This is a genomic window from Sphingomonas sp. AC522, from assembly GCF_979258125.1.
The window spans coordinates 1,448,076-1,505,746 of record NZ_OZ409836.1; the positions used below are offsets into that span (position 1 = coordinate 1,448,076).

Below are 57,671 nucleotides of genomic sequence, written 5' to 3' on the forward strand. Positions count from 1 at the left end.
ATCGCGGGCGATGCGCTCGATCTCGGCACGCTCGCCACGGCGCTGCACCGCGACAACCCCAAGCGCCGCAACGCCGCGATCGCCACCGCCATGGTCGCCGGCATCACCTTGCTCGATATCGTCGCCTATACGGGCACCAAGGCCGCGCATCGTCGCGAGCCTGGCAGCGACCGCGATTATTCCGATCGCAGCGGTTTCCCGCGCGGCGCCGAAGCATCGCGCGGCCTTGCCCGCAGGGACTTCGAAACCCCGCCCGACTACCGCGCCGAGGGGACGGTAGCGGACGCGCTTCCCGAGCTGGTTGCATATTGAAGCGCAAGAGAGGCATCGATCATGACTCTCGAACAGATCGGCGGGGCGGGCGTGATGGCGCTCTTCCTCGCCGACATCTTCCTGACGGTGCTCTATGCACGCGCTGGCACCGGGCTGCTCGCTCCGCACTGGAACCGGGCGGTCTGGGCGGCGCTTAGCGGGGTGGCGCGATTGTTCGGCCGCCGCCGCGGCGCGGTCCTGTCGTTCGGCGGGCCGCTGATTGTCATTTCGCTGATCGCCTTCTGGGCGCTCGGGCTGACGGTCGGCGCCGCGCTCCTCATCCGGCCCGAACTGGGCACCGCGATACGGCCGAGCAGTGGCGACTCGCCGACGGACTTCGTCACCGCGCTGCTCGTCGCCGGCAACAGCCTGTCGATCGTCGGCGGCGGCGATTATTCGCCGCACACCGCCGCTACCCGCATCCTTTACCTGCTTAACTCGCTGATCGGCGCCTCGGTGCTTTCGCTGGTGTTGAGCTATCTCGTCCAAGTCTATTCCGGGCTGCGCGAACGCAACGCCCTGGCGCTCAGCATTCACGTGATGACCGCCGGCACCGGCGATGCGGCCGAGATGCTGGCGAGACTCGGCCCGGACGGCGATTTCAGCGATGGCGCCAGCGAGCTCGGCAATCTCGTCCGGCCGCTCACCGCGACCAAGGAGGCGCACCATTTCTATCCGCTGCTGTTCTACTTCCGCTTCAGGGAGCCGATATATTCGGTGTCGCGGTTCAGTTTCATCCTGCTCGACCTCACCACGCTGATCGATACCACGCTCGATCGGGAGAAGCACAAGAAGCTGATCCGTTCGGCACCCGTCGAGGCTCTGCGCCAATGTGCCCGATTTCTGCTGGAGACATTGGACCGCAATTTCCCCACGACGGACGAAAAGCATGCCGGGCCGGCGGATGCTCCGCATCACGGCGAAAGCTATGCCGCGGCCATGGAGACGCTGCTGCGTGCCGGCATCGAGGCGCGGCCGGATCGGCTTAGCTATGCGGCGCAGCGCAATGACTGGGAACCGCTCGTTCGCCGGGTCGCGCCAGCTCTGGGCTATACGATGGACGAGATCGACTGCCGCCGGCCTGAGGGATCGGCGCGCGCGCCGGAATAGGTTCGCGCCCCGTCCCAAGGCCAAGGGAAAGCGACCGTCACACGGTCTAAACTGCCTCGAGATTCTCCGAGGCTTGAGGCGCGGACTGCCGCAGGGCTCGCGCGACGGCCTCGCCGACTCCGCGAGCACTGGCCGGGTTTTGCCCCGTGATCAACAGGCCGTCTTCCACGACGTGCTTTCCGAACGGCATCAGTGCCTTGGTATAACGCGCGCCACGCGCCTTCAGCTCTTCCTCGAGGTTGAACGGCACCACATCGTCGCGATTGTCGGCCTTTTCCTCCGCCCAGGAGAAGGCAGTCAGATCCTTGTCCTGAACGAGCCAGCGGCCGTCGCCCAGCTTCGCATCCAGGAAACCGACAAGGCCGTGGCAGACGGCCGAGACGACCTTGCCGCTTTCGTAGAATTCGGTGAGGAGCCGCCCGAGGTCGGGCGAGCGGAAATCCCACATCGTTCCGTGACCGCCGGCCAGATAGATGGCGTCGTAACCCGCCGCGCTGACCTCGGCGAGCGGCAAGGTGTGGTTGAGCCGATCCATGAACTGCTTGTCGCGGTAATGATTAGTGACGTCGCCGCCGAGCCGACTGTTGTGTCCCATCTCGGGCATCATCAATCCCTGCGGATCGAGCGGCACCCAGCCTCCGGACGGGCTCGCGATATCGCTTCGGAATCCCTGTTCTTCGACCGCGTCCCAGAAATGCGTGAGTTCGCCCAGCCACAGGCCGGTTCTGAAACCCACACGATCATATTGGTCGACGTTGGTCACGACGATGAGGATGTTGCCGGTGCGGTCCATGATGTCCTCTCAGTGTTCTGAGTGATGCGAGCCTCTTCCAGGGCGCGGGAGCGATATCGGCATGCTCGCACGCTGGGGGCATTCGGGTGATCCCTAAGGAACCTTCCGGGGCCGGCGGGCATTGCCGGTTCTCCGGCAACCTTGGCCGCATCCGCGACGGTTCTGACCGTCATCTCATCCGAAGAGAAACATCAGAAGCCGTGTCGTGGAGAGGGATGGTGAAGCAGAAGTCCGCGCCTCCGCGGCCATTCTGCTCGGCCCATATCTCGCCGCCGTGATTTTCGACGATGGTTCTGCAGATCGAAAGCCCGAGTCCCATGCCTTGCGGCTTGGTCGTAAAGCTGGCTCTGAAGATATCGTTCTTCAGCGCTTCCGGCACGCCGCCGCCTCCGTCGCTCACCCGGACGAGCGCCATCTGCCCTTCCGCAGGCAGCGCCGAGACCAGAATCCGCTTGGTCGAGCCCGATGCTTCGCTCGCCTCGCAGGCATTTCGAAGCAGGTTCAGCAAAACCTGCTCGATCTGGACCCGGTCGATCAGAACGGGGTCAGCTGCCGCGTCGATCTCGAGGCCGATTCCACGTCTTCCATTGACCTTGTGCCCGCACAAGTGGATCGCTTCGCCAATCGTTTCGCGCAGGCTGTCGGGTTTGCGTTCCGGCGCGGCATCGCTCGCCTGCTCGCGCAGCTTGCGGACGATGTCGGCCGCAAATTGCGCACCGCGCTCCGCACCCTCGATCGCCTGCAGGGCGGCGGCGCGCTCGCCCGGTTTGCCGCCTTCGACATAACGCCGGATGCCGCCGACGAAGCCCGAGATCGCGGTCAGTGGCTGGTTGAGCTCGTGGGCGAGCGTCGTAGCGAGCGCACCCATCGCGCTGAAACGCGAAAGATGCATGACCTCGGACTGCATGCGCTGGAGGGCAAGCTCGGCCTCCATGCCGCTCGTGATATCGAGGTTGAGCCCGACGAAGCGAGCCGCCCGGCCGCGGGATTCCGGCACCAGGCTCCCCAGTCCGAGCACCCACCGGCAATGTCCGTCCGCCGCCATCGTGCGGTAGCGGATGCACAGGCCCGTCCGGGCCCGCACCGCCTCGTTCAGCGCGTCCCGTGTGCTCGCCAGATCGTCGGCGTGCAGGCATGCGCTCCACTCGCCATTGCTCAGCTCGGCTGGGCCGTCTGGCACCAGCCCATGCATTTCTCGGCTGCGCGGACAGAGGCGGAGACCATAGGTATCGAGATCGAGATCCCATGTGCCGGCGCCGGCATTGCTCTGCGCGAGCGCGAGCCGCTCCAGCGCTTCCCTGGCGCGAGCGTCCTCGGCCTTGCGCTCGCTCACGTCGCAGGCGGTTCCAACCATTCTGAGCGGCGCGCCAGTCTGCGAATCGCGGGCGACGACACGTCCCCGATCGAAGTTCCAGCACCAGCTGCCGTCGCGGCGCCTGAGGCGATATTCGCAGGAAAAGGTGTCGCTGCGGCCGTCGAGATGGTCCTTCAGGCGCTCATCGAGAACGGGCCAATCGTCCGCGTGGACCAGTTCGCGGACCGCATCCAGGTCACCGCGCAATTCGCCCGGCGAATAGCCGAGGTGCTGGACGAAGCGGCCTGACATCGCGATCGTGCCGGTCTCGAAATTCCAGTCCCATGCGCCGTCCCCCGCCGCATCGAGCGCCATGCGGAGGGTTTCCTCGCTCATCTGCAGCGCCACGTTCGTCTGGCGCTCGGCGGTGATGTCGCGAAACGCGACCTGAAGGCCATGCGTCACTGGGCAGACGTTCACGTCGAACCAGCAATCGACATCAGGTTCGAAGAACTGAAAGCGGCTGGGCGTCTCCTGGTGGGCCGCGCGATGAAGCTCCGCCCAGCCCAGCGTGTGCACCGCCAAGGGGAAGCTGTCCCAGATGACTGCCCCGCGCAGATCCCTGCCGCGGCCGATCTTCTCCACGGCGTTCCGGTTCAGATAGGTGAAGCGCCACTCGCGATCGAGCAGGAAAATGCAGTCGATCGCACCCTCCAGCAGTTCGTCGGCCGGAGGCAGTGGCTCCGGCGCGCCCGAACTCGCGGGGGTTTCGGCTTCCGGCGCTAGCGTGGCGATTGGCGGGCTCGCGGGTTCGACACTCGCTCCGTTGAGCGGCGAGAGCCCGGCGTCGATCGCAATGCGAACCGCCTCCGGCAAGCTGCCGCAACCCAGATCCTCCATCATGCGCGCCCGGTGCATCTCTACGGTTCGATGGCTGAGCTCCAGATGACGCGCGATCGCCTTGTTGCTCAGGCCGCCAAGCAGTCCCTGCAGAATTTGGAGCTCACGCGGAGAGAGCTTCTCGATCCGGGCGAGCGCGTCCGAACGGCCCTGGGTGCGGCGGCGCTCCTGGGCACGCAGATCGAGCGCCCGGGCGACGGCGGCGAGAAGCTCCTGCTCCTTATAGGGCTTCTCGATGAAATCGACGGCACCAAGCTTCATTGCCTGGACCGCAGTGCCGAGATCGCCATGGCCGGTCATCATGATCGTCGGAATCGCGGTGCCTCGTTCCGTCAGCCGCGCCATCGTGCCGAGGCCGTCCAGGCCGGGCATGCGCAGATCGAGCAGCACGCACCCGCGCGCCAGGTTGGCGTGCTGCAGAAACTCCTCCGCGCTCGCATAGACTTCGGTTGGATAGCCGTGACTAGCGAGAAGATAACTGGTCGCGGCGCGAACGTGCGCGTCGTCGTCGACGATGTGGATCAGAGGCAACGCAAACACCTGACAGAGATGAACAGCCATTAGCCCATCTCGTTGCTAAAGCACGACTAATTCACATACCGTAGTTTTGCGGTACCGGATCGTGGAAGGCGGAGACTGGGCGCGACAGCCGGGTCCGGTTGGCCTCATTCATGCCGGTAGCGTAAACAGCTTCTTACGAACGCCATCGTAGCCGGTACGAATTGTTCATTCGACTGCCACCCTGCACCTTGGCCACTGGAGCAAAGGGGTATGTATGGCAACGAAGAAGGAAATTGGGCTGGGGCGGGCCGATGTCCCGAGCGCCATGGTCTGCGACATCAGACTGGCTACCGTCAACCGGGTCGCACGTCTGTTTGCGGGCGATGAAGCGGGGCTGGCGCGGATTCACTCGATCTCGAATGGCGGCGTCGAGCTCTCGTCGATGATGGATCTATCGATCGGCCAGAAAACCCGGCTCGATCTCTCGGAGACGGTTTCGATGGCTGCGACCATAATCGCGCGGGAGGGCAAGCGCCATTGCCTCGCCTTCCAGCACAACATCAACTGTGCCCATTTGTTGCGGCAATTGGTGGCGGAAGCACGCTCCAGCCGAGCCCGGCCCTTGCGCCTCCGGACGCCGCCGATGCGGGCGAGGTTTCAGAGCATCAAGGGTATCCACCAGCTCGAGATTCAAGACATCTCACAGCGAGGAATGCGCGTGCGTCACAATGAGCTCTTTGAGCCTGAGCTGCCGCTAGTGATTCAGCTGCCAAATGGGCGGGAATGCCGAGGCGTGGTGCGGTGGACGAAAAATGGCTCCGCAGGCGTGCAGCTTGTGGACATCCTCTCCGCCGATGACTTGGGGGCGACTAGCCGCTTGGATGCCGAATGGCAGATCCTGCATGTGGAACGCAAACTGTCGAAGTCCGCTTTCAGGGAGCCGGCGAGGGAGACTTAATGACTGAAACTAGGGCGCAAAGTGGTCATCGCGCTCATCCTCCGAACACCCCCGCTTGGCTATTCCAGCATTCAGAAAATTGGGTCCGCATTAAAGTTCGCGCGTAGAATTTAGCTGGTTGGTCGCCGGCGACGATGCGCTCGACGATGCGCGGCGACAGAAACGCGATGCGCATGGCGTTGGAGAGATAGGCTCGGGTCAGACCCTCCTCGCGAGCAAGGGCAGCGACATTGGTCTCGCCGTCTTTCAGTCGCGCCCACCACCGATGCGCTTTCGACAGGAGGCCAATCAGTGGCTCGTCAACGCGAGCCCCGCCAGCTCGCTTCCCATTGGTCTGCACTAAACGCATCGCTCTCCCGGATCGTGATAGTCGGGCGTCAACGCGGACACTGACCATCGCGTCTTCATCTGCCCGGCTAACGTTCAACGCCGCCGCCAGAATGTGAGACGAGATCTGTAGGCGTGCGCCGTCCGCATCCATGCGGACGCTCGATACAAGCTGCCGGATCAGTTCGCGGTCGCGCTGCCGAACCCGGGTTGCGAGGCCAGCGGCTGTGGCCCGGATGCCGGATAGGTCGATCCCATCGAGCCGAAGGGCTGCGTCAGCGATGAGCGTGATCGGTTCGTCGAAGGCGGCAGCGAGCCGCTCGACGAGGGCGCCCTCAATTTCCAGCGCGGGAATACGAATGATCGCGTGCTGTGGCTGCTCGTTTTCAGGGTCCAAGTTCTTGCTAATATAGTAGCGATACCGCCGCGTTCCCTTGTTGGCGTGGGTCGCGATCATCGGTTCATTACGAGGATCGAAGATCAATCCAGCCAGCAGGCTGGGGTGCGCCGCGCGCGGTTTGACGGGATTGCTGGCGTAATCGCCGAGCCGCTGCTGGACGGCATCCCATAGCGCGCGATCGAGCAGGGCAGGGTGCTGACCGGGATAGATCTGGCCCTTGTGCTCGATCTCGCCGACGTAAACGCGGTTCCTGAGCATCAGATATATTTGCCCGCGACCAAACAGTCCGCCCCCAAGCTGCCGGCCGGATACTGTCTGACGGAAGGGGGTGAGGATGCGCTCGGTTGCCAAACGGCGCTGGAGCTGCGGCACGGACCCGACTTCCAAATACATTGCGAACAGGCGCCGCACGACTACGGCATGATCCTCAACGATAGCCAGCGTGCGGCCCGCTGGCTTGTAGCCCATCGGCGCGACACCACCCATCCACATGCCTTTTGCCTTCGACGCCGCAATCTTGTCGCGAATGCGTTCGGCGGTGACCTCGCGTTCGAACTGGGCGAACGACAGCAGCATATTGAGCGTCAACCGGCCCATGCTGGTCGTTGTATTGAAGCTCTGCGTTACGCTGACGAAAGACGTGCCCGCGGCGTCGAATGTCTGAACCAGCTTCGAGAAATCCATCAGCGACCGGGTCAGGCGATCTACCTTATAGACAACCACGGTGTCGATATTGCCCGCGGAAATATCGACAAGCAGGCGCTGGAGGGCGGGCCGGTTGAGGGTGCCGCCTGAGATCCCGCCGTCATCATATTCATCCGGCAGCAGCGTCCAGCCTTCGCTGGCCTGGCTCATGACATAGGCGGCACATGCCTCCCGCTGGGCGTGGAGGGAGTTGAACCCCTGCTCCAGTCCATCGTCGGTAGATTTGCGTGTGTAGATGGCGCAGCGAATTTTGATCATCGCATCTGCCCTTCCTTGAGTCCGAAGAAGCGGGGGCCGGACCAGCGCGTGCCGGTGATCGCGCGAGCCACCTCGCTGAGGCTCCGCCAGCTGCGCTCATTCCACAGGATGCTGCGATCCTCGGCGATCGTGACGATGTGCACTTTCCCGTTCCATTCTCGGGCGAGACGCGTTCCAGGTGGGATGGCAATTGTCCGCTTCCTTCCTGCGCCATGATCCTCGAGGACGCGGCGCGCATCCCGCGACAAGCCGCCCAGCGCTTTCGCCTGCAGCTCGTAGGCGAGTGCCATGCGCAGCATGCCGTGACTGACCTTAGGGACGGGCGATCGGATGAGAGTTGCCCATCTGGAGCGCAGCTGCGCCGGCGACATCGTCGCCAGCGCAGCCAGTTCATTTTGCAGCCGGTCCGAGCTCACGCCTGTGCCACCACACGGTAGCAGGTTGCATCGTCGCGCTTGCTCTTCTCGAGGTCATGGCCCTTCTTACGCAGGCCGGTCAGTGCTGCGCGCGTCGTGTGCCGAAGCCATCCCGTTGCGGTGACCAGTTCGTCGAGCGTCGCGCCGTCAGGTCGCTTGAGCATGTCGAGTAATAGGCTAGCCTTGGTAACTTTCGGCGCTGTTTCAGGCTTCGGTGGGTTGGCGGTCGAGAGCGATTGCTTCGGGTCAACCTCGTCGGTGCCGATGGCGGCCCGGCCCGCATCGGTGATGCGCACGCCAATGAGCTTGCCGTCCTCCTCGCGCCAGCAGAATTGTGCCTCGGTAACCGGTCCCTCTTCCGCGAGCACCTTCTTGATCAGCGCCGCGATTGCCTTGGTGGCGCGGTCGGCTGCGCCGCCGAGCGTGTCGGGGAGGGGCATCAGGCTGCCATTGTCGCGCTGCGAAGCAGTGGCGAGCAGGATCAGCTGGGTGTCGTTGAGCTTCATGACGGTGGTCCTTGTTCAGGCGAGCGGCACCGTGCCGCTCCCACCGCCCAAAGCCCCGCCAGTCGCGCTGGCCGGGGGTGGCAGCCGGTCAATGCCGGCTGCGATTCACACGAACACCAATGCTTGCGTTCGCCGCCAAGTCGAATGGAATGTGCAGCGATAAAGCTGGTTCTGGACTTCGTCGGGCACTTCGTCACTTCGTGGGGCAGAAGGAGGCCAGCCAGTGGACGAGGATGAGCGGATCGAGCTGGCCAGACGCATGTTCGCGGAGCTAACCGGCATGCTGGAAGATCCGGCGGAAGTGGCCGTCGAAGGGCAGGGGCGCCGTGGTCTGTCGGCCTACGCTGAACTGGCCGAGCGCCTCCGAAGTGGAGGCGCTCGGGTTGCGCTGATCGCGGAAGCTGCGGCGGCTCTCATTAGCCAGAAGTAGATAGGCAGTTTGCAGTGTTGGCTGCCGTTACGCCTCGATCAATCAATCAGACACGGCGGGACGCTCACTGCGCGTCGCTTTGAAGCAAACGCTGCTTTTGATTGGTGAATTCAGCTTCTGAAAGGGCCCCGGCCTGATGCAGTTCCCATAGCTTCCCGATCCGCTGACCAAGCTCCGGCGTTGGTAGTTCAGCGGCGGGCGATGCCAACGGCAAACGATCGCGCCCCGTCGTGCGCATGGCGTTCAGCAGGAGCGCATGAAAGTGCTCGAGCTGCTGAGCAGGCCCGGCAAGTTTGCGGGCGTTGGGCTTCACTCCTTTTCCACCGACGCGGAAAAACACCACACGGTGGGATGGGCGCGAGGGGTGCTCGATGACGATCTTCAGGGAAAGGTCGTTCACCCGCTGGCGCGTCGCCTTCGACCCTGTGAGGCCGCCGAGCAGTAGACCCATCGGGCCCAGCAAGACATTGCCAACCACGCCGCCCAGCACCTGTGAGCCGCGGTTGGTTGTAGTCAGCGACGTGCCGTTGCTTTCAACCTCAACCCGGCACAGGTCGTCCCAAGATGCCTCAACATGATTGTTGAGGGATCCGACCACGATGCTGCGATTGTCTGATCCGATCGCGAGCAGCGACGGGTCCAGGATCGCGTCTGACATGAAAATCTGCCAGCCCTGATGTTCGCTCGTGAATGCCAATTTTTGCTGCGCGACGCGCTTGTTCACTGCATTGCCCTTGATGAGCAACCAGACGAACCCGCCGCCCAGCAATATTAGAAGTATCAATCCCACAAACGTCTCCTGTCGACCATCAGTGACGTAGCAATGCTTGGTAGGCCGGGGCAGTCAACCAAATTGTCACTGATCGTCTGTAGATCGATAGGCGACAGGCGCGTCAGTCAGGCGCGTGGATATTCGCAAGCGCCTTGGTTCAAATGTTCGCCGCCTTCGCGAAGCGAAGGGCTGGAGCCAGGAGCGCTACGCCGATGAGGCGGACATCCACCGGACCTATGTCAGTGACATCGAGCGCGGTGCGCGCAATCCGACAATCAGTGTAGTGGAAAAGCTGGCGAAGCCGTTTGGAGTATCGACAGGATCCCTTCTGAATTAGCCGCACGTGTCGGCTTTGCGCCCCAGTATCAGTCGTTCAGTGAGTTTGGGGCAACGCCTGAAAGCGGCTGTTCGAAATCATCTGGTGAACGTTCAAAATGACCGCTGCGCTGCCATTTCCATCTGCACCGCATCTGCATGGGATGACCGCACAAAACAAACCGGGATCACCCGCTGATCGACACCTGAGAGTGCGATGACACTCCCCGCCACAAGGGAGAATGTCGCATGTCGTTGAAGGTCATATCCAGCCTTGCCGCCAAGGCCGCCGCCGCGGCCGGGCTGGTGATATTGGGCGACGTGCTGTTCTGGAGAGGCGGCGGGATCGGCTCCAATCTCGGCCTGTTCGCATTTGCCTGGACCCTGGTCACATTGCTGCTGACCCCAATCGTCTGGCGCAAGCGCGGAAGCTGGCTGGCAACCGGCGCGGCATTGCTGCTGGCGGCCGTCCTGCTCGACCGGCCCGGGCTTCTCGCCTTCATGCTCTTCTGGTCCGCGCTCACCATGGCGGTGCTGCTGCCGCGCTCCGCCGGGTTCGATCATGCCGGCCGATGGGCGCTGCGCCTCGCGCTCCACGGCGTCGTCAGCATTGCCGGTCCCTGGCTGGACCTGTTCCGGATGCGCAAACATGCCGATGGGCGCGCGCAAATCGCCCCTTTGCTGCCGCTATTGCCGCTGCCGCTGATCGGCGGCGCGGTGTTCCTGGCGTTGTTCGCCAGTGCAAACCCGCTGATCGGCAATGCGCTGCTGCGGATCGGGGCGCCCGATATCGACTTCTTCACGGTGGTCCATGTCGTCTTCTGGATGCTGCTGCTCACCATGGTGTGGGCGACGCTGCGGCCGCCGCGTCCCCGGATCGAACCCATGATCGAAAGTGACGACGTCATCCTCGATATTCCCGGTATCTCGGTCGGCTCGGTTACGCTCTCCCTGCTCACCTTCAACGCGCTGTTCGCGGTGCAGAACGGTCTCGACCTTGCGTTCCTGTGGAGCGGAGCACCGCTGCCCGCGGGCGTGACACTGGCGGATTATGCGCATCGCGGCGCCTATCCGCTCATCGCTACGGCATTGCTCGCCGGATTGTTTGTGCTGGTCGCGCTCAGGCCGGGATCCAACACTGCTGCGGTGCGCGCGATCCGGTGGCTGGTCGTGCTGTGGATCGCCCAGAACCTATTTCTGGTCGCCTCGAGCATCTTGCGCACGCTCGACTATGTGGAAATCTACTCGCTCACCCGGCTGCGCATCGCGGCCTTGCTGTGGATGGCGCTCGTAGCCATCGGGCTGGTCCTGATCGTCTGGCGGATGCTGCGCGGGAAAAGCGCGGCGTGGCTCATCAACGCCAATGTCGCCGCGGCTTTACTCGTGCTCACGGCATGCAGCGCAGTCGATCTCGGCTCGGTCGCTGCCGCCTGGAATATCCGCCACGCGCGCGAAGCCGGGGGCAAGGGCGCCGATCTCGATCTGTGCTACCTCGATCAGCTCGGGCCCTCGGCGCTCGTTTCGCTGGTCCGCCTTGAGGCGCGCGGGAGGCTGTCGCCGGCATTTGCCGAACGCCTGCGCTGGGTACGGCATCGGGTGCTGGCGAGCACGATCGAAGGCCAGGGCCGCGGAGGGTGGACCTGGCGCAATGCTAGGCGGCTGGAGCAGGTTCGGGGGCTCATTGGCGGGGCCACGCTCGCGGCGCCGCCGGCTGCGGGCCCGACCGGCCGGGGTTGCGACGGCGTGCCCTTTCCACCGCCCCCTCCGAGTGTCGATCCCGCAGCCTTAGCCACACCGGCCGCTGCGCCGGCGATCCCGGTCACGCATGCCGCCCCGGCACTATCGCCCATCCCGCCATTGACGAATGAGCCCCAGCGATGATCATGGGCCCCATGCCGCGCACCATCCTGATTGCCGACGACGATCCGCACATCCGCCAGCTGCTGGCGTTCGCGTTCGCCAAGGCGGGTCTCGACACCGTCGAGGCGGATGATGGCGAGGCGGCATTGCAACTGGCCGCCGATCGGGCTGTCGACCTTGTCGTGCTCGACATCAACATGCCGCGGATGGACGGCCTGGAGGTGTGCCGGCGGCTGCGCGCCACGGGCGACATGCCGATCCTGTTCCTCTCCTCCCGCAACGACGAGATCGATCGCGTCCTCGGGATCGAGCTCGGGGCGGACGATTATGTGGTGAAGCCTTTTTCGCCGCGCGAGGTGGTGGCCCGGTCGATGGCCATCCTGCGCCGCGCCGGTGCCCGCCCGGCGTCGCTCGACAAAGGCAGGCGGATCGAGCATGGCCGGCTGTGCCTCGACATCGAAGGCTGGCGGGCGACCTGGGCGGGCGACGAGATCGCGCTGACGGTCACCGAATTCTCGATCCTGCGAACGCTGATCGCGATGCCGAGCAAGGTCTTCAGCCGCGACGCGATCATCGACCGGCTGCACGGTCCGGGATTCGCTGTCACGGACCGGACGATCGACAGCCACATCCGCAATCTGCGCAACAAGTTCGTGCGCGCGGGCGGCACCGACGTGATCGAGACGCGCGCGGGCATCGGCTACGGACTTGGGAGCTGCACGGGCGCTCCGCCGTGATCGGTGCGCTGAAAGCCATGGTCAAACGGCATTGGCCGTCGCTCCGGCTGCGCACCATCCTGTTCGGCACCTTGCTGTTTACTGCGGCGCTGCCCGGTGTGGGCGCGGTGTTCCTGCGCGTCTATGAAAATACGCTGGTCCGCCAGACCGAGGCGGAGCTGGTAGCCCAAGGGGCCGCGCTGGTAGCGACTTCCCAGGCGCTGTGGACCGATGCGCGCCAGGCTCCCGCGGCTCAGCCAGCGGCCTCGACAATCGATCTCCGGAGCACGCCCGTGCTGGGCGAGCGCCCGCAAGCATCGCGACCCACGATTCCGCCCGATCTGAAGGCGCTCGAAGCCGCCGCCAGGCTCGCCCCGATCATCGCATCGACGCAGCAGGCGACGTTGGCGTCGATCCAGTTGGTCGACCGCGGCGGCATCGTAGTGCTCGGCCATGAGGCTGGCGGCTCTTATGCGCAGGTGCCGGAAGTGTCCGCCGCGCTGCGCGGCACGATCGGCACGGTGCTGCGACAGAACGGTGCGTACAGCCAGCGCTACGCATTCGAATGGCTCAGCCGCGCTTCGTCGCTGCGCATCCATCATATCCGGCCGATCGTCGTGGATGGCCATGTGGTGGGAGCGTTGCTGCTGTCCCGCTCGCCGCGCGCCTTGTTCCGCGGACTGTATGAGGATCGGGGCAAGATCATATTCGGCGTGGTTCTGATCTTCCTCACGCTTGTCGTCCTGACCGGATTGCTTTCGCGCGGCATTGCCCGGCCAATAGAAGCGCTGGCCAAGGCGACCCGCGGCGTCGCGGCGGGCACCGGGACGCTGCCCGAGACGCCGGTCACCGCGGCGATCGAGATACGCGGGCTGTTCGAGAACTTCCGGACGATGGCCGCCGCAATCGACCGGCGCTCAAGCTATCTTCGCGATTTCGCCGCATCGGTCAGTCACGAATTCAAGACCCCGCTGGCCGGCATCGCCGGGACGATCGAGCTGTTCGAGGATCATTCCCAGTCGATGACCGAGGAAGAGCGCGAGCGCTTCCTGGGCAATATCAAGGCCGACGCCGAGCGTCTCGCGCAATTGGTGACGCGCCTGCTCGACCTCGCCCGCGCCGACATGGCGCAAGCGGATTCCCGGATCGCCGTCGAGGCCTTGGCGGTCGTGCGGCCGGTCGTCGATGCGTTCGACGCGCCCGATTTTCGCGTGGTGATTTCGGCTGAGGGAGAAACCTTCCCCGTAGCTGTCGCCGCTTCAACTATCGAAGCCGTGCTCGGCGCCCTGCTCGACAATGCGCGCCAAGCCGCTGCCAGCCGCGTCGATATAGAGGTGGCGCGGCGCGGAACCCACATCGAGCTCACGGTTGCCAACAATGGTGCGGAAATACCGCCTGCCGACGCGCAACGAATCTTCGAACCGTTTTTCACCACCCGCAGGCAGACCGGTGGCACCGGATTGGGACTCGCCATCTCGGCTTCGCTGCTTCGTGCAGGCGGAGGCAAAATCGCGGTCACGAACACGACAACGACGGGGCCATGCTTCCTAGTGACCCTACCGGTGGCGAATACGAATGGCGGCTAAGCGCCCCAATTGCAGTCATTTATGCGCTGCTCGGCACGCGCCGAAAGCGGACGGTCTGTTTAAGATGGTGCCAGGCACGGCCAAACGTCTGGAAGTGGGTGGGAAGGTGACTGGCAGCTTTGAATGCCGGGAAGGTTGTTTGCAGCCGCCGCAGCGCTCTTGTTAGTAGGAGCGGCCTCATTCAAACTCATGAGATGGTAAGCGAGTCCCAGATCGAAGCTGCCTTGGACAAGCGCCACGCGGCTGCCAATGCGGCATTCGCGAGCAGGGACGTGAAGGCATACCAATCCATTTTCAGTAACGCCCTTCAGTATACCAGGCGCGACGGCCTTACGATCGATCGAAGCCGACTAATGCAGGACGTCAAAACGCAGTTCAGACGGCTGAATCATTCTGAGTCCAGCTTTGAGCGCGAGACGCTGATCGTTGATGAAGGGCAGGTTACTGAAACCTTGCTCCAAATCGCGACCGTGGGAGCATCAGCTTTCGGCTTTCTTCAGCGCAACTGGCGTGTCCAACGCCACGGCCATTACACATGGGCGATGGAGGACGGGGAGTGGAAGATCGTTCGAGTTCGTGTGTTGACTGAGACGGTCGCGAGCCGTTGGAAACTCGGTCGTTAGCGGAGGCGTCCGCTTCGCAGCATTTCGATGATCGCTGCGAATGGCCGCTATTGGGTCGCTAGCCGACCGTCCGCTTGTAGCGCGGCGCGAGCATCCCCGGTATGGCCAAAACTGGGTGGTTAGCTGCCGCAACCTCGCGGCGTCGAACTACCCCTCTCGGTGCGGTCACTCGTAGCGAACTGGCGCGACAGCCGGTAAAGAGCGACCGCAGCCGTCGCGTCGTCAGAATAGCGGTTACCCAATGCTTCCGCCTGTGCTGCCTCCGCGGCAGAACAAAACTGACCTTCCTCAATGGGGGGTGAGTAGGCGCGATAGCCGGTGACTACGCACGCATCACCGCCGAAACAGCGGGTGACCGGGACAATGCCAGCACAGGCCTCCATGTTTGCACTTAGCTCTTTGCCAAGTGTAGCGCCTACCTCCTCGAAGGCTTGCCAGCAGCGTGCCTTGCCGTCCGCGCTGGCCTCAAGTCGCGCGCACCGGCACGATTGCTGCGCAAGTGCCAGGAGCGGAGGGTGACGAGGTGCGGAAGATACGAGCCAACTCGGAAGTGCAATCGCGACCACGCCAATGAAAGCCGCCACTAATGGCATAGAACCAGCACGGAAAGGCGAGGCCACGGGCGACGCAGAACTTCTGTTGGCCATTTGGGGAGGATTGCATGTGAGGGAAGCGTCCGCAATTGGGTCGTTAACTGCCGGGCGGCTTCTAGCGCGTTGCGATCACCGCAGGGACGGCCAAAAGTGGGTGGTTAGCTGCCGGTCGGCTTCGCGCGACGCTCCCATAGGATTACCTTGCGGCGATCGAGCGCCATGTTAAGTCTACGGGATGAATGACGGAACGGCGCGCCTTCTTGCTGGAATGCTAGCGGTTGTCGTTCTCGCTTTGCCTGGCTGTGGACGCGCCCAGGATACGGGGCTCATACCTGCGCTCGAAAGCCTTGCCCAAGCTGGAAATGCCGAGGCGATCTATCATCTGGGCATGGCATACCAAACCGGCTCGGGTGTCGCGGAGGATCATGCCAAGGCACTTGATGCTTTCCGCAAGGCCGCAGCTCTAGGTGATCCCTTGGCCTCCTATAAATTGGGTTGCTATTATGACGGACAGGGCGCGGGTCTGGTCGAACCTGACACGAAATTGGCTCTTCAGTATAAGCTCGTCGCTGCGAAGGCCGGCTATGCGCTCGCGCAGCAAGACGTTGGCATCCTCTTCGCTCGCGGGGGAGATTTGCAGGAAGGACTGGGTTGGCTGGAGCGCTCAGCAGCTCAGGGTTGGTCGGGCGGCCTGATGGCTCTCGCTTCAGCCTACAACGGAGCGGCCGGCGTCAAGCCAGATGCCGTGAAAGCTGCCGCTTTCTTTCAGCTTTTTCTTGTCCGTTCGGAGCCAAGCGACACGCAGATGAAGTGGTTGAAGGATTTTGAAGCGAGGCTATCACCCGACGAACGAAAACGGACTAAGGAGATTGTGCGCGATTACCGGCCAGCGCCTACTCAACTCACGATAAAGGCACTCTCCGGACAACGGGCTGCGCAATCCTTGGTTCAAATGAGCGGTACTAGGTGACGGCTCTTCGGAAGCCGGCGCATCGCCGATAAGGTCCGCAAATGGGTCAGTAGCGGACCGACTGCTATCGGGTCAGCCGCATGAGCGTCTGAGCGACCTGAAGTGGGTGGAAAGCGGTCATTTAGTGAGCGGCCAGTCCGCCGCCGCCGAGCGCGATGATTGTAAGCTCCTTGCCGCCAGCCGGAACCGAAGCCTGCCACCCCTCGAAGCCCGACGAGTTGTTGAAAATATCGAGGCGAGCGCCGCCGTCGAACTCGATCCGTAAATCCGCTGTCTGCTCGTCAAGTTCAACGCCATTGACCCTTTGCCCGTGTAGCAGTTCGTTGGTGCGGGCTTCGCCATTCACAGGGCGAGCAAGTCCGAACCACTGCTCGTCATCCTCATCGCCGTGGACAATGCGGCCTCCACTGACGACGCGCCACGGAACAGACACAGCGATGTTCAGACGCTCGCCGAAGTCGAAGCTCCAGTCCGCTTCGCGCGGATTGACGCGACAGGTTCGTCCATAAAGGGCGGCGGAGAGGGTGGCAGCAGGTGTATCCATCGCTCGACCATCCCACGCGGCATCAACGTCTGCAATTGGGTCGGTAGCTGTTAGGCGCCTTGTGGCCGCCGCCCCGCGCGGCCGTTATAAAAGGCGCGCGGCATGATATATGGGCGGCGAGCCAGCGGAAGCTGCGTCGTCACTTCGGGTGGTCGTGCGCCTAGGTCCGCTGGCTCACCCTCTCAAATTTCAAACTGAGACACTACCGGAGTTACCGTTTGGTGGAACGTCAGCAACTGGGTCGTTAGCGGCCCGACCGCTCATGGCGCCGCACGCTCAGCGCTGAACGGCAACATTTGGGTGGGTAGCTGTCCTTTCGCTGATCAAACCAAGCAGACCTTCACGTGCTTTATCGGCACCGCTTCGCCGTTTATTGGTTCCTCGCGCAAATGGCTGCCGCGCCAGCTTTCGGCCATCAAGTGACAGATCGCCATTGCCCTGAGCATGCATGCCTGAGGCGATCACCCATGGTGTTCCGGCGAGTTCGACCATATCCTCGGCGCGGCTCGGGCCGCAGACGAAGCGCATGTCAGGGACGGAGGAACAGGTGCTCGGAGCGACCATGATGGGCTCGTATTGCGCGTTTGCAGGTCCGCCGCCTGCGCCAAGCGCGAGGCAGGCCAACGCGGTATATGCGTGCCTGAACAGACCCACGCGCTCTCCTGACTTCATGCTATCCCATTATAGAATAGCGCGCACGCCCGGCTGTGCGAGCCAGCTATTTGCTATCGTTGCGATACAGAAACGTACGCATCACTATGCCGACCTTTGCATTATGTCCTGACGACCGTTTCGGAGGAGGGCGAACATGGAGATGCGCACGCTGGGCTCGCAGGGGCTGCGGGTATCGGCACTGGGCTTGGGCTGCATGGGCATGTCCGAATTCTATGCAGGCCGCGACGATGCCGAATCGGTGCGAACGATGGAGCGGGCGATTGGGCTTGGCGTCACGTTGTTCGATACGGCCGACATGTATGGCGTCGGAGACAATGAGAAGCTGCTGGGGCGCATGCTGCGTGGGCGCAGCGAGGCGGTGACCGTCGCGACGAAGTTCGGCAATGTCCGCGGCGAGGATGGCAGCTTTCGCGGTATCAACGGCCGGCCCGATTATGTGCACGCGGCTTGTGATGCGAGCCTCCAGCGGCTGGGGATGGAAGTGATCGACCTCTATTATCAGCACCGCGTCGATCCCGACGTGCCGATCGAGGACACGGTCGGCGCGATGGCGGAACTCGTGGCGGCGGGGAAGGTGCGCTATCTGGGGCTTTCGGAAGCCGGGCCGGAGACCATTCGCCGCGCGCATGCCGTTTATCCGATCAGCGCTTTGCAGACCGAATATTCGCTTTGGAGTCGCGATCCGGAAGCCGAGATCCTCCCGGTTTGCCGTGAGCTGGGCATTGGCTTCGTGCCCTATAGCCCGCTGGGCCGCGGCTTCCTGACCGGCGCGTTCAAGACGCCGGGCGATCTGCCCGCCGACGACTATCGCCGGCATTCGCCGCGATTTCAGGGCGAGGCCTTCTACGACAATCTCAAGCTGGTTTCCGAGATCGAAGCGATCGCCGCGACGAAGGCGTGCACGCCGGGGCAATTGGCGCTGGCATGGGTGCTGGCGCAGGGAGACGACATAGTACCGATTCCCGGAACCAAAAGGCGGCGCTATCTCGACGAGAATGTCGCTGCGTTGAACGTGGCTTTGTCGGCTCAGGATATTGCCCGCATCGATAAGGTGCTTCCGCCGGGTGCCGCCAGCGGCACGCGCTATGCGGCGGCGCAGATGGCGTCGCTTTCGCGCTAGGCCAGATGCTGGGCGCGCGATGCCCGATCGGTGGGCATCAGTGGAATTGCACCAGATCCGTCACCGGGCTGCGCTGCGGGCGCACCGCGGTGCTCGGATCTGCTTCGTCGGCAAGGCCGAAAGAGATGCCTACCAATAGCCGGCCCTCCTCCTCGAGCCCAAGCCCTTCGCGAACGATTGCTGGATAATCGCTGAGCGACCCTTGCGGGCAAGAGCCGATGCCTGCCGCTGCCAGCGCCAGCATAAACGTTTGGGCGAACTTGCCGCAATCGGCGACTTCGCGAACACCGCCATCCGCGGGAATGAACAGGAACGCCGCATGGGGCGCGCCGAAGAAAGCATAGTTGCGCAGGAAGGATTTCATCCGCGCCTGCTTGTCGTGCCGCTCGACGCCCTGCGCCTGGAACAGGCGAATAGCGGCGTCGATCTGGCGATCGCGATACTTGCCGCGATAGGGCTGCGCATGCTCGATCTCGGGCTCGCGGGGAACGCCCGTCATCGCGGCTTTCACCAGCGCCTCGCCCAGCCGGGCGAGCGTTGCGCCCGATGCGATATGCAGCTTCCACGGCTGGGTATTGCAGCTCGACGGGGCGGTTCCGGCGGCGGTCACTGCGCGTTCGATCAAGCTGCGGTCGACAGGATCGGGCAAGAAGGCGCGAACCGAGCGGCGTCGGCCGGCTATCGCTTCGAAAATTTCAAGATCGGACCGCATCGTGGATAGCTAGGCGCGGGCTGTATTGTCGGGCAAGCCCAGGCGATGGGTATCGCGGCTATAGCAATCTGCGATTTGACCATCTGCTCTCATCCCGGCCAGCGTCTCTATCGGTGCCTGAGAGCGGTCTAAAATGGATGCATTGCTCTAGGCAACGCAAGCGCGCATGCTTCGTGCGGGAGCGATGCCGGAAGAGCATCGCCATCAGGGCGGGATCTTTGAATGGAATTGCGTCAGCTTCGATATTTCGTGTCGGTCGCCAAGAATGAGAGCTTCAAGAAGGCGGCGATCGAATTGCGTATCGCCCAGCCGGCCCTCAGCCGCCAGATCGGCTTGCTCGAGCATGAGCTCAAGACACCGTTGTTCACGCGCCACACCCGCGGATCGATACCGACCGAGGAAGGTCGGCTGCTGCTCGAAGAGGCCGAGCGGATCCTGCATTTGACCGAACAGGCCAAGCAGAAACTGTTGTTTCATCGCAGCGTGATCAGTGGGCAGGTCGGGGTCGGACTGGCGCCGACGCTGGCGGAATGGATCGCGCCGGAGATGATGGTCCAGGTGCGGGAGAAGCACCCGGAGGTAAGCCTGCGCTTTGCCGAAGGTCTGTCGCCCCGGCTCCGGCAGATGCTGGTCGGAGGTACTGTCGACGTTGCGGTGCTGTCGCTGAATGTCGATCCCGCGCATCTGGTACTCGGTAGTTCGATAACCGAGCCGATCTCGCTCGTAGGCCGCGCCGGCGATCCGTTGTTGGAGGGCGAAACGCCGCTCAAGCTGCATGAACTCGTCGATCTGCCGATCATCCTCTCAGGCATTCGCAAGGAAGGCATTCGCGACATCGTCGATCGCGCTTTTGCCGAGGCCAGCCTGACCTTCAACAACGTGGTGGCCGAGGTCGAGACGATGTTCATGGCACGGCCGATGGTTGCCCGCGATCTGGGATATATCGTTAGCCTGGAAAGTGCTGCAGAGGCGGGCATCCGCGATGGCGTGCTTGCCACTCGCCGCATCGAATCGCTCAAGATGGAGCGCATCGTCGCGCGCTCCGCTGAGCATTCGCCGTCGCGCGCGGTACTGGAAGTGACCAAGCTGCTGACGTCGATCCTGCGCGAGCGGTTCCCGCGGCCGCGAGGATAGGCATCGCGCCGCTATGCCTGCGATCACCAAACGGCATTTGAGACGCTTTTGAGGGCAACCTAACCCGCTGACTATGTTGAGGGGCAGAACCTCTCGACGCACGAGAGGATCAGATGGACTTCACGCTCAGTCCCGAAAACGCCACGCTCAAGGCGGAGATGCGCGCCTGGATCGCAGAGGCGCTGCCCCAGCGGCTCCAGAAACGCGCGACCAACGGTTTTCACCCTGCCAAGGAAGACATTCGGGAGTGGATGCAGATCCTCAACGCCAAGGGGTGGATCGGTCGCAATTGGCCCGAAGAGTTTGGCGGGCCGGGCTGGGACACGACCCAGGTGGACATGTTCGTCGAAGAACTGGGCCGGGCCGGCGCGCCGGGGGTGAGCAATCTGGGCGTGTTCATGGTCGCGCCGGTGATCTTCACCTTCGGCACCAGGGAGCAGCAGGATCGCTATCTCAAGCCGATCGCCAATGGCGATGTGTTCTTCTGCCAGGGCTTTTCGGAGCCCGGCGCGGGATCGGACCTGGCATCGCTCACCACCACCGCCGTGCGTGACGGCGATCATTATATCGTCAACGGCGTAAAGGCGTGGACCAGCGACGGGCATTTCGCCGACAAGATGTTCACGCTGGTGCGCACCGATCCCGATGCGCGAAAGCAAGCCGGGATCAGCTTCCTGCTGATCGACATGAAGGCACCGGGCGTCGAGCTGAAACCAGTGCACATGTACGACCATCAATACACCGTGAACGAAGTGCACATGACCAACGTGCGGGTGCCCGTGGACGAGCTGATCGGCGAAGAGAATAAGGGCTGGGACTATGCCAAATTCCTGCTCGCGCGCGAGCGCGGGATGGTCGCGCAGAGCTGGCTGATCCGCCACGATCTCGAAAATGTGAAAACCTATGCCCGCGACCAGCAGGACGGCGCGGGTTCGCTCTACGACAATGCCAGCTTCCGGAAGAAAATCGCCAGGCTGGAAATCCAGCTCAAGTCGCTGCGCTGGCAGATGCAGCGAATGCTGACGGAGGCGGCGCCGAGTTCGGCCGCATCGACCGCGGCGATGAAGGTGCAGGGTGGCGAGGCACAGCAACAGGTCTCGGCGCTGACCGTCGAGGCGCTGGGGCAATATGGCACCGCGTACTTCCCCAATCACGAGCCCGGCGTGGAGCATGATCTCGACCAGAGTCCCTTTGGCCAGGACGAGGCTCCTGCGTTTGCGCCGGATTATGCCCGCGGCAAGCTAGGGCATTTGATGTTCCGCCGCGCAATCACGATCTTCGGCGGATCGAGCGAAGTGCAGCACGGCATCATCGCCAAGACTTTGTGGGGGTATTGAGGTGGATCTGAAGCTTTCTCCCGCCGAAGCAGAGCTGCAATCCGGCCTGCGCGCCTGGCTGGATGCCAATTACGATTTCAATGCATTGCTCAAGCGGACGCGGAGCGCGCAGACCCGCGACCCGAAGCTGTGGCAGGGGCTGATAGAGGGCGGCTGGATCGCCCGCGCGCTTCCGCGCCGCGACGCCGTGCAGCAATCCGCGATCGACGCCAGCATCGTGGCCGAGGAATTCGGGCGCGCGCTGGTGGTCGAGCCTTTCCTGCGCTCGGCCTATCTGGCGGCGTCGCTGATCGTAGAGGCGGTGAACGGCGCCGAGGGTGACGCGTTGCTGGCGAACATCGGCAGCGGCGAGAACCGTTTTGCCGCGGCTCTCTATGAGCCCGATGGCCGTTTCTGGCTGAACCGGATTTCGACGAAAGCTGTCGAAAGCGGCAATGGCTGGCGATTGACCGGGCGCAAGGCGATGGTGATGGACGGCGTGGACGCCGATCGCATCCTCGTCAGCGCCACCACCAGCGACGGCAGCACCGGGCTGTTCCTCGTCACCGGAAATTCCACGGGAATGACGCGCACGCTGTTTCACAGCATCGACGATTTCGCCGCGGCGGATATCGCTTTCGACGGCGTCGAAGCGGTGCCCGTGGCGATCGGCGCGGATGTGTTGGGTGCGATCCAGGCGGCGGTCGATCGCACTATCGTCGTGCTGGGCGCGGAAGCGGTCGGCGCGGCGCAGGCGGCGATTGACGAGACCGCTGCCTATGCCGGGAAGCGCGAGCAGTTCGGCCGTGCCATCGCCAGTTTCCAGGTGGTCGCGCACCGGCTGGCGCGGATGTTCATCGAGCTGGAAGGCTTACGCGGCAGCGTCATCGAAGCTCTTTCGAATGCCACGTCTTGCGCGGAAGATCGCGCGATGGCGGCGGCGGGCGTGAAGGTGATGATCGGCGAAAATGGCCGCTTCGTCGTCAACCAGGGAATTCAGCTGCATGGCGGTGTCGGCACGGTGGACGAATATAAGGTCAGCCACGCCTTCAAGCGCGTGTTCGCGATCGAGACATTATTCGGAAATGGCGACTTCCATCTTGAGCGCTACGCCAGAGCGATGGCTTAGGTTTCCCTCGTCTTCCCGGCCTTGAGCCGGGATCCCCGCTTCTTCTGTTCCGGGGGTAGCGGGGGCCCGGCTCGAGCCCGGCATGACGAAGAAGGGTGCGTAATCTGATGCGGGACGCAAAACGATGATGCGATTGACCCAGTTGCTCGATGCCTCGCGCCGCCACGATGGCAACAAGGTGGCGATCATCGATGGCGAGCGGCGGCTGACCTATGATGCGCTCTACGAGCGCAGCGGGCGTTGTGCGGGGATGCTGCAGGGGCTGGGCGTGGGTGTTGAGGATCGCGTCTGCATCCTGTCGCTTAATTCGCATCGCAATCTGGAAGCCTTGTTCGGCACGATCTGGGCGGGGGGTATCGCCGCGCCGCTCAACTATCGGCTGGCGCCGGCCGAGCTGGCTGGTATCCTCGAAATGGTCGAAGCGCGGGTGCTGCTCGTCGATGACGAGTTCCTCGCGCTGGGCCAGCAATTGCGCGCGCAATCGGGATGTGTCGAGCATCTGGTGCTGATGTCGGACGATGCGGCCGGCGAAGGTCTGGTGGATTACGAAGCCGGACTGGCGGATGCGCTGGTTCCGCCAGACGCGATGCGGGGCGGCGAGGATGTCGCGACGATCTTCTTCACCGGCGGCACGACCGGGCTGCCCAAGGGGGTGATGCAGACCCACAACAACCTCGTCACCTCGGCGCTGATGTATATCGCGCGGTGGAGCTGGACGAGCGACATGATCCTGCTGGGGTCCGCGCCGATGTTCCATGTCGCCGCCGCCGCGGTGATCCCGCCGGTGCTGATGGTGGGCGGGCAAGTGGTGATGATGACCAAGTTCGAACCTGGCGGATATGCCGAGCTGATCGAGCGTCACCGCATCACCTTTGCCAATGGCGTGCCCACGATGTTCAAGATGATCGTCGATGCGCCGGGCTTTGCCGAGCGCGACCTGACGAGTCTGAAGGGCATGAATTTCGGCGGCGCGCCGATGCCGCGCGCGCTGCTCGAGCGGCTGGTGGAAGGTTTTCCGAACTGCCGCTTCTACAACACCTATGGCATGACCGAGACGACATCGGCTTCGACGGTCAGCGTCGGCGTGACGCGGCAGTCGCTGCCCGATGAGGATTGGCAATGGGCCACGATCGGTTCGCCGACGCCGCTGACCGAAGTCGCCGTGTTCGGCCCCGACGATCGCGAGCTTGCCCCCGGCGAAGTCGGCGAATTGCGGATGCGCGGGCCGCTGGTGATGAAAGGGTATTGGAAGCAGCCCGAGGCCACTGCGGCTACGATCTGCGACGGCTGGATGCGCTCGGGCGACCTTGGCTTTTCGGACGCGCATGGCAATTTCTTCCTGGTCGATCGGATGAAGGACATGATCATCACCGGCGGCGAGAATGTCTATTCGACCGAGGTGGAAGCGGCGATCCGGGCGATGCCGGGCGTCGCCGATGTCGCCGTGGTTGGCGTGGCGCACGAAAAATGGGGCGAGATGGTCCATGCCGCAGTCGTGCCGCTCGCCGGGGTTTCGCTCAGCGAGGATGCGGTGATCGCCCACTGCCGGTCGCTGATCGCGGGATACAAGACGCCGCGCTCGGTAGAGATCCGTTTGCTGCCGCTGCCGGTGAGCGGGGCGGGGAAGATCGCCAAGAATGTGCTTCGCGCCGAACGCGAGCGGACTCGGGCAGATGTCGCCGGTTAGGAGGTCTGCCGGTTGCAATGTAGGATTTTGTCGGCTTGACTAAGCCGGTCGGCACGGCCGTCCGCTCGTTGAAATCGTCGCTGCAAAATCCCCGATGGCCAGTGCGCCCACTGAGGCCATTCGCGAAGCGCACGCTGCGCCTTCTAAACTTCTCCTGAACTTCACGCCGCACTCCGGCTCGGGGCCGGGATGCCGCATGGGGGGCACTAGCCCCGCTGGCTGAACCGCCGCCCCACCAAAGCCCCGGCGATATTCACCTTCTGGATGTCGATCGCGCCGCCGGCGATACCCCAGCCATAGCTGTCGCGGAATTTCTGCTCGATGCCGTATTCGCGCGAATAGCCATAGCCGCCCATCAGCTGCAGCGCGTCGGCGCAGACCGTGCGGGTCATCTCGTTGGCGAAGCATTTCGCGATCGATGCTTCCTGCGGATCGGGCAAGCCATAGCCGGCATTCGAAGCCGCGCGGTGGATCAGCAGGCGCGCGGCTTCGACCTTGACCGCCATGTCGCCCAGGCGGAGCTGGACCGCCTGGAAATCGACGATCGGCTTGCCGAATTGCTTGCGCTCCTGGACATAGGCGGTGACCGTTTCTAGCGCGCCGGCGGCAACGCCAAGCGCCATGGTGGCGTTGCCGAGCCTCTCGATGTTGAACAGGCCCATCAGTTTCGCGAACTCACCGGGGCCGGCGAGCAGATTGGCTTTCGGCACGCGGACATTGTCGAGGTAGATGTCGGCCGAGGGCACGCCGCGGAAGCCCATCAGCTTTTCCTGCTCGCCGAAGCTGAGGCCCGGCGTGTCCATCTCGACGAACACTGCGCCAATGCCCTTGGCGCCGGGGGCATTGTCGAAACGGCAGAACACGACATAGCCGCCCGAATGGCCCGCGCCCGAGCACCAGCGCTTGGTGCCGTCGAGAACGATATCGTCGCCGTCGAAGCGCGCCGCGGTCTTGAGATCGGTCAGCGCAGTGCCGGCATCAGGTTCCGACATCGAGACTGCGACGAGGATGTCGCCTGCCGCGGCCCGCGGAACGATCCGCTGCTTGAGCTCATCGGTCGCCAGGCGCTCGACGATGCGGACCGGACCCGTGCAGCATTCGAACACCGGGAACGCCACCGCGACCGATATCTTGGCGAATTCCTCCATCACCAGCAGCGCATCGAGCAACGGAAGCCCGAGGCCGCCCAGAGTCTCGGGCGTGTTGACGCCCAGAAAGCCCATTTCGGCGTAGCGGTGCAGCCAGTCTTGCGGGACCGGCTCGGCATGTTCCTCAAGCCTGCGGGCGAGTTCGGGCAATTCGGTGGCGGCGAATTTGCGCGCTGCGTCCTGCAATGCGAGCTGTTCGTCGGAGAGGCGGAAGTCCATTATGCAGAGGTGTCCTGGCCAGCGTCGAAATGGAAGCCGATTGCCTTCAGCGCCTCCAGTGTTTCCTCGCCATATTGACCCGCGATCTTGGGCGCGACGCTGGTGGCGAAGGCGACGCGATCCTGCTGATCCTCGCCGAGCGGCTGGATGATCGCGAGCAGGCGCGCGGTTTCGTCGGTAATGTTCAGGAAGGTGCGATTGACGTTCGGCGGGATCGAAATGAAGTCCATCGGCCCGAGCTCGAGGCTGTGCTGGCCTTCGTCACCCCAGATGATCTTGAAGCGGCCGTTGATGACGAAGAAATTCTCGATCGCGGTATCGTGGGCGTGGAGCGCCGGCGCATTGCCTGGCGGTGTCTCGGCGATCGAGATAACTGCGCCCGGAATGCTCTTGATCGGCGCCGCCGAGCTGCGGCCGGTATAATTGTGCGGCGCCATAATCGATAGCACGCGGCGCGCGGTCAGCTGCTCGAATACCGACGGATCGATCGAATCGGTGTGCTGGCGGCCATAGGGTACCAAGTCGGCGTAGCGGGCCACGCGCTTGTTCATTTCTTCCGGCGAAACGTCGACGGTTTTCATCGGGGGAACTCCTGTCGTTCAATGTTGGCATCCGCCAGAAAGGCGGCGGTGGTGCGGAACAGCGCGGCGCGAGCCGGCTCGAACACAGTGAAATGGGTGCCGCCGGGGATCTCGGCGTAGAGCCGGGCGGAGGTGCCGAGCCGGTCGAATACCTCGCGCGCCAGGGCGGGCGGCGTATCGGTATCCGCACTGCCGACCACCACCAGCGTCGGCACGACGATAGTGGCCGGATCGTAGCCGGGCTTGCCGGCCATCCAATAAGCGGCAATGTCGCGCGCGCTGCCATTGGGGACCGAGATCGGCTCGCGTGCGGCGAGCGTGCGTTGCAATTCGTCCTTCCAGTCGCCGAGCGTGGCGCGCACCCCCGGGTCGATGCGGCCCAGCCACCGCTCGACAAAGACCGGCACATCGACGGTGCGATACGGCTCGGACATGGTTTGCGGGGTCACCATCGGGGACGGCGTGTCACGCAGCCATTGAGGCGCGTGCAGCACCAGCCGACCGAGCTGGCCGCCGCGGGCTGCGTACGTGGCGGCAACGCTAGCCCCCCATGACCAGCCGACGATATCGACGGCATCAGCGTCCGTTTCGCGCTTGATGAACGCGACTACGGCGGCCACGTCCTCGATCGCCTGTTCGGTATCGGAAACGGGCGCGCACGGGCGGTTGCCATCGTCCGCGGGCTTCCAGGAATTGCCATAGCCGCGAAAATCCAGCGCCCAGGCGTCATGACCACGCGCGGCCAGGTCGCCGAGCCAGGACCGGCCACCAAATGCGAGCGTGTAGGCGATGCTGCCGGGAAGCGTGGATCCATGCAGCAGCAGCACCGGCCGATGCTGCGAAGATTCGGCCGGCCGGGCACGCAGCAAGTGGAGGCGGTGATCGCCTTCCTCTCCTGTCGCGGTATATTCTTCTATGTCGATACTGGCGGCGGTCATCTTGCTAGCCCCTTGCCCTTGGCGGGATAGAGGGACGGGCGGCGCGAGAGGCTTACTATTTCCGCATAATGCGCTTTGTAATTCGGCATAGCCCCGGCCTAAACCAGCAATGGCATCGGCTAATCACGGCACGACGATTGGAGCGTTTATGAGCACCGCCTTCCCCGCAACCCTGGGCATGTACATTGATGGCGAATGGGTGTCGGGCGGGCGCGATACGCATGTGCTGCTCAATCCGGCCACGGGCGCGGGACAAGCCGATCTGCCGCTGGCGACCGCCGCCGATCTGGAGCGTGCGTTGGAAGCGGCGCAGCGCGGCTTTCTGGCATGGCGCGCGGTGGCGCCCGAGCAACGCGCCCAGGTGCTGCGCAAGACTGCCGAGTTACTGCGCGAACGTGCCGGCCATATCGCCCGTGTCGCGACGATGGAGCAGGGCAAGCCGCTGGCCGAGGCCAGGGGCGAAGTGCTGGGCGCCGCCGGACTGATCGATTTCCACGCCGGCGAGGCAGTGCGCGTCTATGGCCGCGTGCTGATGCGCCCGGCGGGGATGCGCTCCATGGTGCTCCACCAGCCGGTTGGGCCGGTCGCGGCGTTCTGCGCCTGGAATTTTCCTGCGCTCAACGTGGTGCGCAAGGTCGCGCCAGCGGTGGCCGCGGGCTGCTCGATCATCCTGAAGCCAAGCGAAGAAACGCCGGGCAGCGCGGTCGAAGTGATGCGCTGTTTCCAGGATGCGGGCTTGCCGGGCGACGTTGCCCAGATCGTGTTCGGCGTGCCCGACATGATTTCGCGCCAGCTGTTAGCTTCGCCGGTGACGCGCAAGCTGAGCTTCACTGGGTCGGTTCCGGTCGGCAAGCATCTGATGAAGCTGGCCAGCGACAGCGTGATGAAGATGACGATGGAGTTGGGCGGCCACGCGCCGGTCCTGGTGTTTGACGATTGCGATCTTGAGAAGACGCTCGACACCTTGGTGGCGCACAAGTTCAGGAATGCCGGGCAGGTCTGCGTCGCGCCGACGCGTTTCCATGTGCAGGAGGGAATCTACGAGGCCTTCGCGCAAGGCTTTGCCGAGCGGACGAAGCGAATGAGCATCGGTGACGGGTTGGATGAAGCCAGCAACATGGGGCCGATGGCCAATGCGCGCCGGCCGGAATCGATCGAGGCGCTGGTCGAAGATGCGCGCGATGCCGGGGCGCGGGTGCTGGCCGGCGGCGGGCGCGGTGGCAGCTACGGGTTCTTCTTCCAGCCCACGGTATTGGCGGACGTGCCACTGGCTGCCAAGGCGATGAACGACGAGCCATTCGGCCCGGTCGCGTTGCTGGCTCCGTTCGGAACCGTCGAGGAGGGAATCGAGCAAGCCAACCGCTTGCCGTTCGGGCTGGCGGCCTATTGTTTCACCGAGAATGGACGGCGGCAGAACCTGCTCGGCGATTCAGTCGAGGCAGGAATGGTGATGATCAATCAAGTCCGCGCGACATGGCCGGACAGTCCGTTCGGCGGCATGAAGGAGTCGGGCTTCGGCTCAGAGGACGGACCGGAAGGCGTTGCCGCGCACCTGATCACCAAGGCGGTTCACATCGCGTAACGAACCGCTATGTCCGGCTTCGCGAATAGGCATTGGCCGCTATTCCAAGCCGCATCTTATAGCCCGGGCACCTTCGAACTGGCCGAGGGGCGGGGAGAGTGATGGCGGGAATGGCGAATCAACGAACCGCGGCGCGCATTCTCGTCGATCAATTGATAGCGCAGGGCGTGGAGCGCGCGTCCTGCGTGCCGGGCGAAAGCTATCTCGCCGTGCTCGACGCGCTGATCGAGAGCGATATCGACCTGCTTACCTGTCGGGCCGAGGGCGGCGCGGCGATGATGGCCGAGGCCTATGGCAAGCTCACCGGCAAGCCGGGCATCTGCTTCGTGACGCGCGGACCGGGGGCGACCAACGCTTCGCCGGGGCTGCATATCGCCGCGCAGGATTCCACGCCGATGATCCTGTTCGTCGGACAGGTGGAGCGCGGAATGCGCCACCGTGAAGCGTTCCAGGAACTGGATTACCCGGCTACCTTCGGGGCGATCTGCAAATGGGTGGTCGAGATCGACCGGGCGGACCGCATCCCCGAGATCGTCGCGCGCGCCTTCCGCGTGGCCACCCAAGGCCGGCCGGGACCGGTGGTGATCTCGCTGCCCGAGGACATGCTGGACGATATGGCGAGCGTGGCCGATGCGCCGCTGGTCGTTCCCGCCGAGACTGCGCCCGCGCCTGCCGATGTGGCGGCACTTGGCGAACTGCTGGCGAAGGCGAAGCAGCCGCTGGTGATCGTTGGCGGTTCGCGCTGGTCGCCAGAGGCGTGTGCGGAGCTCGTCGCGTTTGCGGGCCGTCTCGATCTGCCGGTCGCCACCGCCTTTCGCCGGGCGCATCTGTTTCGCGCCACGGACGAGCATTTCGTCGGCGATCTCGGCATCGGGCCGAATCCGAAGCTGGCCGAATATCTCAAGGGTTCGGACCTGATCCTGCTGATCGGCGGCCGGATGTCGGAGATCGCCTCTTCCTCCTACACGCTACTCGAAATCCCGACGCCGAAACAGACTTTCGTCCATGTCCATCCCGATCCGCTGGAACTGGGCCGGGTTTATCAGCCGACCATCGCGATCAACGCGACGCCGGCAGCATTTCTGGAAGCAGCCAGGTCGCTCGATGCAACAATGCCCTGGGCCGCGGCGCGGGCCGAACTGCGGGAGAGCTATCTCCACTGGTCGGGCAAGCCGGGCACGGTGCCGGGCGATTTCCAATATGGCGACGCGATGGCGTGGCTGCGCGAACGGCTGCCCGCCGATGCGATCATCGCCAACGGCGCAGGCAATTTCGCCGGCTGGATCCATCGTTATTACCGTTTCCGCGATTTCGCCACGCAACTGGCGCCGACCAGTGGATCGATGGGCTATGGCCTGCCGGCTGGGGTGCTGGCCAAGCGGCAGTATCCCGGGCGTATCGTGGTGACGATCGCGGGTGACGGCGACTTTCTGATGAACGGCCAGGAGTTCGCAACCGCCGTGCATCACGGCATTCCGTTGCTCGTTCTAGTGATCGACAACGGCATCTACGGCACGATCCGGATGCACCAGGAGAAAACCTTCCCCGGCCGCGTCTCGGCAACGACGCTGACCAGTCCGGATTTCGCGATGCTCGCCTGCGCCTATGGCGGGCATGGCGAGACCGTGACCAATACCAGCGAGTTCGCGCCTGCATTCGAGCGGGCGCTGGCGAGCGGCAAGCCGGCTATCGTCCATTGCCATCTCGATCCGCAGGCGATCACACCAACCGCGACGCTCGATCAGATTCGCGCCGCGGCCCAGAACCAATAAGGGAGAGTCGAATGACCGCGGAGAAGCTGATGGAGGGCAAGGTCGCCGTGGTGACGGGCGCCGGCAACGGCGTCGGCCAGGCGATTGCGGTGATGATGGCCGCGCACGGCGCCAAGGTGGTGATCAACGATATCGGCGTGTCGCTGACCGGCGAAGGGGGATCGGCGAGCCCGGCCGAGCAGACGAAGAAGATCATCGAGGATGCGGACGGCGAAGCCGCGATCAGCACCGACAGCGTTTCCGATCCCGAAGCGGCCAAGAAGATCATCCAGTGCGCGCTCGACAATTTCGGCCGCGTCGATGCGGTGGTCAACAATGCCGGCATCCTGCGCGACATGATCTTCCACAAGATGAGTCCCGAAGATTGGCGTGCGGTGATCGACGTTCACTTGAACGGCTCATTTTACGTCTCATCCGCCGCAGCGCAGGAATTTCGAAAGCAGGAGAGCGGCGCGTTTGTGTTCATGGTCAGCGCCTCGGGGCTGATCGGTGCGGTGGGGCAGGCGAACTATGCCGCGGCCAAGCTCGGCATGACCGCACTTTCCAAGTCGATCGCGCTCGACATGAAGCGCTTCAATGTTCGCTCGAACTGCATCGCGCCGGTGGCGTGGAGCCGGATGGTCAGCTCGATCCCGACCGACACGCCCGAGCAGCAGGCGCGCGTCGACAAGATGATGACGATCACGCCGGAAAAGAATGCGCCGCTGGCGGTGTATCTGGCATCCGATCGCGCCGCCCATGTGAACGGGCAGGTGTTCGGCGTGCGCAAGAACGAGATATATCTCTACAACCAGACCGATCTGGCGCGCGTTGTCGCGGACAAGGAGGGCTGGACGCCGAACAGCATCGCCGATCGGGTGATGCCGGCCTTCGTATCAGCCTTCAAGCAGCCGATCACGGCGGCGGGGCTGTTTCCCTGGGATCCGATCTGATGCCAAGCGAGATCCTGCTGGCGCGCGATGGTGGCGTGGCAATTGTCACGCTCAACCGGCCGGAGCGGATGAACGCCGTGCATCTCGAAATGATGATCCAGCTCGGCGATCTGCTTGCCGAGCTGGAAGCCGATGACGAAGTCGGTGCGATCGTGCTGACCGGGGCGGGACGGGGCTTCTGCTCTGGCGGCGATGTGAAGGCGATGGCCACAAGAGGCCCGCGCAGCTTCGAGGGACGGGTGGCCGACTTGAAGCGGATGCACCGCGTGCCGCTGGCGATCCGGTCGATGCCCAAGATCGTCATCGCCGCGATCAATGGCCCGGCGGCGGGGGCCGGATTCGGTCTGGCGCTGGCCTGCGACCTGCGCTTCGCAGCCGAGACCGCGAAATTCTCGACCTCGTTTGCCAAGGTCGGCCTGTCGGGCGACTTCGGCGGTTCGCACAGCCTGCAGCGGCTGGTCGGGCCGACGATGACGCGCGAGCTGTATCTCACCAGCCGCAGCGTCGAGGCCGAGGAAGCCTTGCGGATCGGGCTGGTCGGACGCGTTCTGCCGGGCGAGCAATTGCTGGGCGAGGCGATGACCGTGGCGCGCGAAATCGCCAGCGGGCCGCGCGTCGCCTACGGCCTGATGAAGCGCAACATGCTGGCGGCCGAGAGCGAGCCGTTCGCGACGATTCTCGACCTGGAAGCCTTCCATCAGGCGCGCAGTTCCTCGACCGAGGATCATGCCGAAGCCAAGCAGGCGATCGCCGAGAAGCGAGCGCCTCAGTTCAAGGGACGATAGCATGGCGGTCGATCACGATACGCTGATGGCACTGGAGGTGCCGGACGTCACGCAACGCTACACCGCCAAGGACTCAATCCTTTATGCGCTTGGCGTGGGCATGGGCGCGGACCCAATGGACGAGGACCAGCTGCGTTTCGTCTATGAAAAGGGCCTGCGCGCGGTTCCGACCCAGGCGCTGGTGACGGCGCTGCCCGGCATGTGGGTGCGCGATAGTGGCCTGGATTACGCGAAGGTCGTCCATGGCGAGCAGGCCGCCGAATTCCACGCGCCGTTTCCGCCCGAAGGCGAAGTCAGCGCGACGTTGCGCATCACCGATGTTATCGACAAGGGCGAGGGCAAGGGTGCGCTGGTCTATGCCGAGCGCGTGCTTACCGATGTCGCGACGGGCGTGAAGCTGGCGACGCTGCGCCAGTCGATCTTCGCGCGGGGGGATGGCGGGATCGGTGGCCCGGCGGCTGCACAACCGGCGGTGCATGTGCTGCCAGATCGTGTGGCGGATGGCACCGTCAGCCTGTCCACCGTGCCGCAACAGGCGCTGATCTACCGCCTGTCGGGCGACTGGAATCCGCTTCATGCCGAGCCCGCGGCGGCGCAACGCGTCGGCTTTTCAGGGCCGATCCTGCACGGCTTGGCAACCTTCGGCGTTGCTGCCCATGCGCTGCTCAAGGGGGTTTGTGGCTATGATCCTGCCCGGCTCGCATCGATCGCGGGTCGCTTCACGGCCCCGGTATTTCCGGGCGAGACGTTCGAGACCGATTACTGGGTCGATGGCGAAGTGGTGAGCTTTCGCACGCGCGTGCCCGCGCGCGACGTGGTGGCGATCAACAATGGCCGTGCCACGATCCGCTAAGCCCAGCCCAGATCACCGTCATGCTCGCCGATCCGCGGGGAGCCCGCGGGATGCATCATCGGGACGCCATCGATCAGTATCGGAGTGCGCAGCCCTGGAACGCTTCCGCCCGCCGCGGCGGGCATCGGGATATCGATCTGCATCTTGCGGTGCCGCACTTGCGGATCTTCGAACACGTCGGCGATTGTATTGATCGGGCCGGCCGGGACGGTTGCACCCTCCAGGCGCGCCAGCAGATCGCCGCGAGTGAAGCCCAATGTGCGCTGGGTGATCTGGACGATCAGCGTCTCGCGGTTCTCGACGCGCAACGCATTGGTGGAGAACTGATCTGCGGCACCCATTTCGGGCGCGTCCAGCGCTTCGCATAGCCGCCGGAACTGGCCGTCATTGCCCACCGCGATGATGATGTGCCCGTCGCTGGTCGGGAATACCTCATAAGGCACGACGTTGGGATGGGCGTTGCCCAGCCGGGTCGGGGTAACGCCCGAGACGAGATAATTGAGCGCCTGATTGCCCAGCACGCTGACCTGGCTGTCCATCAAGGCGCAATCGATCCAGGCGCCTTGGCCGGTCTCGTCGCGTCTGCGGAGCGCGGCGAGCACGCCGATCGTGGCATAGAGTCCGGAGAAGAGATCGGCGACGGCATAGCCGGTCTTGGTCGGCTGGCCGGCGGGATCCCCGGTGATCGACATCGCCCCGCCCATGCCCTGGATCAGGAAGTCGTACCCGGCGCGAGGGGCATAGGGCCCGTCCTGCCCGAAGCCGGTGATCGAGGCGTAGATCAGCCCCGGATTGATTGTGGCGAGCGATGCATAATCGAGACCGTATTTGGCGAGACCGCCGACCTTGAAATTCTCGATGATCACGTCTGCGGATGCGGCGAGCTTCTCGACCAAAGCGCGGCCCTCCGCCGTGGTGAAATCGGCGACGATCGATCGCTTGCCCCGGTTGCAGGCGTGGAAATAGGCGGCCGAAAGGTCTCCGCCATCGGCCGCGCGCACGAAGGGCGGCCCCCAGGTGCGCGTATCGTCGCCCTCGGGACTCTCGACTTTCACGACATCGGCGCCCAGATCGGCCAGCGTCTGCCCCGCCCAGGGGCCGGCGAGAATTCTGGCCAGCTCAAGGACCTTCAGTCCGTTCAACGGTCCCGACATGTATCATCTCCTGCGAAGGCACGGCCATCGTTCGTCGCCGCTTCGCCAACCAGAACGGTTTTGAAATCGCACCCATAACGACTTGCGAAGTGATCCCCCCGAGGGGCGGTGTTAGCCGGATGACAGATAGGGGCAGCGTCCCTCGGCATGTAGCCGGCGAGCGCGAACCCCGCGGAGGCAAAGTTCCGCAATCAAGTCATCGGAAATTTGGGGAGGAAGTCATGAGCAAGTTTTTCCGGACCGGATCGAGCCTCGCGATCGCAATCGCGGCAATGGCATGCGGGACCGCACAGGCGCAGACCGCCGATACTGCCCAAGTTGCCGAAACACCCGCGCCTGTTGCCCAGGACGAAGAATATGCCGGCAACGAGATCATCGTCACTGCTACGAAGCGCGCAGAAAGTCTTAGCGACGTCCCCATGTCGATCACGGCGATCTCGGGCGCAGCGTTGCAGGAAAAGGGCATCAACAATGTCCAGGATCTGGTAAAGATCACGCCGGGTCTAAGCTTCGTCGACAGCGGCCTCGGCACCCCGGTCTTCTCGCTGCGCGGCGTCGGCTTCTTTGAAACCTCGATCGGCGCGCGTCCGACCGTCTCGGTCTATGTCGACGAAGCGCCGTTGCCGTTCTCGGTAATGGCGCAGGGCGCGGCGTTCGATTTGGAACGCGTCGAAATCCTGAAGGGCCCGCAGGGCACGCTGTTCGGCCAGAATTCCACCGGTGGCGCGATCAACTATATCGCCGCGAAGCCCAAGGACGTGTGGGGCGGCGGGCTGACCGCCAGCTATGCGCGGTTCGGCACGGCGGACATCCAGGGCTATGTCACTGGCCCGCTTTCCTCGAACCTGAATGTACGTTTGGCGGCGCGCACCGTGCAGGGCGGCGGCTGGCAGAAGAGCTATACGCGGAACGCCACGCGCGGCGGCCAGAACTTCACCCAAGGCCGCGTGTTGCTCGATTGGCAGGCAAGCGAGCGGCTGAAGATCTCGCTCAACGCCAACGGCTTTATCGACAGGGGTGATACCCAGGCTGCTCAGCTGATCGGCATTCTCTATGTCGGCCCGGCGCGCGCAGGCGAAGTGCCGCTGCTCGGCACCTATCCAAAGGCTCCGGCGAACGCGCGTGCGGCAGATTGGGACGCAAATCCCCAGACGCCATATGTGCGGGACAACCACTTTTACCAGGGCGTGATTCGCGCCGATTACGAAGTAAACGACGACATCACGTTCACGTCGCTGACCGAATGGTCGCGGATCGGGATGGACCAGAATAATGATGCCGACGGCACCGCGCTCGCATCGAGCGACCTTGCGGTGGTTGGCAAGATCACGTCCTTCTCGACCGAAGCACGCGTGGCCGGCGATCATGGCGCGCTTCGGTGGATCGTCGGCGCGAGCTACGCGAAAGAGCATTCGATCGAGAACGACTATCTGCACTTCCCGTACACATCGTCGCGCCACGCGTTTACGCCGCTGTACGACTATACGGAGACCAACCCGTACACGACGCAGGACTTCAAGACGACGGCGGTGTTCGGCAATCTCGATTTCGACATCGGCAACTTCACGCTGCACGGCGGCTTGCGCTACACTAAGGCCGATCTCGACTATACCGGCTGCACCAAGGTGAACGACGACTCGTCGGGCGCCGCGATCACCACACTGTTCAACGGTCTGCGCGCGGCGCGCGGCCTTGCCGCATTGCCATTCCTTCGCAAGGGCCAGTGCCAGTCGCTCGACGCGACGCTGACGCCGAACCTGCGCGTCGGCACGTTCGACCAGGATAACCTTTCCTGGCGTGCGGGCGTCGATTTCAAGCCGAACCGCGACGTGCTGCTCTACGCCAATGTCAGCCGTGGCTATAAGGCAGGCAGCGTGCCTGCGCCGGGCGCGATCAACCTCGAAGAGTTCGATCCGGTGAACCAGGAGTCACTGCTCGCCTACGAAGCCGGTTTCAAGCTGTCGCTGGCGCGCCGCACGATCGATATCACCGGCGCGGTTTTCTATTATGACTATACCGACAAGCAGTTGCTGGCGCGCCGAATCACCACGCCGAATCTGCTGGGTGCTTTGCCTGCGTTGATCAACGTGCCCAAGTCCGAGATCAAGGGCGCCGAGGCGCAGATCTCGTTCTACCCGACCAAGGGCCTGACGTTCACCGCGGCGGGCACCTATCTCGACAGTGCCGTCACCTCCAACTTCGTCAACTACACGATCCTGGCGACGCAAGAGAACTTCAAGGGCAATGCGTTCCCTTATACGCCGAAGTGGCAGGTGGTGCTGGATGGCCAGTACAAGTTCCCGGTAAGCGAAGGGCTGAACGGCATGGTCGGCAGCAACCTGAACTATCGCAGCGCGACCACCGCGGGTTTCGGTACCAACGCCTTTCTGGCGATCGACGCCTATACGCTGATCGATCTGCGCGCCGGGATCGAGGATCCGGACGGCAAGTGGAGCGCCCAGATCTTCGGGCGCAATATCACCGACGCATATTACTGGACCAATGTTGCCAAGTTCAACGACACGGTTCGTCGCTATGCGGGCCAGCCCGCGACCTATGGCGTGCAAGTCGGCCTCAAATTCTAATCAACGCGCAAACCTTCCGAGGGGGCGGCCGGGAAACCGGCCGCCCTTTTTTGCTTTTGCAATCGCAGCAATGCCGACTTGCGAAGTGATCGCCCGAGGGCGTAGCGCTAGCCCTTGAAGATGCCCGATGTGATCAAGCCGGCAGAAGACTTTCTGCGCTTCCTTGGCGAAGGCCGCTTCATGATCCAGCGCGCGCGGGAATCCGGCCGTCATCTTTTTTACCCGCGCGTCGCCGAGCCGCGCACCGGCGGAGACTTGGAGTGGGTCGAGGCGAGTGGGCGCGGCACGATCTATGCCACCACCGTCCAGCGATCGAAGCCGCCTGCACCCGATACCAATGTCGTGCTCGTTGATCTCGATGAAGGCCCGCGCATGATGAGCCGGGTGGACGGGATCGCGCCGCATGAAGTGAAGATCGGCATGCGGGTGACCGCGAAGATTGTCAGCATGGAAGAGGGTCATCCCTTTGTGGTCTTCGAGCCGGACGCCGCCGCATGAGCGAGGCATTTCCCCGCGGCAAGACTGCGATCGTCGCCACCGCGACACATGCGATCGGCGAAGCACCTGGCTTCGCCGCCATGGATCTCCTCGCGCAGGCCAGCATCAAGGCGCTGGCCAAGGTCGGGATGACGCCGGGCGACGTGGACGGCTTGTTCGCTATGCTGCCGGTCGATTTCGTATCGGGGCTGAGCGTCGCCGAGTATCTCGGGATCCAGCCGCGGATCACCGACAACAACCGCACCGGCGGGTCGGCTTTCCAGACCTATGTGATTGCGGCCGCGCTCGCGCTCGATGCCGGGCTCTGCGACGTTGCGCTGATCGCTTATGGCAGCACCCAGCGGACCGCCCCCGGGATGATCCCGGCCAAGCCCGATCCGTATGAGGGTGCTTACCAGGCGCGCTATCCGATGTCGGCCTATGCGCTGGCCGCCTCGCGGCACATGCATGAATATGGCACGACGCGCGAGCAACTGGCTGAGGTTGCAGTGGCAGCGCGGCATTGGGCGAACCTGAATCCCCAGGCCTATGCCCGCGGGCCGCTGAGCATTGACGATGTGCTGGCGTCGCGCATGGTGTGCGACCCGCTGTCACTGCGCGATTGCTGCCTGGTGACAGATGGTGCGGCGGCGATCGTGATGACCCGCGCCGACCGTGCCAAGGATCTGTGCGTGCGCCCTGCTTATGTGCTGGGTGGAGCTGCGGCCACCACGCATAACCGGATCGCGGCGATGCCCGATCTCACCATCACAGCCGCGGTCGAAAGCGGCAGTCGCGCATTCGCGCAGGCGGGCTATGCGCCGGCCGAGATGGATGCGCTGCAATTGTACGACGCCTTTACGATCAATCCGATCCTGTTTCTCGAAGACCTTGGCTATTGCGCAAAGGGCGAGGGCGGGGCTTTCGTATCGGGCGGGCGGATCGCGCCCGGCGGCGCGCTGCCGGTCAACACCAATGGCGGCGGCCTCTCCTGCGTGCATCCCGGCATGTACGGCCTGTTCGCGCTCGCCGAGGCGAGCGATCAATTGATGGGCGTATGCGGAGAGCGCCAGGTGGCCGACGTCAATTTGAGCCTGGCGCATGGCAACGGCATGCTCCTGTCCAGCCAGGCGACGATAATCCTTGGGTCGCAAGCAACACTATAAATGCCGCAATGGCGGTGGAGAGATGACCGACATGGCAAGTAGCCCAAACGATGCGATCGGAGGTCCGGGGCCGATCGACACGGCCCCGGCGCCCGAAAAGAGACTTGGCTACAGCTATTATGTCGTTGGCCTGCTTTCGGTCGCTTATATGCTCTCGTTCATGGATCGGACGCTGATTAGTCTGCTGATCGCGCCGATCAAGGCCGAGTTCCTGCTTAGCGACACCGAAATCGGCATGCTGATCGGGTTTGGGTTCGTGGTGTTCTATTCGCTGCTCGGCTTGCCCTTCGGCGCCCTGGCCGATCGCACCGATCGGCGCTGGCTGATCATCTGGGGCCTGGTCGCGTGGAGCTTGGCGACGAGCGCGAGTGGGTTCGTCGGCGGATTCGCCGGATTGATGGCAATGCGTACCCTGGTCGGGGTCGGCGAGGCGACGTTGTCGCCGGCCGCATATTCGACCTTGGCCGATCGCTTCCCGCCGCAACGGCTGGGCATCGCGATCGCGATCTATGCCGCGGGAGTCTCGGTCGGCGGCGGGCTGGCGATGGCGTTTGGCGGCGTGCTGGTTGAATGGGCGAAGCATGCGACGATGACGCTGCCGCTGATCGGGGAGATCGGCGGCTGGCGGCTTGCATTGTTTGCGGTCGGGCTGCTCGGCTTCCCGCTTGCCTTGCTGATGGTGCTGACGCTGCGCGAAGCACCCCGCAAGGTGCGTAGCGCGCCGCCGCCGCTCAGCGAGCTCTGGCGCTATATCGGCAATCGCAAACCCGCGATGATCGGGGCGCTGACGGCCTTCGCCTTTGCCAATGTCGCCAATTACGTCGTGTTCCTCTGGGCACCGGCCTTGTTCATGCGCGTCCACGGTCTGGACGCGCGCACCACCGGGCTGGTCATGGGCGCGATCGTCGGAGTGTTCGGCAGCGCGGGCATGGTGCTGGGCGGATTCGCGGTCGATTGGCTGACTCGGCGCGGCGTGCGCGATGCGACCGTGAAAGTGATCTTCTGGTGCATCGTCGCGCAGATTCCGATCATGCCGATCGCGTTCCTGGTCGGCAACTATACTCTGGCCTTCGCGCTGATGGTTCCCACGATGATGCTGACCACCGCTGCCTCGAGCGTACAGGCGACGGCGTTGCAGCTGATGACGCCTGCACGGATGCGCGGCCGGATCATCGCCATCTATTTGCTGGTGGTGACGATGGTCGGCATGGGTCTGGGGCCGCTGATGATCGGCATCCTCTCAGACAATGTCTTCACTGCGAAGACGGGCCTCGCGCCGTCGATGGCGGTGGTGGCGCTGAGCGGGCTGGTGCTGGCAACACTGACGATGCTGATAACACGCGGTGCGGCCCGAGCGGTGATCGTCGAGCAGGCGGAAGCCGCCTAACGGCCCTCGAAGATGGGCGGCCGCCCTTCCAGCGCGGCCGCCATCCCTTCCTTCTGGTCGGCAGTGTCAAACATCGCGATCCAGGTTTCGTGTTCGAGTGCCGCTGCCTCCTGCAACGGCAAGTCCGAACCTGCGGCCAGCAAGCGCTTGATATTGGCGAGCGATAGCGGGGGCTGCGCTGCTAGGTGGCGGGCGATTTCGATGGCTTTGGCCTCCACCTTTCCCGGCGCGGTGAGCTCGCAGACAAATCCCAATTGCCAGGCGCGTTCTGCCGAAAGCGGATCACCTGTCATCAACAGATAGCTGGTCATCTGCTTGCCCAGCGTCCGGATCATGCGCTGTGATCCACCTGCGCCGGGCATTACGCCCAGGCGGCTTTCGGGCTGTGCGAATTGCGCGGCCGGATCGGCAACGATGAAATCGCACATCATTGCCAGTTCGCATCCCGCGCCCCACGCCAGTCCGGCCACGGCAGCGATCACCGGCTTGGGACAGTCGAGCAAGGGTTTCCAATAAGCGTGGAGGTCGAGCGCCTTGATGTCGGTGGCATGCTTGTCGGCAAGCATGCCGACGTCGCCCTTGATGAAGATATCGGGTCCGCCGCTGACGACGATGACACGGACTTGTTCGTCCGCGGCCAATTCGGAGAAGGCGGCCGCCATCGCGGCGCGCGTCGGCATGTCGAGCACATAGGGCGAAGTGAAGCGGATCAATCCCACGCCCGCATCACGCGTCACGGCAAGCGAATCGCTCATGCGCTTTGCACCAGCGTGTCGCGGCCGATCCCGGCGACGCTGCGGTTGCCGGTCAATATCATCGCGGTGCGCAGTTCGGCCTCCAGGCGCGCGAGCATATGCCGCACGCCTGCCTCGCCGCCGCTCGCCAGTGCATAGATCCAGGCTCGCCCGAGCAGCACGCCCTGTGCGCCGAGTGCTAGCATCCGTACGATATCGCTCCCGGTGCGCACGCCGCCATCGGCCAGCACGGTCAGCCTGTCGCCCACGGCATCTGCGATCGCGGGCAAGGCACGCGCGCTCGATGGTGCACCGTCGAGCTGGCGCCCGCCATGATTGGAGACGATTAGTCCGTCCGCGCCGATCTGCGCCACTGCCTTGGCGTCTTCGGTATCGAGCACTCCCTTTACGATCAGAGGGCCATCCCATTCCGAGCGAACCGCCTCCAGGTCCTGCCAGCTGACGCCGGGGTCGAAATTGGCACCCATCCAGGCGAAGAAATCCTCAAGCCCGGTGCTTCCGTTCAGCACCGGCGCGATATTGCCGAGATGGTGCGGCCGGCCGTGCAGACCAACATCCCATGCCCAGCGCGGACGCGTCGCCGCCTGTGCGAAGCGGCGCAGCGAACCGGCAGGTCCCGACGCACCAGCCAGCCCGGAGCGGTAATCGCGGTATCGTATTCCGGCCACGGGCATGTCGACGGTGAAGACCAGCGCCGAACAGCCGGCCTGCTTCGCCTGGGCCAGCAGATCGCGCATGAAGCCGCGGTCACGGATCATATAGAGCTGGAACCAGAATGGCGCCGCGGCCTGCGCGACCTCTTCGATCGTGCAGACCGATACGGTCGATAGCGTGTAGGGCACGCCCGCCGCTTGCGCGGCCCGCGCCGCCTGAACCTCGCCGCGTCGCGCATACATGCCGGCCAGGCCGATCGGCGCCAGCGCCACCGGAAGCGCTAATTTCTGGCCAAACAACTCGGCCGAGAGGTCTATCGCATCGCTGCCCGCCAGGATGCGCTGGCGCAGCGCCACTGCTTCGAGATCGGCGACATTCGCGCGTAAGGTTACCTCCGCGTTCGCCCCGCCATCGACATAATCGAACAGGAAGCGCGGCAGGCGGGATCGGGCGCGTTCGCGATAATCGGCAACACTGATCGGCTTCGCCATGCGCGTCTCCCCTGGATCACCCTGCCGTGCCTGCCAGGCGCGAGCGATTATCAAGGCAGCATCGCGGCGATACGCGATTGCGACTTGCGGCGAGAGGGCCGCGCGAGAAAGCTGGCGCGATGAGGGCTATCCAGATCTCCCGCTATGGCGGACCCGACCAACTCGTCCTGACCGAGGTCGCGAAGCCCGAACCCGGACCGGGCCAGGTTCTGATCCGCGTCGCCGCCGCCGGGGTCAATTTCGCCGAGACGCTGATGCGCGAGGACAATTATGTCGCATCCTACGCGCTGCCCGCAATACCCGGATCGGAAGTCACCGGAACCATCGAGGCGCTCGGCGAGGGTGTTGCGGAGCTTGCCATCGGCCAGCGTGTCGGTGCGATGCTCGCTGCGGCGAGGACGCTAACGGGTGGCTATGCGGAATATTGCGTCGCCGATGCCGCGGTGACCGTCCCGTTGCCTGATGCCTTAGGATTTGCGGAGGGCTGTGCGCTGCTTGTCCAGGGCCTGACCGCGCTGTACCTGACACGCGAGGTTAGTCCGGCCGGCCGCGACGTGCTGATCACGGCGGCGGGTGGTGGCGTGAGCTCGCTCCTCATCCAACTTGCCCGCCACGCTGGTGCATCGCGGGTATTTGCGGCCGCGAGCAACAAGGCCAAGCGCGAGCTGGCGCGATCGCTGGGGGCCGATGAAACGCTGGCCTATGAGGATCTGGGCAGCATCGCGCCGACCCTGGTCTATGACTCGGTCGGTGGTGCGGTCTTTGAGAAATGTTTCGAGATCCTCGCCCCGAAGGGGGTGCTGGTCGCCTATGGTGCACTCAATCTTCAGTCTTTTTCGCTCGGCGTACCCGAGCTCAAGCGCATGGTGTTCGGGAACCAGACGTTCCGCGGCTTCGCGTTCGGCGCCCTAATACAGCATGACGAAATGCGGCGCGACCTGGCCGATCTGTTTGAGATGACAGCGATAGGGCAGCTGATCATAACCATCGGCGGCCGCTACCCGCTTGCCGAAGCCGCTCAGGCGCATCGGGACCTTGCTGAGCGAGGTACGGTTGGGAAACTTATCCTGCTTCCGTGACGCCCCGTGCGCGAGCGTGACGAGGCAGTGCGGTACATGGCGATGGCATCCACAGCCGGCATGGCTTTGGCATGCGCTCCCAAGCGAAGTCATGGACATGCGCAGGGGTGATGCGTCAAGCGCGACCTGGTCGAAACGCTTATTATGGGCGCGGCCCCGCAATCCTTCCTCCCGCCAGCGACGCCGCCAGGTGGCTGCGCCAGCCAACATTTTCATCCAGCACGAACATGTTGCTGAAATCATGTAATCGCGCCGGTGGTAGGGCGAAGACCAGCACGACGAGCCTGCACATGCCGAACGTCGGCTCATTGCCTGGCGAGGGACCAACCGAGGATCAGCGCCCTTTCTCGCGGTGAGAGTTGAGTTCAAGGACCGCAAGCTGCCCAAGATCGATGGCTGCTCTTGGGGGCAGTCCAAGTGCTCCGGGCCGACCGGGTCTGGGTGGAAAGCCGACGTTCTCACAAAATGACAAATACTGTAGGCGGATGCACTTCTTGACAGCGCACTTCGTCCTGGCACTCCTGCCAATGAAATCAACGGAGAATCTGATGTCGACGTTCCGCTACGCTCTGCTCATTGCGTTGTTGATCGTGGGTTTCTCTGCGCCTCCCGCGCAGGCGCAGGCGCAGGCGCAGGCGCAGGATCAGGCGGCGTCGGCGGGTTTGCCCAATGACCCTCGCGAACTGTCTCTCCTGTGCTCCGCACATCTAATGACCGCCACGTTCGAACGTGCCGACGACGGCTCGGCGTGGCCGTTTGATGAGGCTACATTGAAGCGTGTGGGAAATGTCTGGTTGGAAGATTTTGCGCGACGCGCAGGAGTGACAGCCGGCGATGCGGCAATTGGGACTGTGGGGGAGCTCGGGGAGACACTTGAGGCACTTGATCGTTCAAAGCGCACTGCGCCTGTAAACTGGTGCTTGAAGCACGCTCCGGCCCGTTGAGCGGCTCCCAACAAAGCGCACAGAGGCATTGGGTGTGATCATGGCAATCATCGAAGCGATTAGGTTTTGCGAAGCCGTCGTTTGACCGCAACCGGCATCGCAGCGATAGGGATCCGCATCCACAAAGTACGCCCGATCGCTTTATCTCTGCGGCGAAGGGGGCCGGCCGCCGCGCCGCCTCGCTGACGCAGCGCCTGCTGGCCTTTTCGCGGCGGCAGACGCTCGATCCCCGGCCGACCGACGTCTATCGGCTGATCCGCGAACAAGCGCCTCGACCAGCGCGCCGCTGCTCAGCACGACATGGAGCCGGGCGAGTATCTGTCCATCTGTGTGACCGACACCGGCACGGGCATGGCGCCACAAGTGATCGAACGGGCGTTCGAGCCGTTCTTCACCACCAAGCCGCTCGGCCAGGGTACGGGCCTCGGTCTCTCGATGGTGTACGGCTTTGCGCGTCAGTCCGGCGGGCAGGTGCGGATCTATTCCGAGGTCGGCCTGGGCACGACCGTGTGCATCTATCTGCCGCGGCACGATGGCGATGCGGTCGATGTCGGTAGCGACGGCTCTTCTGCGGAACTCATCAGGGCTAGCGGGGAAACGGTGCTCGTCGTCGATGACGAGGCGACGATCCGCCATCTGATCGACGAAGTGCTCGACGAGCAGGGCTATACCGTGATCGGCGCGGCGGATGGCGCCGCCGGCATCAAGGTGCTGCAGTCGGGTGCCAAGATCGACTTGCTCATCACCGATGTCGGGCTGCCGAACGGCATGAATGGTCGGCAGGTCGCCGATGCTGCCCGAATGCTTCGCCCAAAGCTAAAAGTGCTGTTCATCACCGGCTATGCGGAGAACGCCGCGGTTGGGAACGGCCATCTCGAACCGGGCATGGAATTGCTGACCAAGCCCTTCACGATCGAAGCGCTGACGACCAAGGTGGCGGGTATCTTGGCGCAAGGGTAGACAAGCCAGTCCCGAGCCGCCGCGTAGTGACCAGACCAAAGCATTAGTCCACCTTGCATGACCGCTGGTAAACCAGTAGCGCAGTCTCAGACCGGGCGAATCCGGCGAGAGCGGGAGTGGCGAGATGATGCGTGCGGCGATTGCAGGGTTGGTTTTCTCGATTGCCGTTCCAGCGCACGCCGCTGACTTTCTCGTCCAGACGCCGGCTGAATATAATGCCACGGTGAAGCGCGCCCAGCCCGGCGACACGATCGTTCTGCGCAACGGCGAATGGCGCGATTTCCAGATCCTGCTTGTCGGCAAGGGCCTTCCGGGCAAGCCGATCCGCCTGACCGCGCAGACCAAGGGCGGAGTCATCCTCACCGGCCAGTCCAATTTGCGGCTTGGCGGCGAATATCTCGAAGTCTCGGGGCTCGTCTTCAAGAACGGCCATACGCCGACCGACCATGTCATCGCGTTTCGCAAGGATTCGAAGACCTATGCGCGCAACTCGCGCGTAACCGAGGTGGTGATCGACCGTTTCAATCAGGCCGATCGCCGCACCGAGGATATGTGGGTGGCGATCTATGGTCAGGACAATCGCGTCGATCATTCGCATTTCGAAGGCAAGGCAAATGCCGGCGTCACGCTGGCGGTGATCCGCGACAAGGGCCACCCCGAAGCCAATCGCGCGCGGATCGATCACAATTATTTCGGACCGCGTCCGGTGCTCGGATCGAATGGCGGCGAGACGATCCGTGTCGGCACCAGCGATGAATCGCTGACGGATTCAAAGACGATCATCGAGCGCAACATCTTCGACCGCTGCGATGGCGAGGTCGAGATCGTCTCGATCAAATCGGGCGGCAACGTGCTTCGCGAAAACCTCGTGCTCCAGTCGCAGGGCGCGTTCGTGCTCCGCCACGGCAATGGTAACCTGGTCGAGCGCAACGTCTTCCTGGGCGGCAACAAGCCGGACACCGGCGGCGTGCGGGTGATCAACCGCGATCAGATCGTGCGCTTCAACTATTTCCAGGACCTGGCCGGCAAGGATCTGAAAAGCGCGCTGGCCGTGATGAACGGCGTGCCCAATTCGGTGATCAACCGCTATCATCAGGTCCACAACGCCGTCATCGAGCGCAACAGCTTCGTCAATATCGCACGCGTCACGCTGGCCGCGGGCGCCGACGACGAGCGCAGCGCGCCGCCGGTGGCCAGCCGTTTCGCCGATAATCTCGTAATCGGTGCCGGGGGCAAGGACCCCATGACCGCCGTGGGCGACGCATCGGGGATTGCGCAGAGCGGCAATGCGATGTCGGCCAAGCTGGTCAAGGGCGCGAATGGCCTGATGTATCCGCAGAACCTAAAGGCCGGTGCACCGCGTGATCTGAAGCCGGTTACGCGCGGCGAGGTGGGGGCCAGCTGGTATGTCACGGCGACGACTGCGCATGCGCCGCGGACCATTCCGGTGCTGCCCGGCGAGAGCCTGAGCGCGGCTGTCGCGGCATCGGCGGAAGGCGATTCGATCAAGCTCGAGGCCGGCGACCACCGGGCGGATGCGCCGATCCTGGTGACCCACAGGCTTCTCATTCGCGGCAATCCGAAACAGGCGACGCGGCTGTCGTTCAGCGGCCCCGCTTTGTTTCGTGTCGTGGGCGGGAGCGGGCTGGCACTGGAGGATCTGGAGATCGCCGCCCCCGCGCCGGTCATCGAGATCGCGCCGAGCGCACGCGCCAATTATGCGCTGACGCTCGACCGGGTCTCGGTGGAGGGCGGCAACCGGCGTTTCGATGTCATCGCCACCGCGGCCGGGACCTTCGCGGATCGCATCGCGGTCACGAAAAGCCGGTTCCGGGGCATTGACGGAACCATCGTCGCCGCGACCGCCGAACAGGGCAGCAAGGGCTGGTATCCGGTGGAGAATCTGGTGATCGGCGAAAGCGAATTTGCCGATGTCGGGATGGTCGCCGATCTGCTGCGGCGGGGCACGGACGAGAGCACGTTCGGCCCCTATTTCACCCTCCGCAATTCGAGCGTTTCGCGCAGCGGCAAGGCTGCCGGTGCATCGGTGCGGTTGTCGGGCGTGCAATGGACGACGATCGCGGGCAACAAATTCGCGGCGAGCGCGCCGATCGAAGTGACGCATAGCGTCGGCACGCCTTGGACTTTCATTACCGATAATGCCTTTGCCGCAACGCCGGCGCCGCTGGTCCGCGAGCTGAGCTTCAAGGGCCCGCAGCGCGCGGTGATCGTCCGCAATCGGGTGGGCTCGTGATGCGCAATCTTGCACTGATCGCAGCCCTCGCGCTGGCGGCGCCGGCCTTCGCGCAGGCGCCCGCGCTGGTTTCGGAATTGCAGTTCCAGGAGTTGGCGCGCGATGGCCAGCGTTACCCGCTGTTCGCCGCCGAGATCACGCGGATGCGCGCCGAGGTCGACGGCGCCATTCGCGCCGGGATCAATGTTCCGGTGCCCAAGGATCCGGGCGGCGGCTTCACGCATGAGCAGCACAAGCGCAATTATCGCGCGATCTATGGCGCCGGCCTGCTGTATCGGATCACCGGCGAGAAGCGCTATGCCGAGCATGTCCGCGCGCTGCTACTCGAATATGCCAAGCTCTATCCGGGGCTCGGGCCACACCCGGCCAAGGCCAACCAGACCGCAGGCCGCCTGTTCTGGCAGAGCCTGAACGACAGCGTGTTCCTCGTCCATGCGATTCAGGGTTATGACGCGGCCAAGGCGGCGTTCAGTGCGGCGGATCGCAAGGCTATCGAGGACGGCGCGCTGCGTCCGATGGCGCGCTTCCTGTCCGAAGGCTCGGCCGAAAGTTTCGATCGCATCCACAACCACGCGACTTGGGCCTGCGCCGCCGTGGGCATGACGGGCTATGTGCTGGGCGACAAGGATCTGGTCGACAAAGCGCTGCTCGGGCTCGACAAGAGCGGGAAGACCGGCTTCCTGCGCCAGCTCGACCTGCTCTTCTCGCCCGACGGCTATTATGCCGAAGGGCCCTATTACCAGCGTTATGCGCTTCAGCCCTTCGTCGTCTTCGCCGCGGCGATCGAAGCGAACGAGCCTGCGCGCAAGATCTTCGCCTATCGGGGCGGCGTGGTGCTCAAGGCAGTGCGGACGGCGATCCAGCTCAGCTATCAGGGCTATTTCTTTCCAATCAACGACGCGATGCCCGACAAGAGCCTGCGCACCGAGGAGCTCTATCAAGGCGTCTCGATCGCTTATGCGGCGACCAGGGATCCGGGGCTGCTCGACATCGCCAAGTGGCAGGGCCGCACGGTGCTGTCGCCCGGCGGGCTGATGGTCGCGCGCGACCTGGCGGCCGGCAAGGCCAAGCCGTTCGCCTTTGCCTCGGCGTTGTTCGGCGACGGACCCGAGGGTAATGACGGCGCACTCGCGGTACTACGTTCGGGACCCGAGGCGGACGCTAGCGTGGTCGTCGCCAAGAACACCGCGCAGGGCATGGGTCACGGCCATTTCGACAAGCTCAACTGGCTGTTCTACGACAATGGCAACGCCATCGTCACCGATTACGGCGCGGCGCGGTTCCTCAATATCGAAGCCAAGGATGGCGGGCGCTACCTCAAGGAAAACGACAGCTGGGCGCAGCAGACGATCGCGCACAACACGCTGGTCGTCGACGAGGTCAGCCATTTCGCCGCCAAGGAAAAGATCGCCAACGAAACGCCCCCGGCGCAGCTTTCCTTCAATGGCGAGGGCGCGACGCAGTGGTCGATCGGCGAAATGAAGGGTGCCTATCCGGACGTGGCGTTCCGCCGCGCGCTGGTGACGCTCAAGATCGAAGGTTTGTCAGCGCCGATCGTGCTCGATGTGCTGCGGGCGAGCGGCAGCAAGCCGCACCGCTATGATCTGCCGCTGCATTTCACCGGCCACATCATCGATACGGGCTTCCCGCTCCGGTCTAACACCGCCGAACGGCCGCTGCTCGGCAAGGGCTTCGGCTATCAGCACCTCTGGATAGATGCGACGGGCACGCCGAATGCCGATAATGGCAGGCTGACCTGGATGACGGGCAACCGATTCTACAGCTATCGGATGCTGCCCCCGGCGGGCGGACAGGTGATCCTGGCCGAGAGCGGCGCGACCGATCCGCGCTTCAACCTCCGCCGCGAGCCGGCGGTGATCCAGCGGGTGGATGGCGTTAAGGACGCCGTGTTCGTCAGCCTGCTCGAGCCCCATGGCGCGTACGATGCGGGCGCCGAGACTGTGGTTGCCAGCGCGTCGCGCGTGACTGGCCTCAAGCACCGCCGCGACGGCGCGATCGATCTGGTCACGATTACGCTGGTCGGCGGCAAGACCGTCCATATCGCGATCGCCGACGATACCGCGTCAGGCGCGCGGCACAGCGCAACGATCGATGGCAAGCAACAGAGCTGGACCGGCCCCGTCGGCCGGTTCGGCAAGTGAGGGTCAGGATATGAAGAGCGGGCTTCGCTGGTGGGTGATCGCACTGATCGCCCTTGCCACCGTCATCAATTATATCGACCGCAACGCACTCGCCGTGATGTGGCCTGAAGTCTCGAAAGACATCGGCGCCGACAAGGCGGATTATGCGCTGCTCGTCACTGTGTTCATGCTCGCTTATGCGTTCGGCCAAGCGCTGTTCGGGCGCATCTTCGACGTGATCGGCACGCGGATGGGCTTCGCGGTGTCGATCATCGTCTGGTCGATCTCGATCGGGCTGCATTCGGTGGCGCGCGGACTGGGCGTCTTCGCGCTGCTGCGCGTGACGCTGGGTATCGGCGAAGCGGGCAACTGGCCCGGCGCGGCCAAGGCGAATGCCTTGTGGTTTCCGGCGCGGGAGCGTGCTTTCGCGCAGGGCATCTTTAACGCCGGTGCATCGCTGGGCGGGATCATCTCGGCGCCGTTCGTCGCCTTGCTTTTTGTCGGTTTCGGGTGGCAGGGGACGTTCCTGATCATCGCCGCCTTCGGCTTCTTGTGGCTGCTGCCCTGGCTGTGGCTCTACCGTTCCGATCCGGACACGCATCCCTGGCTGAGCGGGAACGAGCGCGCGCATATCCTGGGCAATGCCGGCGCGGACGATATCGTCGCGACCGCTGCGGTCACCGGCTATTCGCCCGGTTTCGTCGAGATGCTCAAGCATAAGCAGAGCTGGAGCGTCATCGTCAGCCGTTTCTTCCTCGATCCGATCTGGTGGCTGTTCGTCTCCTGGCTGCCGATTTACCTGGCCGAGACCTTCGGTTTCGACGTCAAGCAGATCGGGCTCTTCGCCTGGGTGCCCTTTGTCGGGGCGATGCTTGGCAGCCTCTTGGGGGGCTATTTCTCGGGCTTCCTGATCGGTCGGGGCTGGAGCGCGCTAAATGCCCGGCGCTGTGCGATCACGATCGGCGGGGCAATCATGCTGCCTTCGCTGCTGCTCACCATGCAGGCGGCCGATCCGCTTTATGCGGTGCTGCTGATCGCCGTGGTGCTGTTCGGCTTCCAGGTCGCCATCAACAATATCCAGACGCTGCCCTCGGACTATTTCGGCGGCGGCACCGTGGGGTCGCTTGCAGGCATTAGCGGCACCGCCGCAGTTGCCGGCACGCTGATCACCACCTGGCTCGTGCCCGGACTCACCCAGGTGAGCTTCGCGCCGATCTTCGCCATCGCTGCGGGCCTCGTGCCCGTGGCCGTTCTCTCGGTGTGGCTGCTCGGTGGCCGCACTGCTCCCATCCAGCCTCAACAGGGCCAAAATAAGCAGGGAAATCCATGAATCTCGAAGGTAAAGTCGCGCTCATCACTGGCGGCGGCCGTGACATTGGCCGCTCGGTCTCGCTGCGGCTCGCGCGCGAGGGCGCGCATGTCGCGATCAACTATCTGAACGACGCGGCATCGGCAGAAGCGACTGCCAAGGAAATCCGCGATGCCGGCGGGACCGCCGAGGTTTTCCAGGCCGACGTGACGCAGGCAGATCAGGTTGCGGCGATGATCGAAGGCGTGAAGGCCAAGCTGGGCGGGCGGATTGATATGCTCGTCAATCTTGCGGGCGGCATGGTCGCGCGCAAGACGCTCGACGACATGGACGAAGCGTTCTTCGACCATGTCATGACGCTCAATCTCAAGTCGGCTTTCCTGGTCACCAAGGCTGCGAAGCCGCTGATGGGTCAGGGCAGCGCGATCGTGAACGTCTCCTCTCTCGCGGGTCGCGACGGCGGCGGGCCGGGTGCGTCGATCTATGCCACCGCCAAGGGCGCAATGATGACGTTGACGCGCAGCTGGGCCAAAGAGTTCGGACCGCAGGGCATCCGCGTCAATGCAGTCTGCCCGGGGCTGATCGGCACCAGCTTCCACGACATCTTCTCCAAGCCCGAAGGCCGCGCTGCAGTGGCGGGCAACACGCCGCTGCGCCGCGAAGGCCATCCGGACGAAGTCGCCGATTGCATCGCTTTCCTGGCGTCGGACGAGGCTCGGTTCCTAACCGGCGTCTGCATGGATGTGAACGGCGGACTGGGGTTCTCCTGATGTGCGGTCTCATCACTCTGGCCGGTGCCGCCGTATTGGTCGCCGGCACGGCGAACGCGCAGACGCGTGAACGCACCGACGCGCCGGCGCTGTCGCCGTACAAGATCATCCTAGTCGGCGATTCGACGATGGCGCCGCACAGCGGCTGGGCCTCGGCCTTTTGCGCGAAGCATGTGAAGTCGTCGGTTGCGTGCCTCAATGCCGGCCGCGGCGGGCGTTCGACGCGCAGCTATCGCCAGGAAGGATCATGGGACATCGCGCTCGCCGAGGCCAAGGTCCCCGGCTATCGCGAAACCTACGTCTTGATCCAGTTCGCGCATAACGATCAATCGAGCAAATCCGAGCGCTGGACCGACCAGACCACCGAGTTTCCAGCCAATTTGCGCAAGTTCGTCGACGAAGTGCGCGCGGCGGGCGCCGTGCCGGTGCTGCTGACGCCGCTGACCCGGCGCGAGTTCAAGGACGGCAAACTCAACAACACGCTGGCTTCCTGGTCTGACCAAGTGCGCAAGGTTGCCGCCGAGATGACGGTGCCGCTGGTCGATCTCAACGCGCGCAGCGCGATGCTGGTGGAGAAGATGGGCGCCAAGGACGCAACCCAGCTTGCGCAGGCAGCCCCTGACGCCGCCGAACTCGCCGCGGCCGAAAAGGGCACCACGCTTCCCCCCAAGGAAGCGCCGGCGACCGACCCCGCGCCGCCCGCCGACACCAAGGCTCCACGCGGCACCGTGACGCGCAAGTTCGATTACACTCATGTCGGCGACGTCGGCGCAGCCGTGTTCGCGCGGCTGGTTACGCGCGATCTTGCCGCGGCCGTACCGGACTTGCGTAGCCAACTCGTGCCCTAACGCACTGTCTGGCACTGATACATACCAATTTGCTTGACAGTTTGGTCTAACCAGGCCAGCGGTTGCATAAAATAACATTCAGGGAGAGAAGGCTCATGCGTTCCGCGCACGCCCCCATCACGACGATTTTCCGCCGCAGCCTGCTGACCGGTTCCGCGCTCGCCGCCATGGCGCTGGCCGCGCCCGCTTTCGCGCAGGATGCGACGGTGCCCGCCACGCAGCAGCAGGATGAAGTTGCCGACGACGAGGAGATCATCGTCTCGGGCATCCGCGAGACGATCCAAAGTTCGATCGCCGTCAAGAAGAACGAAACCGCGATCGTCGACGCTTTGTCGTCTGAGGATATCGGCAATCTGCCGGCGGTTTCGGTGGGCCAGGCGATCCAGACCATCACCGGCGCGACCACGCACCGCGAGAAGGGCGATGCTTCGGAAATCGCGCTGCGCGGGCTAGGGCCGTTCCTGTCGAACTCGACGTTCAACGGCCGCGAGGCGACCAATGGCTCGGGCGATCGCTCGGTCAACTACAACCAGTTTCCCTCCGAGCTGATCAATCAGATCAAGATCTACAAGTCGCAGCAGGCCGATCTGGTCGAGGGCGGCGTTGCCGGTACTATCGAGCTCGGAACGCTGCGCCCGCTCGACGTGAAGGGGCGCCGCATCCAGGGTGAGGTGAAGGGCACCTATCTGCCTTATAGCGACAAGATCACCGGCAACAGCGCGTGGGGCTGGCGCGGCACGCTTTCCTATGTCGACCAGTTCGACGTGGGTGCACTGGGCCAGATCGGCATCTCGCTCGGCTTCCAGCGCAATGAGGGCTCGAACCCCGAAGAGACCGTGGCAGGCAGCTCGACCTGGACCGCCTGCTCGACCACTGTGGTCGCCAATGCCAACTGCACCGAGCTGACTCGGGCGCAATTGGCAGCCGGCGCCAACTTCTACCTCGTGCCGAACTCGCTTGCCTGGCGCCAGATCAGCGAAGACGACCGCCGCGATGCATTTTTCGGCGCGATCCAGTGGCGTCCGAGCGACACGCTCGAGATTAATGTCGATGGGCAATATTCTACGCGCGTTTTCACCGAGCACCGCCGCGATCTCAACATCTCGGAAATGCGGTTCGGCCTCACCAATGTCGTGTTCGACGCCGACCATGTCCTGCGCAGCTTCAACGGGCTCAGCTCGCTTGAATCGACGGCGTCCGAACTGTCGCGCGACGAGGAATATAAGGGCGCCGGCGCACAGGTGAAATGGTCGCCCGGCGACCGGCTGACCGTGACTGCGGACGCATCCTATTCGCAGACGGTCCGCACCGAGATCGAGCGCAATGCGCGCCTGCGCACCGACCCGTTCGACGTCAACAATACGCGCAACTTCTATTCGGTGACGCCGGGCTTCGCCGCCAACAACATGCGCGTGCCCTATAGCTATTCGCTGCCGGCCGGCGAATATGTGCCGGTGATCACGATCGATCCGCGCTTCAATCTCAACAACCATAATCTGTTCTGGGACGATGCGCGCATGCGGCGCGACGAGAGCCGCCGCGACAACAAGATCATCGCGGGGCGCATCGACGCGCGGTACAAACTCGATGGCTTCATCAGCGCAATTTCGGTCGGCGGGCGCATCTCCGAGCTCAAGTTCAACGACTATGACGACCGCAAGGAATTCAGCCTCAACCCGGCGATGACCGAGGACCGGCGGATCAACAATCTCTGCCGCACTTCCTTCCCACAGCGCGATTTCCTGAGCGCAGCCGAGCGCAACACTGTCACGAGCTGGGCGACCTTCGATCCCAATTGCCTGTTTCGCGAATATACCGGCAGCGAGGACCCCGGCCGCAACGCCGATGTCCGCTCGGTCGCCAATCGCGACGTCACCGAGCGGGTCTATGCCGGCTATGTGATGGCCGATTACCGGAGCAATATCGGCAGCCTGCCGATCCGCGGCAATATCGGCGTACGCTTGGTCAATAGCCAAGTGACCTCGAACGGCCTGCGCAGCGATCTGGACGTGATCACCAATCCGGACGGCAGCATCCGTCTGGTCTCGACCGGCGATTTCGAAACGGTGACGATCAAGAACCAGACGACGCGGGCCCTGCCCAGCATCAACGCGATCTTCGATCTGCGCGACAATCTGGTGCTGCGCGCCGCCGCCTATCGCGCGATGTCGCGTCCGGCGCCGAGCAGCCTGGGCGCGGGGCGCACGATCACGCTGGAAGCGGGAACCTCGTTTACGACGGTCCAATCGGCGATCGATGCAATCACCGCCAATGGCAGCCCGCGGCTCGAGCCGCTGATGTCGTGGAACGGCGACCTGGCACTTGAATGGTATCCCAACCGCGACTCGCTGCTTTCAGGCACGATCTATTACAAGCAGTTCAGCGGCGGCTTCGTCCCCGTGGTGATCGACGAGACCTTCAATGTTGGCGGCACCAATGTGACGATCCCCGTCACCCAGACGCAGAACAGCAACGACAAGAGCCGCATCTGGGGCCTTGAGATCACTGCCGCGCATCGGCTGAGCTGGCTTCCCAAGCCGCTCGACGGGCTGGGCTTCAAGGTCAGCTACAACTTCGCCGATTCAAACTATCAGTCGCACGACATTCGCTATGGCGATCAGGTCGATGCAGTGACCGGTGCGGTTTTGCCGGGCGTGATCCCGGCGGCAAACCTGAGCGGCTATTCCAGGCACGTGGTTTCGGCGCAGGCATATTACGAGCTCGGGCCGGTTTCAGTGCAGGGCATCTACAATTTCCGCTCGAAATATTATCAGGACTTCGTGGGCGGCAATACGCAGCTGCGCTATGTCGACGACAACAATACCGTCGATTTCCGCGCGTCGCTCAATCTGATGAAGGGCGCCCAGCTTCGCTTCGAAGCGATCAACATCTTCGATGAGCCCAAGGTCACCTACATGCCGGTCGAGGGCAGCTCGCGTCAGTTCCATTTCTATGGGCCGCGTTATTTCCTTGGCCTGCGCATCCGTCTCTGAAGTTGCCTCCCCTGGGCCGGGCCGGCTGAAAAGCTGGTCCGGCCGCTTCTTGCCAATGAGAACAGGTGCGGTATGACAACGGCGGACTAGCAAAGGGAAGCTACCGAGCATGGCCGAACGCCGGCTGTTTCAGGAGATTGCGGATCGGATCGTAAATCTGATCCGCGAAGGCGCCTTCCCCCCGGGATCGCGGCTTCCGGGGGAGCGTGAGCTTTCCGAGCGTTTCGGCGTCAGCCGCGTCACGGTCCGCGAGGCCGAGATCGCCCTTCAGGCAGCCGGCTGGATCAAGATAAAGACGGGTGCCGGTGTCTATGTGCTGGGCGGACCCGAGGGCGCCGGCGGCGATTTGCCCAAGGTCAGCGCATTCGAACTCACCGAGGCGCGCTCGCTGTTCGAAGGCGAGGCCGCGGCACTGGCTGCGACGACGATCAGCGACGTGGATATTGCCAAGCTCGACGCGCTGCTGGCGGTGATGGGCAGCAACGAAGCCGATGCCGAAGCGATCAACCAGGCCGATCGCGAGTTTCACATGACGATCGCCGGCGCATCGGGAAATCAGGCGATCATCTACATGATCCAGTCTCTGTGGCGGTTGCGCACCGAATTGCCGCAGGTTCGCGCCAGCCATGCCGCGATCTGCCAGCAGGACGGCGCCGCGCGCGATGCCGAGCATCGCGCGATCCTGGATGCGCTGCGAGGCCGCGATTCGAACGGCGCACGGCTGGCGATGCGCCGGCATTTCAACCGGCTGCTCGAATCGATGCTGGTGGCGACGGAGGAGCGCGAGCTTCTCGAATTGCAGCGTAGATCCGCCGAGAGCCGGGCGCGCTTCCTGACGACTGCGCACCTCGCCTGATCCTTTGACGGACGGGGCGGTCATTTGACGGGCCCACTCGGCGTGGGCGCGTGCTCAACTATCTCAAATCAGACGCCGCACGCGCGCCGCATCCATGCAACTGGTCTGCAGAATTGGTATGCGCACTGGTCTGTGGTTTTGGAATACAAATAGGTTGACATATCTGCGAAACCACTCAAGCTTCCTGCCATAAGAAAACAACAATCAGGGAGGGGTCTATGACTCGCAAAGCTCAAGCGGCGGCCGGTTTCGGTGCAAAGCGTTTCGCAGCAATGCTGCTGGCCGGAACGGCGATCGCGATGATCGCGAGTCCGGCCTTGGCGCAGGATACCGCCCAAGATCCGGCGGCAGTTCAGGACGAGACGCAGGGCGACATCGTCGTGACCGGCATCCGCAGCTCGCTGGCGACGGCGCTCAACGAGAAGCGCGCGTCCGACAATCTCGTTGAAGTCATCCAGGCCGAAGATATCGGCAAGCTGCCCGATCAGAACCTGGCCGAAGTGCTGGAAAACGTCACCGGCGTTCAGATCACGCGGCAGGCCGGTGTCGGCAATGCCGTGCAGATCCGCGGGACCGACGCCAACCGTACTGAAATCAACGGCGTTTCGACCGTGGGATCGGGTGCCGGACGCTCGGGCATCAGCTTCGAGGATCTGCCGGCGGCGCTGATCGCCTCGGTCGAGGTGACCAAGGTGCCGACTGCGCAGACGATCGAAGGCTCGGTCGGCGGCACGATCAATCTGCGGACGCTCCGCCCGCTCCAGCTCAAGGAGACGCTGATCGCGTTTCGCGGGCAAGCGGAGAATAGCGACCTTGCCAAGACGACGCTGCCCAGGCTTTCGGGCACGATCGGCAGCCGCTGGGATACTGGCATCGGCGAGTTCGGCGTGGTCCTGAGTGGCAGCTATGCGCGCCAGGATGTCGCCAATTTCGCGCCACGCGTCGATCGCGACGCCGTCGTGCTGCCGGGGCAGGGGCCGAGCGCCCAAAGCTATCCGTTTCTGCGCATCCAGTTCTTCCAGCAGGGACTCGACAATTACGAATATGAGACGTGGAACGGCACCGGTGCGCTCGAGTGGAAGCCGAGCGACAATCTGAGGCTATATTTCGACGCGACGATCAACAGTCAGCAGCGCGCGCAGGAAAGCCACCGCGTGCAGATCTCGGGCACCGCGACGCAATCGGTGATCGACGCTACCACCAACACGGCGTTCGAGACCGTCAATTTCGGCACGCTCGACGGGCCGAACGGCCCCATCAATCTGGGCACGGTCCAGGCCGCACTTGCTGGCCGGATCGGCATTGGCGGGACCACCGGCGCTGTCGTCGATCCCAATATGCGGACTTCGAGCGACACGGGTGCGCGCATAACCAAG

The 57,671-nt window shown here is 63.9% G+C and carries 49 protein-coding genes and 1 pseudogene (2 of these 50 cut by a window edge); 35 read left to right on the forward strand and 15 right to left on the reverse strand.

The features are described from left to right. Positions 1-312, forward strand: partial view of a hypothetical protein gene (locus ACZZZM_RS07160; protein ID WP_463594419.1) — the 3' portion only. It extends 279 nt beyond the left edge of the window; 312 of the gene's 591 nt are visible here — the last part of the coding sequence; its start codon lies beyond the left edge, outside the window; it ends in the stop codon at positions 310-312. A gap of 21 nt (positions 313-333) precedes the next feature. Continuing rightward, entirely contained in the window at positions 334-1,422 is a 1,089-nt protein-coding gene (locus ACZZZM_RS07165; protein ID WP_463594420.1) for an ion channel, read from the forward strand. A 46-nt stretch (positions 1,423-1,468) separates the two neighbouring features. Here ACZZZM_RS07165 and ACZZZM_RS07170 read toward each other — a convergent pair whose 3' ends face one another. Together ACZZZM_RS07170 and ACZZZM_RS07175 are read right to left on the reverse strand one after the other, a co-directional pair. Further along, positions 1,469-2,215, reverse strand: coding sequence for a type 1 glutamine amidotransferase domain-containing protein (locus tag ACZZZM_RS07170; RefSeq protein ID WP_463594421.1), 747 nt, complete (start codon positions 2,213-2,215; stop codon positions 1,469-1,471). A gap of 169 nt (positions 2,216-2,384) precedes the next feature. Next, complete coding sequence (locus ACZZZM_RS07175) at positions 2,385-4,940, reverse strand: PAS domain-containing protein (protein ID WP_463594422.1); 2,556 nt, start codon at positions 4,938-4,940, stop codon at positions 2,385-2,387. Positions 4,941-5,184: 244 nt separating this feature from the next. Here ACZZZM_RS07175 and ACZZZM_RS07180 point away from each other — a divergent pair, with 244 nt between their 5' ends. Next, positions 5,185-5,868, forward strand: coding sequence for a PilZ domain-containing protein (locus ACZZZM_RS07180; protein ID WP_463594423.1), 684 nt, complete (start codon positions 5,185-5,187; stop codon positions 5,866-5,868). Between the two features lie 34 nt (positions 5,869-5,902). Here the strand turns inward: ACZZZM_RS07180 and ACZZZM_RS07185 are convergent, their stop codons facing one another. From ACZZZM_RS07185 to ACZZZM_RS07195, 3 genes are read right to left on the reverse strand one after another with little or no spacing between them, the layout of a single operon-like run. Continuing rightward, positions 5,903-7,558, reverse strand: coding sequence for a recombinase family protein (locus ACZZZM_RS07185; protein WP_463594424.1), 1,656 nt, complete (start codon positions 7,556-7,558; stop codon positions 5,903-5,905). Further along, positions 7,555-7,974 carry a DUF2924 domain-containing protein gene (locus tag ACZZZM_RS07190; RefSeq protein ID WP_463594425.1) on the reverse strand — a complete coding sequence of 140 codons (420 nt, stop codon included), beginning with the start codon at positions 7,972-7,974 and terminating at the stop codon, positions 7,555-7,557. Before ACZZZM_RS07190 ends, ACZZZM_RS07185 begins: the two co-directional genes overlap by 4 nt. Next, the gene (locus ACZZZM_RS07195; RefSeq protein ID WP_463594426.1) at positions 7,971-8,480 is read right to left on the reverse strand and encodes a DUF3489 domain-containing protein; all 510 of its coding nucleotides are present in this window, start codon (positions 8,478-8,480) and stop codon (positions 7,971-7,973) included. The genes ACZZZM_RS07190 and ACZZZM_RS07195 overlap by 4 nt, the downstream gene beginning before the upstream one ends. A 223-nt stretch (positions 8,481-8,703) precedes the next feature. On the opposite strand from ACZZZM_RS07195, the gene ACZZZM_RS07200 reads away from it, so the two are divergent. Next, complete coding sequence (locus ACZZZM_RS07200) at positions 8,704-8,910, forward strand: hypothetical protein (RefSeq protein ID WP_463594427.1); 207 nt, start codon at positions 8,704-8,706, stop codon at positions 8,908-8,910. A gap of 64 nt (positions 8,911-8,974) precedes the next feature. On the opposite strand, the gene ACZZZM_RS07205 is transcribed toward ACZZZM_RS07200, so the two are convergent. Next, a complete protein-coding gene (locus ACZZZM_RS07205; RefSeq protein WP_463594428.1) occupies positions 8,975-9,700 on the reverse strand; it encodes an SHOCT domain-containing protein in 726 nt (241 codons plus the stop codon). A 115-nt stretch (positions 9,701-9,815) separates the two neighbouring features. Between ACZZZM_RS07205 and ACZZZM_RS07210 the strand changes: the two genes are divergently transcribed. The 6 genes from ACZZZM_RS07210 (at position 9,816) to ACZZZM_RS07235 (ending at position 16,345) form a co-directional block, all read left to right on the forward strand. Next, the gene (locus ACZZZM_RS07210) at positions 9,816-10,019 is read left to right on the forward strand and encodes a helix-turn-helix domain-containing protein (RefSeq protein ID WP_463594429.1); all 204 of its coding nucleotides are present in this window, start codon (positions 9,816-9,818) and stop codon (positions 10,017-10,019) included. Positions 10,020-10,246: 227 nt separating this feature from the next. Further along, positions 10,247-11,878, forward strand: a complete 1,632-nt coding sequence (locus ACZZZM_RS07215) for a DUF4153 domain-containing protein (RefSeq protein ID WP_463594430.1) — start codon at positions 10,247-10,249, stop codon at positions 11,876-11,878. A gap of 11 nt (positions 11,879-11,889) precedes the next feature. Further along, a complete protein-coding gene (locus ACZZZM_RS07220) occupies positions 11,890-12,594 on the forward strand; it encodes a response regulator transcription factor (protein ID WP_463594431.1) in 705 nt (234 codons plus the stop codon). Continuing rightward, positions 12,591-14,159: a sensor histidine kinase gene (locus ACZZZM_RS07225; RefSeq protein WP_463594432.1), complete on the forward strand. Its 1,569-nt coding sequence runs from the start codon at positions 12,591-12,593 to the stop codon at positions 14,157-14,159. The genes ACZZZM_RS07220 and ACZZZM_RS07225 overlap by 4 nt, the downstream gene beginning before the upstream one ends. Before the next feature lie 194 nt (positions 14,160-14,353). After that, the gene (locus ACZZZM_RS07230; RefSeq protein WP_463594433.1) at positions 14,354-14,782 is read left to right on the forward strand and encodes a DUF4440 domain-containing protein; all 429 of its coding nucleotides are present in this window, start codon (positions 14,354-14,356) and stop codon (positions 14,780-14,782) included. Between the two features lie 828 nt (positions 14,783-15,610). After that, positions 15,611-16,345, forward strand: coding sequence for a tetratricopeptide repeat protein (locus ACZZZM_RS07235; protein ID WP_463594434.1), 735 nt, complete (start codon positions 15,611-15,613; stop codon positions 16,343-16,345). A gap of 121 nt (positions 16,346-16,466) precedes the next feature. On the opposite strand, the gene ACZZZM_RS07240 is transcribed toward ACZZZM_RS07235, so the two are convergent. Continuing rightward, positions 16,467-16,889 carry a hypothetical protein gene (locus ACZZZM_RS07240; RefSeq protein WP_463594435.1) on the reverse strand — a complete coding sequence of 141 codons (423 nt, stop codon included), beginning with the start codon at positions 16,887-16,889 and terminating at the stop codon, positions 16,467-16,469. 276 nt (positions 16,890-17,165) lie between these two features. After that, complete coding sequence (locus ACZZZM_RS07245; protein ID WP_463594436.1) at positions 17,166-17,417, reverse strand: hypothetical protein; 252 nt, start codon at positions 17,415-17,417, stop codon at positions 17,166-17,168. A gap of 280 nt (positions 17,418-17,697) precedes the next feature. On the opposite strand from ACZZZM_RS07245, the gene ACZZZM_RS07250 reads away from it, so the two are divergent. After that, positions 17,698-18,684, forward strand: a complete 987-nt coding sequence (locus tag ACZZZM_RS07250) for an aldo/keto reductase (RefSeq protein ID WP_463594437.1) — start codon at positions 17,698-17,700, stop codon at positions 18,682-18,684. 37 nt (positions 18,685-18,721) lie between these two features. Here the strand turns inward: ACZZZM_RS07250 and ACZZZM_RS07255 are convergent, their stop codons facing one another. Beyond that, entirely contained in the window at positions 18,722-19,396 is a 675-nt protein-coding gene (locus tag ACZZZM_RS07255; RefSeq protein ID WP_463594438.1) for a nitroreductase, read from the reverse strand. A gap of 222 nt (positions 19,397-19,618) precedes the next feature. Between ACZZZM_RS07255 and ACZZZM_RS07260 the strand changes: the two genes are divergently transcribed. The 4 genes from ACZZZM_RS07260 (at position 19,619) to ACZZZM_RS07275 (ending at position 24,662) form a co-directional block, all read left to right on the forward strand. Beyond that, positions 19,619-20,530, forward strand: coding sequence for a LysR family transcriptional regulator (locus tag ACZZZM_RS07260; protein WP_463594439.1), 912 nt, complete (start codon positions 19,619-19,621; stop codon positions 20,528-20,530). Positions 20,531-20,643: 113 nt separating this feature from the next. After that, positions 20,644-21,867 carry an acyl-CoA dehydrogenase family protein gene (locus tag ACZZZM_RS07265; protein ID WP_463594440.1) on the forward strand — a complete coding sequence of 408 codons (1,224 nt, stop codon included), beginning with the start codon at positions 20,644-20,646 and terminating at the stop codon, positions 21,865-21,867. A gap of 1 nt (position 21,868) precedes the next feature. Further along, entirely contained in the window at positions 21,869-22,975 is a 1,107-nt protein-coding gene (locus ACZZZM_RS07270; protein ID WP_463594441.1) for an acyl-CoA dehydrogenase family protein, read from the forward strand. Positions 22,976-23,099: 124 nt separating this feature from the next. Beyond that, positions 23,100-24,662 carry a class I adenylate-forming enzyme family protein gene (locus ACZZZM_RS07275; protein ID WP_463594442.1) on the forward strand — a complete coding sequence of 521 codons (1,563 nt, stop codon included), beginning with the start codon at positions 23,100-23,102 and terminating at the stop codon, positions 24,660-24,662. Positions 24,663-24,868: 206 nt separating this feature from the next. Here the strand turns inward: ACZZZM_RS07275 and ACZZZM_RS07280 are convergent, their stop codons facing one another. From ACZZZM_RS07280 to ACZZZM_RS07290, 3 genes are read right to left on the reverse strand one after another with little or no spacing between them, the layout of a single operon-like run. Then, positions 24,869-26,029, reverse strand: a complete 1,161-nt coding sequence (locus ACZZZM_RS07280) for an acyl-CoA dehydrogenase family protein (RefSeq protein WP_463594443.1) — start codon at positions 26,027-26,029, stop codon at positions 24,869-24,871. Then, entirely contained in the window at positions 26,029-26,610 is a 582-nt protein-coding gene (locus ACZZZM_RS07285) for a cupin domain-containing protein (RefSeq protein WP_463594444.1), read from the reverse strand. The genes ACZZZM_RS07280 and ACZZZM_RS07285 overlap by 1 nt, the downstream gene beginning before the upstream one ends. Further along, entirely contained in the window at positions 26,607-27,548 is a 942-nt protein-coding gene (locus ACZZZM_RS07290) for an alpha/beta hydrolase (protein WP_463594445.1), read from the reverse strand. Before ACZZZM_RS07290 ends, ACZZZM_RS07285 begins: the two co-directional genes overlap by 4 nt. Before the next feature lie 148 nt (positions 27,549-27,696). Between ACZZZM_RS07290 and ACZZZM_RS07295 the strand changes: the two genes are divergently transcribed. From ACZZZM_RS07295 to ACZZZM_RS07315, 5 genes are all read left to right on the forward strand, one after another. Next, positions 27,697-29,130 carry an NAD-dependent succinate-semialdehyde dehydrogenase gene (locus ACZZZM_RS07295; protein WP_463594446.1) on the forward strand — a complete coding sequence of 478 codons (1,434 nt, stop codon included), beginning with the start codon at positions 27,697-27,699 and terminating at the stop codon, positions 29,128-29,130. 110 nt (positions 29,131-29,240) lie between these two features. Beyond that, the gene (locus tag ACZZZM_RS07300) at positions 29,241-30,902 is read left to right on the forward strand and encodes a thiamine pyrophosphate-binding protein (RefSeq protein WP_463594447.1); all 1,662 of its coding nucleotides are present in this window, start codon (positions 29,241-29,243) and stop codon (positions 30,900-30,902) included. Between the two features lie 11 nt (positions 30,903-30,913). Continuing rightward, positions 30,914-31,834 carry an SDR family NAD(P)-dependent oxidoreductase gene (locus tag ACZZZM_RS07305; protein WP_463594448.1) on the forward strand — a complete coding sequence of 307 codons (921 nt, stop codon included), beginning with the start codon at positions 30,914-30,916 and terminating at the stop codon, positions 31,832-31,834. Further along, the gene (locus tag ACZZZM_RS07310; RefSeq protein WP_463594449.1) at positions 31,834-32,619 is read left to right on the forward strand and encodes an enoyl-CoA hydratase; all 786 of its coding nucleotides are present in this window, start codon (positions 31,834-31,836) and stop codon (positions 32,617-32,619) included. The genes ACZZZM_RS07305 and ACZZZM_RS07310 overlap by 1 nt, the downstream gene beginning before the upstream one ends. A gap of 1 nt (position 32,620) precedes the next feature. Further along, entirely contained in the window at positions 32,621-33,472 is an 852-nt protein-coding gene (locus ACZZZM_RS07315) for a MaoC/PaaZ C-terminal domain-containing protein (protein ID WP_463594450.1), read from the forward strand. On the opposite strand, the gene ACZZZM_RS07320 is transcribed toward ACZZZM_RS07315, so the two are convergent. Continuing rightward, the gene (locus ACZZZM_RS07320; RefSeq protein ID WP_463594451.1) at positions 33,469-34,626 is read right to left on the reverse strand and encodes a CaiB/BaiF CoA transferase family protein; all 1,158 of its coding nucleotides are present in this window, start codon (positions 34,624-34,626) and stop codon (positions 33,469-33,471) included. The two genes, ACZZZM_RS07315 and ACZZZM_RS07320, sit on opposite strands and share 4 nt — an antisense overlap. Before the next feature lie 221 nt (positions 34,627-34,847). Between ACZZZM_RS07320 and ACZZZM_RS07325 the strand changes: the two genes are divergently transcribed. The 4 genes from ACZZZM_RS07325 to ACZZZM_RS07340 all read left to right on the forward strand — a co-directional run bounded on the left by ACZZZM_RS07325 (position 34,848) and on the right by ACZZZM_RS07340 (position 40,241). After that, complete coding sequence (locus tag ACZZZM_RS07325; protein WP_463594452.1) at positions 34,848-37,211, forward strand: TonB-dependent receptor; 2,364 nt, start codon at positions 34,848-34,850, stop codon at positions 37,209-37,211. A 120-nt stretch (positions 37,212-37,331) separates the two neighbouring features. Then, a complete protein-coding gene (locus ACZZZM_RS07330; protein ID WP_463596402.1) occupies positions 37,332-37,709 on the forward strand; it encodes a Zn-ribbon domain-containing OB-fold protein in 378 nt (125 codons plus the stop codon). Beyond that, entirely contained in the window at positions 37,706-38,854 is a 1,149-nt protein-coding gene (locus ACZZZM_RS07335) for an acetyl-CoA acetyltransferase (protein ID WP_463594453.1), read from the forward strand. Before ACZZZM_RS07330 ends, ACZZZM_RS07335 begins: the two co-directional genes overlap by 4 nt. 31 nt (positions 38,855-38,885) lie before the next feature. Continuing rightward, the gene (locus ACZZZM_RS07340; RefSeq protein WP_463594454.1) at positions 38,886-40,241 is read left to right on the forward strand and encodes an MFS transporter; all 1,356 of its coding nucleotides are present in this window, start codon (positions 38,886-38,888) and stop codon (positions 40,239-40,241) included. On the opposite strand, the gene ACZZZM_RS07345 is transcribed toward ACZZZM_RS07340, so the two are convergent. Together ACZZZM_RS07345 and lldD are read right to left on the reverse strand one after the other, a co-directional pair. Then, on the reverse strand, positions 40,238-40,996 hold the full coding sequence (locus ACZZZM_RS07345; RefSeq protein WP_463594455.1) for an enoyl-CoA hydratase-related protein: 759 nt from the start codon (positions 40,994-40,996) through the stop codon (positions 40,238-40,240). The two genes, ACZZZM_RS07340 and ACZZZM_RS07345, sit on opposite strands and share 4 nt — an antisense overlap. Then, entirely contained in the window at positions 40,993-42,141 is a 1,149-nt protein-coding gene (gene lldD, locus ACZZZM_RS07350) for an FMN-dependent L-lactate dehydrogenase LldD (RefSeq protein ID WP_463594456.1), read from the reverse strand. Before lldD ends, ACZZZM_RS07345 begins: the two co-directional genes overlap by 4 nt. Positions 42,142-42,260: 119 nt before the next feature. On the opposite strand from lldD, the gene ACZZZM_RS07355 reads away from it, so the two are divergent. The 11 genes and pseudogenes from ACZZZM_RS07355 to ACZZZM_RS07405 all read left to right on the forward strand — a co-directional run. Next, entirely contained in the window at positions 42,261-43,220 is a 960-nt protein-coding gene (locus tag ACZZZM_RS07355) for a quinone oxidoreductase family protein (RefSeq protein ID WP_463594457.1), read from the forward strand. A gap of 527 nt (positions 43,221-43,747) precedes the next feature. Further along, positions 43,748-44,164, forward strand: a complete 417-nt coding sequence (locus ACZZZM_RS07360) for a hypothetical protein (RefSeq protein WP_463594458.1) — start codon at positions 43,748-43,750, stop codon at positions 44,162-44,164. 134 nt (positions 44,165-44,298) lie between these two features. After that, positions 44,299-45,124, forward strand: a pseudogene (locus ACZZZM_RS07365) (response regulator); the annotation flags it as partial. Between the two features lie 124 nt (positions 45,125-45,248). Beyond that, a complete protein-coding gene (locus ACZZZM_RS07370; RefSeq protein WP_463594459.1) occupies positions 45,249-47,378 on the forward strand; it encodes a polysaccharide lyase 6 family protein in 2,130 nt (709 codons plus the stop codon). Continuing rightward, positions 47,378-49,540, forward strand: a complete 2,163-nt coding sequence (locus ACZZZM_RS07375) for a heparinase II/III domain-containing protein (RefSeq protein WP_463594460.1) — start codon at positions 47,378-47,380, stop codon at positions 49,538-49,540. Before ACZZZM_RS07370 ends, ACZZZM_RS07375 begins: the two co-directional genes overlap by 1 nt. A gap of 10 nt (positions 49,541-49,550) precedes the next feature. Further along, entirely contained in the window at positions 49,551-50,849 is a 1,299-nt protein-coding gene (locus tag ACZZZM_RS07380) for an MFS transporter (RefSeq protein WP_463594461.1), read from the forward strand. Further along, positions 50,846-51,598, forward strand: coding sequence for an SDR family NAD(P)-dependent oxidoreductase (locus ACZZZM_RS07385; RefSeq protein ID WP_463594462.1), 753 nt, complete (start codon positions 50,846-50,848; stop codon positions 51,596-51,598). The genes ACZZZM_RS07380 and ACZZZM_RS07385 overlap by 4 nt, the downstream gene beginning before the upstream one ends. Then, a complete protein-coding gene (locus ACZZZM_RS07390) occupies positions 51,598-52,446 on the forward strand; it encodes a rhamnogalacturonan acetylesterase (protein WP_463594463.1) in 849 nt (282 codons plus the stop codon). The genes ACZZZM_RS07385 and ACZZZM_RS07390 overlap by 1 nt, the downstream gene beginning before the upstream one ends. Before the next feature lie 95 nt (positions 52,447-52,541). Continuing rightward, positions 52,542-55,439 carry a TonB-dependent receptor gene (locus ACZZZM_RS07395; RefSeq protein WP_463594464.1) on the forward strand — a complete coding sequence of 966 codons (2,898 nt, stop codon included), beginning with the start codon at positions 52,542-52,544 and terminating at the stop codon, positions 55,437-55,439. A 109-nt stretch (positions 55,440-55,548) separates the two neighbouring features. Further along, positions 55,549-56,295, forward strand: a complete 747-nt coding sequence (locus tag ACZZZM_RS07400; protein WP_463594465.1) for a FadR/GntR family transcriptional regulator — start codon at positions 55,549-55,551, stop codon at positions 56,293-56,295. A 218-nt stretch (positions 56,296-56,513) separates the two neighbouring features. Further along, a protein-coding gene (locus ACZZZM_RS07405; RefSeq protein ID WP_463594466.1) for a TonB-dependent receptor crosses the window boundary here: on the forward strand, positions 56,514-57,671 show its beginning. The gene runs 1,878 nt beyond the window's last position; 1,158 of the gene's 3,036 nt are visible here — the first part of the coding sequence; the start codon lies at positions 56,514-56,516; its stop codon lies beyond the right edge, outside the window.

Coding starts and splice junctions, on each gene's coding strand:
- ACZZZM_RS07300 (WP_463594447.1), top strand. CDS start 29,241: ATGGCGAATCAACGAACCGCGGCGCGCATTCTCGTCGATCAATTGATA.
- ACZZZM_RS07265 (WP_463594440.1), top strand. CDS start 20,644: ATGGACTTCACGCTCAGTCCCGAAAACGCCACGCTCAAGGCGGAGATG.
- ACZZZM_RS07295 (WP_463594446.1), top strand. CDS start 27,697: ATGAGCACCGCCTTCCCCGCAACCCTGGGCATGTACATTGATGGCGAA.
- ACZZZM_RS07385 (WP_463594462.1), top strand. CDS start 50,846: ATGAATCTCGAAGGTAAAGTCGCGCTCATCACTGGCGGCGGCCGTGAC.
- ACZZZM_RS07180 (WP_463594423.1), top strand. CDS start 5,185: ATGGCAACGAAGAAGGAAATTGGGCTGGGGCGGGCCGATGTCCCGAGC.
- ACZZZM_RS07240 (WP_463594435.1), bottom strand. CDS start 16,889: ATGGATACACCTGCTGCCACCCTCTCCGCCGCCCTTTATGGACGAACC.
- ACZZZM_RS07305 (WP_463594448.1), top strand. CDS start 30,914: ATGACCGCGGAGAAGCTGATGGAGGGCAAGGTCGCCGTGGTGACGGGC.
- ACZZZM_RS07185 (WP_463594424.1), bottom strand. CDS start 7,558: ATGATCAAAATTCGCTGCGCCATCTACACACGCAAATCTACCGACGAT.
- ACZZZM_RS07330 (WP_463596402.1), top strand. CDS start 37,332: ATGCCCGATGTGATCAAGCCGGCAGAAGACTTTCTGCGCTTCCTTGGC.
- ACZZZM_RS07170 (WP_463594421.1), bottom strand. CDS start 2,215: ATGGACCGCACCGGCAACATCCTCATCGTCGTGACCAACGTCGACCAA.
- ACZZZM_RS07325 (WP_463594452.1), top strand. CDS start 34,848: ATGAGCAAGTTTTTCCGGACCGGATCGAGCCTCGCGATCGCAATCGCG.
- ACZZZM_RS07380 (WP_463594461.1), top strand. CDS start 49,551: ATGAAGAGCGGGCTTCGCTGGTGGGTGATCGCACTGATCGCCCTTGCC.
- ACZZZM_RS07165 (WP_463594420.1), top strand. CDS start 334: ATGACTCTCGAACAGATCGGCGGGGCGGGCGTGATGGCGCTCTTCCTC.
- ACZZZM_RS07255 (WP_463594438.1), bottom strand. CDS start 19,396: ATGCGGTCCGATCTTGAAATTTTCGAAGCGATAGCCGGCCGACGCCGC.
- ACZZZM_RS07220 (WP_463594431.1), top strand. CDS start 11,890: ATGCCGCGCACCATCCTGATTGCCGACGACGATCCGCACATCCGCCAG.
- ACZZZM_RS07195 (WP_463594426.1), bottom strand. CDS start 8,480: ATGAAGCTCAACGACACCCAGCTGATCCTGCTCGCCACTGCTTCGCAG.
- ACZZZM_RS07390 (WP_463594463.1), top strand. CDS start 51,598: ATGTGCGGTCTCATCACTCTGGCCGGTGCCGCCGTATTGGTCGCCGGC.
- ACZZZM_RS07355 (WP_463594457.1), top strand. CDS start 42,261: ATGAGGGCTATCCAGATCTCCCGCTATGGCGGACCCGACCAACTCGTC.
- lldD (WP_463594456.1), bottom strand. CDS start 42,141: ATGGCGAAGCCGATCAGTGTTGCCGATTATCGCGAACGCGCCCGATCC.
- ACZZZM_RS07360 (WP_463594458.1), top strand. CDS start 43,748: ATGAAATCAACGGAGAATCTGATGTCGACGTTCCGCTACGCTCTGCTC.
- ACZZZM_RS07215 (WP_463594430.1), top strand. CDS start 10,247: ATGTCGTTGAAGGTCATATCCAGCCTTGCCGCCAAGGCCGCCGCCGCG.
- ACZZZM_RS07340 (WP_463594454.1), top strand. CDS start 38,886: ATGGCAAGTAGCCCAAACGATGCGATCGGAGGTCCGGGGCCGATCGAC.
- ACZZZM_RS07315 (WP_463594450.1), top strand. CDS start 32,621: ATGGCGGTCGATCACGATACGCTGATGGCACTGGAGGTGCCGGACGTC.
- ACZZZM_RS07260 (WP_463594439.1), top strand. CDS start 19,619: ATGGAATTGCGTCAGCTTCGATATTTCGTGTCGGTCGCCAAGAATGAG.
- ACZZZM_RS07250 (WP_463594437.1), top strand. CDS start 17,698: ATGGAGATGCGCACGCTGGGCTCGCAGGGGCTGCGGGTATCGGCACTG.
- ACZZZM_RS07370 (WP_463594459.1), top strand. CDS start 45,249: ATGATGCGTGCGGCGATTGCAGGGTTGGTTTTCTCGATTGCCGTTCCA.
- ACZZZM_RS07290 (WP_463594445.1), bottom strand. CDS start 27,548: ATGACCGCCGCCAGTATCGACATAGAAGAATATACCGCGACAGGAGAG.
- ACZZZM_RS07375 (WP_463594460.1), top strand. CDS start 47,378: ATGCGCAATCTTGCACTGATCGCAGCCCTCGCGCTGGCGGCGCCGGCC.
- ACZZZM_RS07335 (WP_463594453.1), top strand. CDS start 37,706: ATGAGCGAGGCATTTCCCCGCGGCAAGACTGCGATCGTCGCCACCGCG.
- ACZZZM_RS07230 (WP_463594433.1), top strand. CDS start 14,354: ATGGTAAGCGAGTCCCAGATCGAAGCTGCCTTGGACAAGCGCCACGCG.
- ACZZZM_RS07285 (WP_463594444.1), bottom strand. CDS start 26,610: ATGAAAACCGTCGACGTTTCGCCGGAAGAAATGAACAAGCGCGTGGCC.
- ACZZZM_RS07310 (WP_463594449.1), top strand. CDS start 31,834: ATGCCAAGCGAGATCCTGCTGGCGCGCGATGGTGGCGTGGCAATTGTC.
- ACZZZM_RS07345 (WP_463594455.1), bottom strand. CDS start 40,996: ATGAGCGATTCGCTTGCCGTGACGCGTGATGCGGGCGTGGGATTGATC.
- ACZZZM_RS07280 (WP_463594443.1), bottom strand. CDS start 26,029: ATGGACTTCCGCCTCTCCGACGAACAGCTCGCATTGCAGGACGCAGCG.
- ACZZZM_RS07245 (WP_463594436.1), bottom strand. CDS start 17,417: ATGCGCTTCGTCTGCGGCCCGAGCCGCGCCGAGGATATGGTCGAACTC.
- ACZZZM_RS07275 (WP_463594442.1), top strand. CDS start 23,100: ATGATGCGATTGACCCAGTTGCTCGATGCCTCGCGCCGCCACGATGGC.
- ACZZZM_RS07235 (WP_463594434.1), top strand. CDS start 15,611: ATGAATGACGGAACGGCGCGCCTTCTTGCTGGAATGCTAGCGGTTGTC.
- ACZZZM_RS07395 (WP_463594464.1), top strand. CDS start 52,542: ATGCGTTCCGCGCACGCCCCCATCACGACGATTTTCCGCCGCAGCCTG.
- ACZZZM_RS07320 (WP_463594451.1), bottom strand. CDS start 34,626: ATGTCGGGACCGTTGAACGGACTGAAGGTCCTTGAGCTGGCCAGAATT.
- ACZZZM_RS07400 (WP_463594465.1), top strand. CDS start 55,549: ATGGCCGAACGCCGGCTGTTTCAGGAGATTGCGGATCGGATCGTAAAT.